This window comes from Thermocrinis albus DSM 14484 (assembly GCF_000025605.1).
GTDB classification, from domain to species: domain Bacteria; phylum Aquificota; class Aquificia; order Aquificales; family Aquificaceae; genus Thermocrinis; species Thermocrinis albus.
This window is the reverse complement of sequence record NC_013894.1, coordinates 56950-111806: the sequence shown is the minus strand read 5'-3', so window position 1 is coordinate 111806 and position 54857 is coordinate 56950. Positions and strand designations below refer to the sequence as shown.

At 48.6% G+C, this 54857-nt stretch carries 60 protein-coding genes, 3 tRNA genes and 1 other RNA gene (2 of these 64 only partly in view); 30 read left to right on the top strand and 34 right to left on the bottom strand.

Translation table 11 applies throughout. The features are described 5' to 3' along the window. Window positions 1-626, top strand: partial view of an NAD(P)H-dependent glycerol-3-phosphate dehydrogenase gene (locus THAL_RS00590; protein ID WP_012991162.1) — the 3' portion only. The gene continues 355 nt to the left of window position 1, outside the view; 626 of the gene's 981 nt are visible here — the last part of the coding sequence; its start codon lies beyond the left edge, outside the window; it ends in the stop codon at window positions 624-626. Window positions 627-741: 115 nt separating this feature from the next. Here the strand turns inward: THAL_RS00590 and THAL_RS00585 are convergent. The 15 genes from THAL_RS00585 to THAL_RS00520 all read right to left on the bottom strand — a co-directional run bounded on the left by THAL_RS00585 (window position 742) and on the right by THAL_RS00520 (window position 11120). Further along, window positions 742-815 (bottom strand) — tRNA-Arg (locus tag THAL_RS00585). An 18-nt stretch (window positions 816-833) separates the two neighbouring features. Continuing rightward, window positions 834-905 (bottom strand) — tRNA-Ala (locus THAL_RS00580). Between the two features lie 327 nt (window positions 906-1232). Continuing rightward, on the bottom strand, window positions 1233-3242 hold the full coding sequence (locus tag THAL_RS00575; protein ID WP_012991161.1) for a primosomal protein N': 2010 nt from the start codon (window positions 3240-3242) through the stop codon (window positions 1233-1235). After that, a complete protein-coding gene (locus THAL_RS00570) occupies window positions 3239-3733 on the bottom strand; it encodes a 6-pyruvoyl trahydropterin synthase family protein (RefSeq protein ID WP_012991160.1) in 495 nt (164 codons plus the stop codon). The genes THAL_RS00575 and THAL_RS00570 overlap by 4 nt, the downstream gene beginning before the upstream one ends. Further along, window positions 3733-3972, bottom strand: coding sequence for a sulfurtransferase TusB (locus THAL_RS00565; protein ID WP_012991159.1), 240 nt, complete (start codon window positions 3970-3972; stop codon window positions 3733-3735). Before THAL_RS00565 ends, THAL_RS00570 begins: the two co-directional genes overlap by 1 nt. Then, entirely contained in the window at window positions 3966-4307 is a 342-nt protein-coding gene (locus tag THAL_RS00560) for a DsrE family protein (protein ID WP_012991158.1), read from the bottom strand. The genes THAL_RS00565 and THAL_RS00560 overlap by 7 nt, the downstream gene beginning before the upstream one ends. Before the next feature lies 1 nt (window position 4308). Further along, window positions 4309-4611 (bottom strand): DsrE family protein, encoded by a 303-nt coding sequence (locus tag THAL_RS00555; RefSeq protein WP_012991157.1) that lies wholly within the window; start codon window positions 4609-4611, stop codon window positions 4309-4311. Next, the gene (locus tag THAL_RS00550; RefSeq protein ID WP_012991156.1) at window positions 4608-4850 is read right to left on the bottom strand and encodes a sulfurtransferase TusA family protein; all 243 of its coding nucleotides are present in this window, start codon (window positions 4848-4850) and stop codon (window positions 4608-4610) included. The genes THAL_RS00555 and THAL_RS00550 overlap by 4 nt, the downstream gene beginning before the upstream one ends. Window positions 4851-4876: 26 nt before the next feature. After that, window positions 4877-6574, bottom strand: a complete 1698-nt coding sequence (locus tag THAL_RS00545) for a GspE/PulE family protein (protein WP_012991155.1) — start codon at window positions 6572-6574, stop codon at window positions 4877-4879. Continuing rightward, entirely contained in the window at window positions 6567-7361 is a 795-nt protein-coding gene (gene panB, locus THAL_RS00540) for a 3-methyl-2-oxobutanoate hydroxymethyltransferase (protein ID WP_012991154.1), read from the bottom strand. The genes THAL_RS00545 and panB overlap by 8 nt, the downstream gene beginning before the upstream one ends. Beyond that, window positions 7358-7681, bottom strand: a complete 324-nt coding sequence (locus THAL_RS00535; protein WP_012991153.1) for a hypothetical protein — start codon at window positions 7679-7681, stop codon at window positions 7358-7360. The genes panB and THAL_RS00535 overlap by 4 nt, the downstream gene beginning before the upstream one ends. 121 nt (window positions 7682-7802) lie before the next feature. Next, window positions 7803-9617, bottom strand: coding sequence for a leucine--tRNA ligase (gene leuS, locus THAL_RS00530; protein ID WP_012991152.1), 1815 nt, complete (start codon window positions 9615-9617; stop codon window positions 7803-7805). A 9-nt stretch (window positions 9618-9626) separates the two neighbouring features. After that, window positions 9627-10235: a histidine phosphatase family protein gene (locus THAL_RS00525; protein ID WP_012991151.1), complete on the bottom strand. Its 609-nt coding sequence runs from the start codon at window positions 10233-10235 to the stop codon at window positions 9627-9629. Further along, window positions 10234-10328: signal recognition particle sRNA small type (gene ffs / locus THAL_RS08245), an RNA gene on the bottom strand. The genes THAL_RS00525 and ffs overlap by 2 nt, the downstream gene beginning before the upstream one ends. Next, entirely contained in the window at window positions 10326-11120 is a 795-nt protein-coding gene (locus THAL_RS00520) for a polyprenyl synthetase family protein (protein WP_012991150.1), read from the bottom strand. The genes ffs and THAL_RS00520 overlap by 3 nt, the downstream gene beginning before the upstream one ends. A gap of 62 nt (window positions 11121-11182) precedes the next feature. On the opposite strand from THAL_RS00520, the gene THAL_RS00515 reads away from it, so the two are divergent. Genes THAL_RS00515 through THAL_RS00490 form a run of 6 tightly spaced genes read left to right on the top strand, consistent with a single transcriptional unit; the run spans window position 11183 to window position 17933 of the window. Then, entirely contained in the window at window positions 11183-12226 is a 1044-nt protein-coding gene (locus tag THAL_RS00515) for an efflux RND transporter periplasmic adaptor subunit (RefSeq protein ID WP_012991149.1), read from the top strand. Next, window positions 12223-13455, top strand: coding sequence for a TolC family protein (locus THAL_RS00510; protein WP_012991148.1), 1233 nt, complete (start codon window positions 12223-12225; stop codon window positions 13453-13455). Before THAL_RS00515 ends, THAL_RS00510 begins: the two co-directional genes overlap by 4 nt. Continuing rightward, entirely contained in the window at window positions 13452-14027 is a 576-nt protein-coding gene (locus THAL_RS00505; RefSeq protein WP_012991147.1) for a TetR/AcrR family transcriptional regulator, read from the top strand. The genes THAL_RS00510 and THAL_RS00505 overlap by 4 nt, the downstream gene beginning before the upstream one ends. Next, a complete protein-coding gene (locus THAL_RS00500) occupies window positions 14024-15289 on the top strand; it encodes a TolC family protein (protein ID WP_012991146.1) in 1266 nt (421 codons plus the stop codon). The genes THAL_RS00505 and THAL_RS00500 overlap by 4 nt, the downstream gene beginning before the upstream one ends. Beyond that, window positions 15286-16410: an HlyD family efflux transporter periplasmic adaptor subunit gene (locus tag THAL_RS00495; protein WP_012991145.1), complete on the top strand. Its 1125-nt coding sequence runs from the start codon at window positions 15286-15288 to the stop codon at window positions 16408-16410. The genes THAL_RS00500 and THAL_RS00495 overlap by 4 nt, the downstream gene beginning before the upstream one ends. After that, complete coding sequence (locus THAL_RS00490; RefSeq protein WP_012991144.1) at window positions 16407-17933, top strand: DHA2 family efflux MFS transporter permease subunit; 1527 nt, start codon at window positions 16407-16409, stop codon at window positions 17931-17933. The genes THAL_RS00495 and THAL_RS00490 overlap by 4 nt, the downstream gene beginning before the upstream one ends. Here THAL_RS00490 and THAL_RS00485 read toward each other — a convergent pair. Continuing rightward, complete coding sequence (locus tag THAL_RS00485) at window positions 17887-18819, bottom strand: dihydroorotate dehydrogenase (RefSeq protein WP_012991143.1); 933 nt, start codon at window positions 18817-18819, stop codon at window positions 17887-17889. The two genes, THAL_RS00490 and THAL_RS00485, sit on opposite strands and share 47 nt — an antisense overlap. A 44-nt stretch (window positions 18820-18863) precedes the next feature. Between THAL_RS00485 and THAL_RS00480 the strand changes: the two genes are divergently transcribed. The 3 genes from THAL_RS00480 to rnc are packed head-to-tail and all read left to right on the top strand — an operon-like array spanning window position 18864 to window position 21023. Continuing rightward, the gene (locus THAL_RS00480; RefSeq protein WP_012991142.1) at window positions 18864-19100 is read left to right on the top strand and encodes an acyl carrier protein; all 237 of its coding nucleotides are present in this window, start codon (window positions 18864-18866) and stop codon (window positions 19098-19100) included. Beyond that, window positions 19100-20338: a beta-ketoacyl-ACP synthase II gene (gene fabF / locus THAL_RS00475; RefSeq protein WP_012991141.1), complete on the top strand. Its 1239-nt coding sequence runs from the start codon at window positions 19100-19102 to the stop codon at window positions 20336-20338. The genes THAL_RS00480 and fabF overlap by 1 nt, the downstream gene beginning before the upstream one ends. After that, window positions 20310-21023: a ribonuclease III gene (gene rnc / locus THAL_RS00470; protein WP_012991140.1), complete on the top strand. Its 714-nt coding sequence runs from the start codon at window positions 20310-20312 to the stop codon at window positions 21021-21023. Before fabF ends, rnc begins: the two co-directional genes overlap by 29 nt. Here rnc and THAL_RS00465 read toward each other — a convergent pair. From THAL_RS00465 to THAL_RS00440, 6 genes are read right to left on the bottom strand one after another with little or no spacing between them, the layout of a single operon-like run. Then, window positions 20980-21477: a hypothetical protein gene (locus THAL_RS00465; RefSeq protein ID WP_012991139.1), complete on the bottom strand. Its 498-nt coding sequence runs from the start codon at window positions 21475-21477 to the stop codon at window positions 20980-20982. The genes rnc and THAL_RS00465 overlap by 44 nt on opposite strands. After that, a complete protein-coding gene (locus THAL_RS00460) occupies window positions 21419-21790 on the bottom strand; it encodes a toprim domain-containing protein (RefSeq protein WP_012991138.1) in 372 nt (123 codons plus the stop codon). The genes THAL_RS00465 and THAL_RS00460 overlap by 59 nt, the downstream gene beginning before the upstream one ends. Window positions 21791-21796: 6 nt before the next feature. Then, window positions 21797-22534 (bottom strand): MlaE family ABC transporter permease, encoded by a 738-nt coding sequence (locus THAL_RS00455; RefSeq protein WP_012991137.1) that lies wholly within the window; start codon window positions 22532-22534, stop codon window positions 21797-21799. Beyond that, window positions 22518-23681 (bottom strand): chorismate synthase, encoded by a 1164-nt coding sequence (aroC, locus tag THAL_RS00450; RefSeq protein WP_012991136.1) that lies wholly within the window; start codon window positions 23679-23681, stop codon window positions 22518-22520. The genes THAL_RS00455 and aroC overlap by 17 nt, the downstream gene beginning before the upstream one ends. 1 nt (window position 23682) lies before the next feature. After that, entirely contained in the window at window positions 23683-23883 is a 201-nt protein-coding gene (gene rpmB, locus THAL_RS00445; protein WP_012991135.1) for a 50S ribosomal protein L28, read from the bottom strand. 29 nt (window positions 23884-23912) lie between these two features. Then, the gene (locus tag THAL_RS00440) at window positions 23913-24122 is read right to left on the bottom strand and encodes a hypothetical protein (protein ID WP_012991134.1); all 210 of its coding nucleotides are present in this window, start codon (window positions 24120-24122) and stop codon (window positions 23913-23915) included. Between the two features lie 53 nt (window positions 24123-24175). On the opposite strand from THAL_RS00440, the gene rgy reads away from it, so the two are divergent. Genes rgy through THAL_RS00420 form a run of 4 tightly spaced genes read left to right on the top strand, consistent with a single transcriptional unit; the run spans window position 24176 to window position 29674 of the window. After that, window positions 24176-27607: a reverse gyrase gene (gene rgy / locus THAL_RS00435; RefSeq protein ID WP_012991133.1), complete on the top strand. Its 3432-nt coding sequence runs from the start codon at window positions 24176-24178 to the stop codon at window positions 27605-27607. Further along, complete coding sequence (locus THAL_RS00430; protein WP_012991132.1) at window positions 27604-28008, top strand: hypothetical protein; 405 nt, start codon at window positions 27604-27606, stop codon at window positions 28006-28008. The genes rgy and THAL_RS00430 overlap by 4 nt, the downstream gene beginning before the upstream one ends. A gap of 23 nt (window positions 28009-28031) precedes the next feature. After that, window positions 28032-28586 (top strand): DeoR family transcriptional regulator, encoded by a 555-nt coding sequence (locus tag THAL_RS00425; protein WP_012991131.1) that lies wholly within the window; start codon window positions 28032-28034, stop codon window positions 28584-28586. Continuing rightward, the gene (locus THAL_RS00420) at window positions 28586-29674 is read left to right on the top strand and encodes a geranylgeranyl reductase family protein (RefSeq protein ID WP_012991130.1); all 1089 of its coding nucleotides are present in this window, start codon (window positions 28586-28588) and stop codon (window positions 29672-29674) included. Before THAL_RS00425 ends, THAL_RS00420 begins: the two co-directional genes overlap by 1 nt. On the opposite strand, the gene THAL_RS00415 is transcribed toward THAL_RS00420, so the two are convergent. From THAL_RS00415 to THAL_RS08440, 6 genes are all read right to left on the bottom strand, one after another. After that, window positions 29652-29915, bottom strand: a complete 264-nt coding sequence (locus THAL_RS00415; RefSeq protein WP_012991129.1) for an EscU/YscU/HrcU family type III secretion system export apparatus switch protein — start codon at window positions 29913-29915, stop codon at window positions 29652-29654. The two genes, THAL_RS00420 and THAL_RS00415, sit on opposite strands and share 23 nt — an antisense overlap. Window positions 29916-29918: 3 nt before the next feature. Continuing rightward, entirely contained in the window at window positions 29919-30854 is a 936-nt protein-coding gene (locus THAL_RS00410; protein WP_012991128.1) for a flagellar hook-length control protein FliK, read from the bottom strand. A 5-nt stretch (window positions 30855-30859) separates the two neighbouring features. Then, a complete protein-coding gene (locus THAL_RS00405) occupies window positions 30860-31732 on the bottom strand; it encodes an ROK family protein (protein WP_012991127.1) in 873 nt (290 codons plus the stop codon). After that, on the bottom strand, window positions 31723-32664 hold the full coding sequence (gene corA, locus THAL_RS00400; protein ID WP_012991126.1) for a magnesium/cobalt transporter CorA: 942 nt from the start codon (window positions 32662-32664) through the stop codon (window positions 31723-31725). The genes THAL_RS00405 and corA overlap by 10 nt, the downstream gene beginning before the upstream one ends. Before the next feature lie 108 nt (window positions 32665-32772). Then, the gene (locus tag THAL_RS08445) at window positions 32773-33963 is read right to left on the bottom strand and encodes an ATP-dependent helicase (RefSeq protein WP_245522242.1); all 1191 of its coding nucleotides are present in this window, start codon (window positions 33961-33963) and stop codon (window positions 32773-32775) included. A gap of 69 nt (window positions 33964-34032) precedes the next feature. After that, complete coding sequence (locus tag THAL_RS08440) at window positions 34033-34704, bottom strand: ATP-dependent helicase (protein WP_245522241.1); 672 nt, start codon at window positions 34702-34704, stop codon at window positions 34033-34035. A gap of 31 nt (window positions 34705-34735) precedes the next feature. Between THAL_RS08440 and trmFO the strand changes: the two genes are divergently transcribed. The 10 genes from trmFO (at window position 34736) to THAL_RS00350 (ending at window position 42714) form a co-directional block, all read left to right on the top strand. After that, window positions 34736-36058, top strand: a complete 1323-nt coding sequence (gene trmFO / locus THAL_RS00390) for an FADH(2)-oxidizing methylenetetrahydrofolate--tRNA-(uracil(54)-C(5))-methyltransferase TrmFO (RefSeq protein WP_012991124.1) — start codon at window positions 34736-34738, stop codon at window positions 36056-36058. Window positions 36059-36185: 127 nt separating this feature from the next. Beyond that, entirely contained in the window at window positions 36186-36389 is a 204-nt protein-coding gene (gene hfq, locus THAL_RS00385) for an RNA chaperone Hfq (RefSeq protein ID WP_012991123.1), read from the top strand. Further along, window positions 36390-37496, top strand: coding sequence for a GTPase HflX (hflX, locus tag THAL_RS00380; RefSeq protein ID WP_012991122.1), 1107 nt, complete (start codon window positions 36390-36392; stop codon window positions 37494-37496). After that, on the top strand, window positions 37493-38758 hold the full coding sequence (gene rimO, locus THAL_RS00375) for a 30S ribosomal protein S12 methylthiotransferase RimO (protein WP_012991121.1): 1266 nt from the start codon (window positions 37493-37495) through the stop codon (window positions 38756-38758). The genes hflX and rimO overlap by 4 nt, the downstream gene beginning before the upstream one ends. Window positions 38759-38762: 4 nt before the next feature. Next, window positions 38763-39725, top strand: a complete 963-nt coding sequence (gene lpxK / locus THAL_RS08240; RefSeq protein WP_012991120.1) for a tetraacyldisaccharide 4'-kinase — start codon at window positions 38763-38765, stop codon at window positions 39723-39725. Next, window positions 39688-39763 (top strand) — tRNA-Lys (locus THAL_RS00370). Before lpxK ends, THAL_RS00370 begins: the two co-directional genes overlap by 38 nt. Window positions 39764-39772: 9 nt before the next feature. Beyond that, window positions 39773-41146 carry a UDP-N-acetylmuramoyl-L-alanyl-D-glutamate--2,6-diaminopimelate ligase gene (locus THAL_RS00365; protein WP_012991119.1) on the top strand — a complete coding sequence of 458 codons (1374 nt, stop codon included), beginning with the start codon at window positions 39773-39775 and terminating at the stop codon, window positions 41144-41146. Beyond that, a complete protein-coding gene (locus tag THAL_RS00360; RefSeq protein ID WP_012991118.1) occupies window positions 41139-41399 on the top strand; it encodes a hypothetical protein in 261 nt (86 codons plus the stop codon). The genes THAL_RS00365 and THAL_RS00360 overlap by 8 nt, the downstream gene beginning before the upstream one ends. Continuing rightward, the gene (gene radC / locus THAL_RS00355) at window positions 41399-42073 is read left to right on the top strand and encodes a RadC family protein (protein WP_012991117.1); all 675 of its coding nucleotides are present in this window, start codon (window positions 41399-41401) and stop codon (window positions 42071-42073) included. Before THAL_RS00360 ends, radC begins: the two co-directional genes overlap by 1 nt. Continuing rightward, complete coding sequence (locus tag THAL_RS00350; RefSeq protein WP_012991116.1) at window positions 42070-42714, top strand: ComF family protein; 645 nt, start codon at window positions 42070-42072, stop codon at window positions 42712-42714. The genes radC and THAL_RS00350 overlap by 4 nt, the downstream gene beginning before the upstream one ends. Here THAL_RS00350 and THAL_RS00345 read toward each other — a convergent pair. From THAL_RS00345 to THAL_RS00335, 3 genes are read right to left on the bottom strand one after another with little or no spacing between them, the layout of a single operon-like run. Further along, window positions 42697-43884, bottom strand: a complete 1188-nt coding sequence (locus THAL_RS00345) for an aminotransferase class I/II-fold pyridoxal phosphate-dependent enzyme (protein WP_041434028.1) — start codon at window positions 43882-43884, stop codon at window positions 42697-42699. The genes THAL_RS00350 and THAL_RS00345 overlap by 18 nt on opposite strands. Window positions 43885-43891: 7 nt before the next feature. Further along, complete coding sequence (locus THAL_RS00340) at window positions 43892-44257, bottom strand: TraR/DksA C4-type zinc finger protein (RefSeq protein ID WP_012991114.1); 366 nt, start codon at window positions 44255-44257, stop codon at window positions 43892-43894. A 47-nt stretch (window positions 44258-44304) separates the two neighbouring features. Next, window positions 44305-45384, bottom strand: a complete 1080-nt coding sequence (locus THAL_RS00335; protein ID WP_012991113.1) for a cytochrome-c peroxidase — start codon at window positions 45382-45384, stop codon at window positions 44305-44307. 120 nt (window positions 45385-45504) lie between these two features. Here THAL_RS00335 and THAL_RS00330 point away from each other — a divergent pair, with 120 nt between their 5' ends. Together THAL_RS00330 and moaC are read left to right on the top strand one after the other, a co-directional pair. Next, entirely contained in the window at window positions 45505-46797 is a 1293-nt protein-coding gene (locus THAL_RS00330) for an adenylosuccinate synthase (RefSeq protein ID WP_012991112.1), read from the top strand. Further along, window positions 46784-47548: a cyclic pyranopterin monophosphate synthase MoaC gene (gene moaC, locus THAL_RS00325; protein WP_012991111.1), complete on the top strand. Its 765-nt coding sequence runs from the start codon at window positions 46784-46786 to the stop codon at window positions 47546-47548. The genes THAL_RS00330 and moaC overlap by 14 nt, the downstream gene beginning before the upstream one ends. Here the strand turns inward: moaC and THAL_RS00320 are convergent. Both THAL_RS00320 and mnmG read right to left on the bottom strand, forming a co-directional pair. Further along, entirely contained in the window at window positions 47508-48899 is a 1392-nt protein-coding gene (locus tag THAL_RS00320) for a high affinity choline transporter 1 (RefSeq protein ID WP_012991110.1), read from the bottom strand. The genes moaC and THAL_RS00320 overlap by 41 nt on opposite strands. 2 nt (window positions 48900-48901) lie before the next feature. Beyond that, the gene (gene mnmG, locus THAL_RS00315; protein WP_012991109.1) at window positions 48902-50746 is read right to left on the bottom strand and encodes a tRNA uridine-5-carboxymethylaminomethyl(34) synthesis enzyme MnmG; all 1845 of its coding nucleotides are present in this window, start codon (window positions 50744-50746) and stop codon (window positions 48902-48904) included. 28 nt (window positions 50747-50774) lie between these two features. Here mnmG and THAL_RS00310 point away from each other — a divergent pair, with 28 nt between their 5' ends. Genes THAL_RS00310 through THAL_RS00295 form a run of 4 tightly spaced genes read left to right on the top strand, consistent with a single transcriptional unit; the run spans window position 50775 to window position 54434 of the window. Further along, the gene (locus THAL_RS00310) at window positions 50775-51755 is read left to right on the top strand and encodes a gluconokinase (protein ID WP_012991108.1); all 981 of its coding nucleotides are present in this window, start codon (window positions 50775-50777) and stop codon (window positions 51753-51755) included. After that, window positions 51752-52471 (top strand): 50S ribosomal protein L11 methyltransferase, encoded by a 720-nt coding sequence (locus THAL_RS00305; protein WP_012991107.1) that lies wholly within the window; start codon window positions 51752-51754, stop codon window positions 52469-52471. The genes THAL_RS00310 and THAL_RS00305 overlap by 4 nt, the downstream gene beginning before the upstream one ends. Beyond that, a complete protein-coding gene (locus THAL_RS00300) occupies window positions 52468-53784 on the top strand; it encodes a M23 family metallopeptidase (protein ID WP_012991106.1) in 1317 nt (438 codons plus the stop codon). Before THAL_RS00305 ends, THAL_RS00300 begins: the two co-directional genes overlap by 4 nt. After that, window positions 53781-54434, top strand: coding sequence for a lysophospholipid acyltransferase family protein (locus tag THAL_RS00295; protein ID WP_012991105.1), 654 nt, complete (start codon window positions 53781-53783; stop codon window positions 54432-54434). Before THAL_RS00300 ends, THAL_RS00295 begins: the two co-directional genes overlap by 4 nt. Here THAL_RS00295 and THAL_RS00290 read toward each other — a convergent pair. Next, window positions 54355-54857, bottom strand: partial view of a cation:proton antiporter gene (locus THAL_RS00290; protein WP_012991104.1) — the end only. 652 nt of this gene lie beyond the right edge of the window; 503 of the gene's 1155 nt are visible here — the last part of the coding sequence; its start codon lies beyond the right edge, outside the window; its stop codon occupies window positions 54355-54357. The genes THAL_RS00295 and THAL_RS00290 overlap by 80 nt on opposite strands.

The window sequence follows — 54857 nt, the reverse complement described above, 5'->3', positions numbered from 1 at the left end:
CTCCCCATTGTGAAGTTATGTGTCTCTCAGGTCCGTCTTTTGCCAGAGAGGTAGCCAAAGGTCTTCCTACAGCGGTAGTTCTCGCAGGAGAAGAGGAAGAATCTCTCAGGTACGTGCAGAGCCTCTTTTTCTCTCCCTACTTCAGAGTATACCTATCTACAGATCTGGTAGGTGTAGAGCTGGGAGGGTCTCTCAAGAACGTGGTGGCCATAGCGTGTGGAGTTTCCGACGGTCTTGGTTTTGGTGACAACGCCCGCGCAGCCCTCATAACCAGAGGTTTAGCGGAGATGGTGAGGCTAGGTGAAAAGCTGGGTGCCAAGAGAGAGACCTTTTACGGCCTTTCGGGATTGGGGGATCTTGTTCTTACGGCCACATCTTCCCAATCCCGTAACTACACCTTAGGTTATCTGTTGGGTAAGGGACACAGCTTGTCTTCTGCCCTTGAGAAGATAGGTCAGGTGGTGGAAGGTGTACATACAGTGATGGCTGTGGTGAAACTGTCGCAGGAGTTAGATGTTCGTGCACCTATCAGTTACGCTGTTTATCGCCTTCTTCAAGGTGAGGACCCTCTACAGGTGGCTCACCAGCTTCTGATGAACCCTCCTCCTCACAGAGAGTTTGAATAACTTCACCAGGATAAAAGTACTCTCCGCAGGAGGTACACCTAAAGATACCCCCTCCGCAGCACTCTATAATTTCCAAAAGGCCACCGCAGATGGGACATCTATCCATTTTTTAAAGCGTCCCCGGGAGGAGTCGAACCTCCGACCTCGAGATTAGGAATCTCGCGCTCTATCCGCCTGAGCTACGGGGACTCCTTTATTAATTATAAGTGGAGACGAGGGGATTTGAACCCCCGACCTCCTGCTTGCGATGCAGGCGCTCTCCCACTGAGCTACGTCCCCAGCAGTAGTGAACTGCCCCGCATCAAAGATGCGGAGCTTCGTGGTAGGTTTGAACGCTTAACGCGTTCCTTACTACCACAGGCGGGTTCACACCGCCCCTACTCCTGCCTATACCGCCATGTAGCGGTATAGCGGAGCTACTTTTAGCTCTTCTACTTCACCTATACCCCACCTTAAAGCCGTTGAACTCTCCTACCCAGGAGAGCGATGGGGTATTAGCTATACATTAAATTAATTCAGTAATGTTTTTGTGTCAACCCTTTCGGGGCTGGCTGTACCCCCGCATCACAGATACGGGGTTTTAGCCCGCAAGTTTTTCTATAAATATTATAGAACTTCCAGGAAGATGGGGTTCAGGCTTCTTATCTGCTTCATTACAGAAGGAAAGTTTTCTTTGTTTACCAAGAGAAAAACCTCGTACAGCTTTCCCTTCTTTCTGATGGGAACATCTCCCAGCTTGGACCTTATGTACTTTTCCTCCTGTTGAAAAACCGCCCAGATGCCTCTCCTGAACGGAGGAAGGTTCTCCTCCTTTCTCCTTATGAGCTCTCTCTCCAAAAAATCCTCTCGCAGGTACTCCTCCACCAAAGAGTCAGGCAAGAGGGTCTGCAGGAGGAGTTCTTTCTTTGCCACCGCTCTGGCTCTGTGAAGATATCTGTAAAAGCGCTCTCCTGCGTTGAACATAGGTACAGAAAGGATGTTGTCGGCGTTAAGAATCACCACCCTCTCCCTAAGTTGAAGACTGGAGGGAAAAGTGTCCAAAAGGCAGTCACTACCCAGATACTCTATAGCTTTTTCTACACCAAAACCCTGGTACTGCAGAGGAGTACCACAGTGGATACATAGGTTTCCTGAAGCACGAAACCCGCATCGGGTACAGAAAAGTTGGTTTCTCTCCACAGATAGGGTGAGGAAGCTGTCACATCTCGGACAAGAAAGGAGAAAATCACAGCGTGGACAGTAGGCGTAGGAAAACCCTTCCTTGTGGACCAGAAAGAGATGTTCACCGTCACAGGAGACTTCCTTCATGAGAGAGGGCGTTACTATCTGGTTGGGCTCCCTCCGGAATATCCTAACGGTGGCAGAGTATCCCAAGTTTTCCCATCGCCATCTTCCTTCGTATACATGACGGTAAGAGGTAAGATCGGGAGCCGGTGTAAAGTAGTAAAAATCCGCACCGTAAAGGAGAGCCAGTTGGTAAACCATGTTGCGAAGATCCACACCGTTCACCAATTTACTGCCAGTGTCGTCAAAGATAACCACAGCTCCGGGATGAGAGATAGGTACCATCAGAGCAACTCTAGTCCCCACCACTATCCTTTTTCCTTCCGATGCACTAAACCAACTCTTTATAAACTCTGTGGGAGGCAAGCGAGAAGTGAGACCAACTACCAGAGATCCAAAGTTTTCTTTAAGGATAGGGTAAAGGAACTGAAAGGCCTCGTTGGACAGACAAACAACGAAGGTGGATCTTCCGGCCTCTGTCTCTTCCTTCAGGATACGCAGAAGTCTATCGGTTAGCCTCTCCACACTACCCATTACCAAAGTGGACGTTCCCACCTTTTTCAGAAGGATGGGGGGAGAAGAAGGTGGAGGTGGAGGTGGAGGTTTTTCCGGAGCTTTCTCGGTGTAAGGAAAGGGTGTTATGATGCCCTTCTTTACAAGGTAAGAGATGTCTTTGGAGGAAAAACCCTCTTCCTGAAGCTCCTCCCTACTGACGGAACCTCTCTGAGCTATCAGAAGCAAGAGACGAAGGGCCTTTTCTCGTGCTCTCCCTTTCTTCAAGAGTTCCACCGCCTTGCTGTAAGGTACCGCAAGACGAAAGAGGTGAGAAGCATACTCGGCGTCACCCGCCGGTATATCCCACTGGGTTACTCTGCGCAGGATCTTTTTCTTTATGAGAAGGTTTATCAGCTCCTGTCTATCGGAGAACTTCTTTCTCAGGTAGTCTTCTGTCACTTTACCCCTTTTTCTCACGTAGTCCACAATCTCTGAAGACAGCTTATCCAAAAAGGAAGTTTCCGTGGCCACCAGATACTCCCTCTCCTCCCAGATGAAGGCAGAAGGAATAAGTTGAAAGAGTAACTGCCACGGCATCAGTCCGTAGTGCTGGGCCGTGTCCTTTACCACCTGAAGGTGCTGTAGATCTGTAACAGCCTTTGTGTCAGGAAAGAAACCCTTCACAGGTGTCCCTGTATTGGATACACCTACCACCAAACCTGTGTAGCTTCCGGAAGGTAGTTGAAGGAGAACTCTGTAACCTAAGGGATCAGGTGGGTGCTGGTCCAGTTGGGCTGTGATCAGTCTGCCGTTGGGTAAGGCTATACGCAGGTTCATTCACCGTAATACTCAGCTTTGGAGGTGGCTGTCTCCCACAGTGTGACCTTCACCACTTTTACCTCCCCTAAAAGACCAGCTTCACGGAGGCGTTCCGTAAGGAAGTCGTAGAAAAACTTGGCCAGGGCCTCTGCCGTAGGGCAGAAATCTACTGGAAAGATCTTGAGGCTTCCGTATTTCTCCGCCAGCTCTTTGAGTTCCGGATACATAGGATCGTGGACATCTATTATGAAACTGTGATCCATGGTCTCTATGAGATCCTTCAGAGCACTCTTAATGTGGTGAAAGTCCATTACCATTTCCTGCTCAGAAAGATAGTCCGAACCTAGCACCACTTCCAGAAGGTAACTGTGGCCGTGTAAGTTTACACACTTGTTGATGGGTGTTTCCTTGGTGACGGTAAACTGGGCACCTCTCCCGTAAGTGAGGTTCTGTTTCCAAACTCTATGTCCTGCTTCAAACCTAAAGGTCTTGCTTATCTGCCATCTCATCACCACACCACCACCTTCTTGGCTTGAACTATCAGATCTGCTATCTCCGCGTAACTTTTGAGCTTGTCAGGAGGAAGACTGAGTCCTCTCGCTTCTGCATCCTCCTTGCAAGCGTACCATCCCTTCCTACTGGGGAAGCGTAGGACGGCATCCTGTAGTAAGACCACCACATCCTCTTCATCCACAAGATCGGATGCAAAGTCTCCCAGCTTTCTGACCAACCACAGGGTTTTCACCATACCAGCACAGCCTCCGCCCTCTGAAGAAGTCCTTTTATGTCCTCTACACTCATAAACTCCACTTTCTTAACAAAGTCTGTTTCTTTTAGACCGCGCTCTTCAGCAGAGGTGTCCTCCACTATCAACCTTACCGCCACGTAGTCCATGTTTTCCAGAAGTTTCTCCAGACCCTCTATACCCAGGTCATGAGGTCTCCAGCGAGTGAAGGTGTAAACACCGTCCTTTAGGAGGATCAAGTCCACCTGATGGTTTATACCCATAGCTAAAGCTATCCTTATCGCCTCGTGGCTCTTCCAGGAGAAGGGATCACCCTTCAGTATGAAAGCCACCCTCATGTCAGTTAAAGGATATCACCTTCATACCCTCTTGCATCATCCTTGAGAGGTTATAGGTAGAACTGCTCTCAAAGAAGGGAAGAGGGTTCTCTATACCCCTCTGGTGGGCGGAGTGGGAACAGTATAAAAGTCTCGCTCCCAGCTCGTGAAACTGTCTGGCCTCGGGTCTCACAGTGTAGTAAACACCGTTTCCCGAAAAGAAGAGGATCACCTCTCCCCGTTTCACCAACTCTCTGGTAAGGTTCAGTATGGTACTGTAATCTTTGGCAAAGGGGTTACTGGTAACAATGAGAAGAAACTTCATCTTGTTTTTCTCACCAGTATCTCCCAAAGGTTTTCCTCTATCTGGTTAACTTCTAAAACTTCCTGACCTTCTTCCCTCAGACTTTTGGGAACACTCTCCGCAGAGGGCTTGTAATCTACCAGCACCCTCAGAACCTGCCCCACCTCCATATCCTCTAAGGCCAGCTTGCTTTTTACAAAAGTGAAGGGACAGACCTCACCCCTTATATCCAGTTCCTTATCCACCTTCACACTCCTCATAGCAGAGTAATTATATACAAGAGGTATCACTTGGCAAGGACGCGGTGCACCTCGGCCAGGTCCGTTATCCCTTTCCTCACCTTAAGAAGACCTGCTTCGTAAAGGGTTCGCATACCCTTTCTTCGGGCCATATCCCTTATCTCTTCGGCGGTACCACCTTTGACGATGAGTTTTCTGAGCTCTTCGTCCACTTCCAGTATCTCGTGGACCGCTGTCCTTCCCTTATAACCTGTGTAGTTACACTTTTCGCACCCTCCGGGCCTCGCCTTGTAAATAGTGATGCTTTCCCCATCTTTAAGAACACCCATCCGTACAAGAGCCTCACGGGGAGTGTCATCCTCTATCTTACAGTGAGGACAGAGCTTTCTCAAAAGTCTTTGGGCCACCACCAGGATGACGGAGGAACCCACCAAGAAGGGTTCTATTCCCATATCCACTAATCTCGTCACGGCGCTTGGTGCATCGTTGGTGTGAAGTGTGGAGAAAACTAAGTGGCCTGTGAGAGCTGCCCGTATACCTATCTCCGCCGTCTCCTGGTCACGGATCTCACCAACCAGTATTATGTCAGGGTCCTGACGCAGAAAGGCTCTGAGGACAGAGGCAAAGGTGAGGCCTATGCGTTCGTTGACCTGTACCTGATTGAGACCAGGGATAGATACTTCCACAGGATCTTCTACCGTCATGATGTTGACATCTGGGGTGTTACGTTCCATGAGAGCAGCGTAAAGGGTGGTGGTCTTACCACTTCCCGTGGGACCGGTTACCAACACCATACCCCACGGCGTGTATATGGCTCTCCTGAACTTTTCAAGGTCTTCCGGCTCAAAGCCAAGATCCTCAAGTCTTACGTTAAGATACTTTTCTGCTTCCTGTATCCTCATCACCACCTTCTCTCCGTGGGTTACCGGAACGGTGGAGACACGAAGGTCCACCGGTTTCCCCTGCATCTTCACCCTTATCCTCCCGTCCTGGGGTCTTCTTTTCTCTGAGATGTCCAGGTTGGACATGATCTTGTATCTGGCTATGAGAGGATCCTTTACGTTACCGGGAAGCTCCTGAAAGACGCGTAGCACACCGTCCACTCTGTACCGCACTATAACCTTCTTCTCCTGGGGCTCTATGTGTATGTCGGAGGCACCTACTCTCACCGCCTCCGCTATGATGTACTCAGCTAACCTCACGATAGGTGCATCACTGGCTTCCCGCAGGACCTCCTCCTGAGAGATCTCCTGCTCAGGAGTTTCCAGTTCCAACTCCACTTCTTCACCCAGTTCCCTGAGCAGCTTCTCTATGTCGGAGTAAAGTTTTCCCAGGACTTCTTCCACCACTTTGCGAGGTGCCGCGTAGGCGATTACATTGTTTAGCTTGCTGAAGAAACGAAGCTCGTTTATGACAACATGATTTAGAGGGTTGACAGTTATCACCTCAAGTCTTCCATCTTGGTACTTGACAGGTGCTATGAGCCTCTTCTGGAGAAGTTCCCTGGGTAGAGTTCTGAGAATCTCGTCGGGTATACGGACGTCCTCCACTCGACCCTTCCACACTACCCTTGGGATGTTCTTTTGGTAAAAGTCCATAAGCTTGTCATCGTCCAAAAAACCGAGCCTCATGAGGGTCAATACAATGTCCTCATCCCTCTGACGCTCTCTGAGAGCTGTGTTAGCCTGATCCTGTGTGATGTACCCCAGCTTTACGAAAAGGTCCAGTACTTTCCTGTCATCCATAGCTCTCCTCCTCCGAGGGATAGGCTCCCGTTTCTACATCCTGTACAAACCTCCTGAGGGCCTCCCGGAAAAGGCCAGCTCCATCAATGTACCTACGCACGAACTTGGGTTTTACATCCTCCACCAACCCCACTATGTCGTAGAACACCAGAACCTGCCCGTGGCAGTACGGACCAGCTCCTATCCCCACCGTTATACTCCTGGACGTATGGGTAAGTTCCTTTGCCAACTGCCAAGGTACCGCTTCCAAAACCACCATAAAGGCTCCGGCATCCTCCAGTGTTTTAAAGTCCTGCCTTATCCTCTGAGCTTCCTCCTCCCTTCCCACAACCCTGTACCCTCCTATGGTGTTGATCTTCTGAGGTGTAAAGCCCAAGTGTCCCACCACAGGTATACCTATACGTACCAGCCTGTAGACAAGTTCCGCAATCTCCTCACCTCCCTCCAGTTTCACCGCGTTGGCTCCCGTCTCTTTTATGACTCTGCCGCAGTTCTTTATGCCTTCTTCCACACTTACCTGATAACTCATAAAGGGCATGTCCACTATCAGGAAAGTGTCAGGTGCCCCCCTACGCACCGCCTTGGTGTGGTAAATCATCTCCTCCAGTGTGACGTGAAGGGTTGAGTCCCTTCCCTGAAACACCATACCAAGAGAGTCTCCCACCAAAATACAGTCAACGCCCACTTCTTGACACAGGCGCGCCGATATGTAGTCATAGGTAGATACCATGGTGATCTTGCGTCCTTCTTCTCTCTTGCGAAACAAAGTCCGTAGTGTTACCTTCATGAACCACCTTCTCCTACGGGAAGGGTCTCCTGCCTTATAGTGTCTAAAATTTCAAGTAGTTTCCTCACGTTGTCCTTGAGGGTGTTAATATCCTTCATGTCCCTCATCTCCCTTACCAGGGAGAGAAGAACGCTGAGAAGCTCCTCCTTTCTGGGCCCTTCACCCACCTTAACGTGGTAGGCACAGGCGGTTACAGGGTCTATGACCGTACGAACAGCTTCTTTAAGGGCATACCTGTCTTCCACATTCAAAAGGTAGGAGAGTCTGTCCTTAACGCGTTCCAATAGGTTCAAGGCTATCTCAAACTCCCTTGACATCATCCATCCTGGTTACCCGAACTGTGAAACATGGTGCAGTCCGGGTGCCGGGCTATTTATACCCCGCCTTCTGAGGGCACTCAGAAACCCGGCAGGCGGCATTTGAGTGCCCACAAACTCCATGTCACTTTTCAACGGTTGCCAACCTCCTTACGGCCTCTACCAGTTTATCTAAAGGATCGTCCTCTGAAAGGCCAAGGAACTTAAGAAGGCGCTCCACACTCACCCACCTTTTCAGCACCATACCCTGTGTCACCAAACGGAGGAAGGGCTCGTCGTGATCCACCATACCCAGATCTTTGAGAAACTTTTGGAAGAAGCGAGCATACAGAAGATGGAGGACAGCATGCTCTATACCCCCTATGTATAGGTCCACGGGCATCCATCTTTTGACCTTTTCCTCATCAAAGGGTTTTTTGTCATTGTGAGGATCGCAAAAGCGCAGGAAGTACCAAGAGGAATCAAAGAAGGTGTCCATAGTGTCTGTTTCTCTTTTGGCAGGTCCCTTACATTTGGGACAGACAGTGTTTACAAACTCATCCACTTGCTGGAGGGGGTTTCCGTGACCAGTCACCTTCACGTGGGTGGGAAGAAGGACCGGCAGTTGGTCCTCTGGCACAGGAACTATACCACACACCGGGCAGTGTACAACAGGTATAGGCGTACCCCAGTAGCGCTGGCGGGATATGTTCCAATCTCTCAGGCGGTAAGTGGTGTGCCAACGGGCCAACCCCTTCTGGGCTAACCACTCCACAATGGCCTTTTTGGCCTCTTGGGAAGGCATACCGTCAAAGGGACCCGAGTTCACCAAAATACCTGCCTCTTCGTAGGCTCTGCCTTCCACCTTTACACCGTCCTCAGGAACCACCACCACCTTTACAGGTAGGTTGTACTTGATGGCAAACTCATAATCTCTCTGATCGTGAGCGGGAACAGCCATTATGGCACCTGTGCCGTACTCATAAAGGACGTAGTTGGCTGTCCACACAGGTATTTCTTCACCTGTAGCCGGGTTTTTGGCCCAAACTCCCAGAAAGACACCCTCCTTTTCCTCCGAAGTGCTTCTCTCTCTGGTGGACATACTTTCCATCTTCCTGAGGAATTTCTGCACCTCTTTCTCTCTTCCTCCCATCTGTGCTAGAGTCAGTGTCATAGGATGCTCCGGTGCCAGAACTAAGAAGGTAGCTCCAAAGATGGTATCTGGTCTGGTGGTGAATATCTCTACATAGGAGTCACCCACCGGAAACTTTACGATGGCACCGGTAGACTTTCCTATCCAGTTCTTTTGCTGGGCTATGACCCTCTCGGGCCACTTGCCTTCCAGCTTTTCCAGATCCTCCAGCAGTCTCTCCGCGTACTGGGTTATACGGAGGTACCAGGAGGGTACCTTTTTCCTCACTATGGGTGTTCCACACCTCCAGCATCTTCCCTCTATCACCTGCTCGTTGGCCAAAACCGTCTCATCGTTGGGACAGTAGTTGACCTCGGCCTCTTTCCTGTAAGCAAGGCCCTTTTCCAAAAACTTGAGGAATATCCACTGGTTCCATCGGTAGTACTCGGGATCGCAGGTGGCTATCTCCCTATCCCAGTCGTAGGAGAAACCCAACCTACGAAGCTGGTCTCTCATGTAAGATATGTTGGACTTGGTCCATTGGGCGGGATGAACTCCGTGCTTTATGGCAGCGTTTTCGGCGGGAAGCCCAAAGGCATCCCATCCCATGGGATGTAGGACAGCCTTCCCTCTCATCCTCAGAAAACGGGCTATGGCGTCACCTATGGTGTAGTTTCTCACATGACCCATGTGGATACGTCCAGAGGGATACGGGAACATCTCTAAGACATAAACTTTCTCACCTTTCTCTTCTGTTTTGAAAACACCCTTCTCTTCCCAAATTTTCTGCCACTTTTCTTCTATGGAGTGGGGATCGTAGATCTCCATAGTGGAAAATTATAATGAAGATAGGTGGCATGTATCGTTGAGAAAAAGAAGGCGAAAACCCTTCTCATCCATCTCAAGAAGACTTATGGAAGTGTTGTCCTTGTGGATGTTCCAAAGGTTACCCAAACCAAGACCTATCGCCATACATATCATGGCGTGTAGCACACCTCCGTGAGCCACCACCGCAACGGAGTTGTGAGGATCTTTTTTAAGGTCCTCTAAGAAGGAGCGAACCCTTCTCTCAAAGGCTTCCATACTCTCCTGGGTGGGGAGGGGATTCTCTACCGGGTTTTTCAGCCAGTTTAGGAGCATCTCTCTGTTTTCTTCCACCAGTTTCCAGAAAGGTGTGCCTTCGTAAACACCGAAAGACATCTCCACAAGCCTTTCGTCCACCTTTAGGGGAACTTGGAGGATATCACTTATGGTGAGGGCTGTTTTGTAAGCTCTCCTTTGGGGAGATGTGTAGATGACGGATATACCTTTATCTTTCAGCGCTAGGGCGCAGAGTCTGGCCTGTACAAAACCCAAAGGTGTGAGATCGCTGTCCAATCTTCCCTGAAATATGCCTTTCTCGTTGTACTCACTCTGGGCGTGGCGTATCAGGTATAGGCGTTTCATTGTTAAAGTCCCCGCACCCGGGACGGCGGGCTTACCGTTGCTCCCTTCCGGGCCTGGCGGGGTTCACCCTGTCCCGTTGCGGGGATCTTTCTAATTATATGTCGGAATAAAGGAGTTTATGAGGGTTTCTATGGGGGGCGTCAGGAGAGATAAGCGGCGCAGTTCCTCCTTAAGTTCTGTTTCCTCCTCCTTTATGACCTTTGCGAGATCCTCTCCCAACAGCTTGAAGTAACCATCTTTGTCCTTCCAGTCATCGCACATCTGAAAGAGAAGCCCTGTCCTTATACCCACCTTTTCCAGATCTTTCAACATGCTTTTTTTCTTAGCTATGATACCTGCGCTCACGAAACAGGCGGCAAAGAGCTGTGCCGTCTTTTTGAGATTTATCTCTCTCCTGTCTCCTATACCTCTTATGTCCATAACCTGACCACCCACCATACCCTCACTCCCGGCTCTCCTGCTTATTTCGTGGATGATAAGGAGAAGATCGGAAGGTTCCACTTGGTTGAACTGGGAAACATCTGACAAAACCTGGAAGGCCAACGTTAGAAGGGCATCACCTGCCAGAAGAGCTATATCCTCACCAAAGGCTATGTGACAGGACGGAAGTCCCCTCCTCTGAGGATCGTTGTCAAGGGCAGGAAGATCGTCGTGGATAAGAGAGTAGTTGTGAATGAGTTCTATGGCACACCCTACCACCACAGCGTCTTCTACATTGCCACCTAAAGCATCACACACCCCGCACAGGAGCAAAGGCCTTATCCTTTTCCCTCCCTGAAGGGGGTAATAGGACATGGCCTCGTAAAGGAGTAAGGGCTCCGAAGGAGCAAGAATCTGGCGTAGTTTTACCTCTACCTTTTCCTTCCAAAGGCTCAGCTTGTCCATACAGTAGAGTATTTTAAAGAGTGGATGCAGACCGACCGGTCGGTATGTTATAATCTTCCACCATGATGGTTTTAATACTGGCAGCTCTTCTGTTGTTTCTTCACTCTTGCCACAGGCAAGAACAATCTGTACCCAAACCTCAGGCCATAAGGGTAAGCACTGTAACTGTAAAGGGGGAGGAGATCAGCGTACCCTACGAGACCAAGGCTTACTTAGAGGCTGAGAAAGATGTAGTACTGAGGCCTGAGGTGAACGGTAGAGTTTTAGAACTGTACGTAGATGAGGGCAGTTATGTAAAGAGGGGTCAGAGACTTCTGAAAATAGATCCTTCTCAGTATGAGAACACAGTAAGGCAGCTGGAAGCACAGCTTCAGCAGGCACGCGTCCAGTACCAAAACCTGGAAGACATAGTGAGAAGAAGGGAGCTCCTGTTCCAAAAGGATCTCATAGCCAAGGAAGACCTTCAGAACGTGAAGACCCAGCTAAGGTCCCAAGAAGAGGTAATAAGATCCATAAAGGCTCAGCTAGATAACGCACGGCTTGAGCTTTCCAAAACAGTCCTTCGCGCACCTTTCGATGGCTACATAGCCCAGAGGATGGTTAACGTAGGAGACTACCTTACCGTCCAGTCCCCAACCTTCAGATTGGTGACACTGGATCCTATAAAGGCTGTTTTTCAGGTTCCTCAGGAGTTGCTACCTTACGTGAAGGAAGGGATGGAGATCTCTCTACGCGTGGAAGGTGTAGGAGAGAGAAAAGGTAAGGTTTTCTTTGTGTCACCTGTAGCTGACAACAACAGGATGATAACGGTGAAGGCTCTCCTTGCCAACGACAACCGACAACTGAAACCCGGTATGTACGGTGTGGTAAGTATACCTACCCAGAAACTCACCCTCTTCCGTCTGCCCGAGAACGCTGTAGTACTTAGAGGAACCCAGAAAGTGGTTTGGAGGATAAGCCAAAACACGGCGCAACCCGTAAATGTGGAGGTGGTACTACACCAGAACGGCACCGTTTACGTAAGAGGTGATCTCAAAGATGGCGACAGGATAGCGGTGGAGAACGCTTTTCTCCTGAGAGAAGGTGCGAAGGTGGAAGAGAGATGATTCTACTGCTGGCTATACTTACACTGGTAACTCACGCCTTCTCCATAACCCTCCAAGAGGCTCTCCATCTTGCCAGACTTAGGGCAACTCCGGTAAACCTCTCAGAGCTTGACATAAGAGAAACAGAGTATGCCATCAAAAAGGCTCTTGCAGGTGTGTTGCCTCAGGTGTCTGTCAGTTACTCCTTTCTGCATCAGCAGAGCACCCTCGTTTTTGGCTTTACTCCCCAGAACAGACAGAGTTACAACCTTCAGATCACCCAGGTAATCTTCAACCCAGTCATCTATGAGAGTATAAAGCTGGCAAAAGAGCAGCTGGACTTACAGAAGGCCGTCCGGCAGGATGTCATCAAAAGTGTGGAGCTACAGGTAAAACAGATCTTCTACGGCCTTATATACAGAAAGAAGCTGGTAGAGTTAGCTGGCGATAACTTAGCCTACTGGGAAGAGAACTTCCGCCTTGCAAAAGCACGCTACGAAAGTGGCATAGCACCTAAAGTGGAGCTCATGAGGGCAGAATCACAGCTACTCCAAGCACAGGCCAGTTATAACCAGGCGAAAGCTGATTACCAGAAAGGCCTTGAGGAACTGAAAAGGCTCCTCAGAGAGGACAACATACGAGATGTGGAGGGAGATCTTACCCTGCGAGACTATCCTTCCCAAAAGGACCAACTCATCAAGGAGGTTATGGAAGGAAACTCCACCCTGTTGGTGGCCCGTAAAAAACTTCAAGTGGCACGCCGGCAGATAGATCTTCAGAAGGCCCAGTACTATCCCACAGTAACCGCCTCCGTAGGATACCAGGGTTTTACAGGAAGAAGGAGCCTTACCGGAAGCACCCAGTGGATACAGGGTTACACGGCAGGTATCAGTCTCCAATACCAGATTTTTGACGGTTTTTCCAGAGAGGCAGGTGTAGCACAGGCAGAGGTGGAGTTTCTTAAACAAAAGGAACAACTTGTAGATCTTGAGTATCAACTGAAGGCACAGCTGAACCAGATACTTCTAGACTTGGATTCCTTGAAGGAGCAGATAAAAGCTGTGGAGAGCTCTATCAAAGCAGCCAAAGAAAGCCTAAGACTCTCTACAGAACGCTACCGATACGGTGTAGGCACCCAGCTGGAGTTACTGGATGCAAGGAACAACTACAACAACCTTCTCGCCAACTACTACTTACTTCTGATGCAGTATAACAACTCGGTAGCTCAGCTGGAGAGACTACTGCCATGAAGGACACACGTTCCAGAATCTTAGAGGTGGCGGAGGAACTCTTCAGCAAGAGAGGATATCATACCACATCGGTGGAGGACATAGTGAAACAGGCAGGCCTCTCTAAAGGCGCCTTTTACTTTCACTTCCGTAGCAAAGAGGATCTTTTCCAGCAACTTCTCGAAAAGATAAATGAAGAACTCTTAGGAAACTTACAGCACTGGGTGGATAAAAAGGTGCCCGTAGAAGAGGCCCTTTTGGGTCACGCAGAGGATCTTCTGAGAATGTTTTACAAGCACCGTCGTATAGCTTACATATTCATGTTTCAGCTTTTGGGAAGCAGTGAAGAGTTCAGAAAAATTTACTTTGAGAAGATGGCAAAAGTCAGACAACTTCTCACAAAACTGATAGAGAGAGGAGTAAAGGAAGAGAACTTCACCTACCGAAACGTGGAGAACATAGTGAACCTTTATATGGGTTACATGAGGATAGTGATGTTAGAGTATATGTTTAAAGAAGAGGTGGACCTGGAAGAGGTTATCCGCCTGGCCAAGGAGGGAATAACAGTCCTTCTGAAGGGCTTAAGAGGATGATGTGGTGCGTCTTACTCACCCTCCTTTACTCCTTAGGTTGGTCAATATCTCTTGAGGAAACCCTCCGAAGGGCTGTTTCCTACAACCCTCAGATACAAGCTCAACGTTACCATCTGGAGGCTTCCCGTTACCAGCTTTTTGCAGAGAAGAGTCTCTACCTTCCTGAGATCTTCATCAACGGTCAATTGGTTCATCAGTCGGAGGCTCAAAGCTTTTTCATACCAATACTTCAGTTTACTCAGCAGGTACAAAGCACCAAAAGGAATTACACCCTGTGGAGCGCAGGTATAAGGCAGACTCTGTGGGACGGAGGTTACAGAGAGGGGGCCGTATACTCCGCCAGGGAAGAGGTTTCTTACCGAAGGTATCTTTTTGAGGAAAAGCTCCAGGAAGTTAAACTGGAGGTTATAAAGGCTTACTTGGATACCCTGAAGGCTCTTCGGCTGGTGGAAGTGTACCGTCAGCAGAAGGAGGCTATCCAAGCTCAGTACGAGACAGCAAAGGCTTTTTACCAGAAGGGACTGGTAGCGGTCACCGATGTTTTACAGGCAAAGGTACGTCTTTCGGAAGTGGAGAGAACTCTAAGAACGGCGGAAGGAGAGTACAGAGTAGCTCTTGCTAACCTATCCCGTCTTACCGGTATAAAAGAAGAAGAGTTAACCCCTCTGGAAGAACCTACGCTGCAGGAAGAAGATAGACCTTTGTCTTACTGGTTGGATATGGCTCGCAGTAAAAGGCCCATTCTTAAGGCACTGGCATACCTTACCGAGAGTACTCGTAGCAAGGTTCTTCAGGCAAGGAGTCAGTTCATACCTAAGTTGTGGTTTCAGGGGGAGTACGTGTACACAGACCAGAACCCTGCTCTTTATCCTAGGGGTTTCTTCCGTTTCTCTCTGGGTCTGAGTGTGAGTTTTCAAGGTATAAGACCCTACTATCAGGCCATGGCATTGGAGAAGGAAGTTTATAGGCTCATGAAGGAGCAAGAAGACACGTTAGGTAAAGTGGAACTGGAGGTGAGGAGTTCCTACGAAAAGTGGAGAACATCCCTTGACAATCTCAGAGTGGCAGAGGACTCACTGGCTTTAGCACGCCAGTATTATCAACTATCAAAAGAGCAGTACGCCAATCAGATCATAACCCAGACAGATCTTCTCGCCTCTCAGGCCAGCCTCACTAAAGCGGAAGCAGATCTCGTCATAGCCCGTTACGAACATATGAAGGCTCTTTACGAACTGAAAAAGGCTGCGGGGGTCCTTCCGTGAAAAAGCACGTGGCCATCACCGTAGTGTCCCTCCTCATCGTGGCCTTTGTCCTTTATGGGATCCTTTGGATAAAACACAGAAGGGAGTACGCCATTAGTGACGCCGTCTTTGTGAAGGCAGACAGGATGGCCAACGTAGGTTTCCAGGTGGATGGAAAAGTTACCAGAGTTTACGTAAATCTCGGAGACCATGTGAGAAAGGGGGACATCTTGGCAGAGTTGGATCCTTCCGACTATCAGCTGAAGGTGGATACTTTGGAAGCCCAGATAAAGGCACTGGAAAGCCAACGTCGACAGCTGGAGATTCAGTACAAACGCCTGACAGAACAACTCTCTCTTCAGCTGAAGGCCTCCCGTATAACGGAGGAAGAGGTGATGGCAAAAGAGAGGGCTCTTTTACACCAGATGGAAGAGCTGGATGCACAGCTGAAGAAGGTATCCAAAGACAGGGAGAGGTACGAGGATCTTACCCGTAAAGGTCTTTTCCCACTTCAACGTTACGAAGAGATAGATACCCAGTACAAAGTGCTTCTTGAGAAAAGAAGAGCCTTAGAGAAAAACCTGGAAGAACTGAGATTATCCTATCAGAAGTCTCAGAGCATCACCCACCTACACAGAGCAGATCTTATGAGGTTGGAGGAGCTCCGACAACAGATACAGTCTTTGGAAAACCAGATAGAGGCTCTAAAAAAACAGAAAGAACTTGCCCAGAACCAGCTTCAATACACCTATCTAAGAGCTCCCTTTGACGGTGTCATAGCCAAGAGGTTCGTAAGTCCGGGAGATGTGATAAGAGCTGGTCAGCCTGTCTTCTCGGTGGTGGATCCTTCATCTCTGTATGTGGAGGTTCTTTTGGAAGAGACAAAACTGATGGGTGTAAAACCGGGTGCCAAAGCTTACGTGCGTTTAGATGCTTACCCTGACAAGGTTCTGGAAGGTGTTGTGGAACAGATAAGCCCTGCCTCTGCGGCCACCTTTGCCCTCGTTCCCAGAGATGTGTCGGCGGGTGAGTTTACCAAAGTGGTTCAAAGAATACCTGTCAAAATAAGGATAAACAGCAAAGACATCCACTTACTGAGGGTTGGCATGGGTGGTGAGGTGGAGATAAAGCGATCTCCATGAGGGAAAATCTGCTTCTGACCATCATAGTGATGACAGGTGTCTTTATGGCCATACTGGACACCACTATAGTGGACATAGTAGTACCACGTATGATGGCACCTCTTTCCACGGATCTTTACGGCGTGCAGTGGGTGGTTACCTCCTACATGACGGCGGCAGCCACCGGCATAATGTTGGTGGAATGGCTGGAGTCCTATCTTGGACTCAAAAAGGTGTTCCTGTTGGGTCTTGTACTGTTCACCTCCTCCTCCGCTTACGCAGGCAACTCGGGTAGCTTGGCGGAGATGATACTGGCAAGGATACTACAAGGTTTCGGAGAGGCTCTCATAGTGGTCAGTGCAGAAGCCATGCTCTTTACCTCTTATCCTCCCGAAAAGAGAGGTCTCGCCATGGGTATCTACGGACTGGGTGTTAGTTTTGCTCCTGCCTTAGGTCCCACGCTGGGTGGATGGATAACAGAACATCTAAGCTGGCGTTGGGTCTTTTACATCAACGTACCCATAGGTATCCTCAACACCTTTATGGCTACTTTCTTCCTCAGAGAGTTTCCCAAAACTCGTCATACCAGAATGAACTGGTTTTCCTTTCTGTTTCTCTCCATGGGTACGGTAAACCTTCTGGTGGTTCTCTCCAAAGGGCAGCAGATGGGATGGTTTTCTTCCGACACGATAGGTTACCTTACCCTTCTCAGTATTTTGGGATTTCTCCTGTTCCTCTTGTGGGAGATAATCTCCCACCACAAGCTTGTAGATCCAGCCCTCTTTAAAATCAAAGAGTTTTTGGTATCTCTTTTGGTGTACTTCCTCCTTTTAGGTTTCTCTATGTATCAGGTCTTCTACATACTTCCCCTTTACTTTGAGAATCTGAAGGGAATAAGTACTTTTCACACAGGTCTCCACATACTCCCCCTTGCCCTCTCCATAGGTATCTCTTCTCCCATAGCTGGTGCGATAAGTGACAGAAAATCCGACCGACTCCCCCTCTACGTAGCGGTCAGCCTTTATCTTTTCTCTTCCTTCTTTCTGCTGCCTCAATTGGACCTCTTTACTCCTACCTGGAAGGCCTCCCTTTACTTGATCCTTTTAGGTATAGGTATGGGCTTTTTCTTTGCACCTGTCACTAACCTGGCTCTCAAAAAGTTGGGTGATAAGGTAACGGTGGGAGTAAGTTTGATGCATTACGTGAGGTTCGTGGGAGGCTCCTTCGGTACAGCCATAGCCACCAACGATCTTCAGAGATTCATGTGGGAGAACTTTCAGAGAACTACCGAGATACAGAATCACCAATTGGTAGGACACTTTCTGGAGGAACTGAGCGGTTACTTTTGGCTTCCCCAGGAGAAGGCACAGGCCTTCCTGTATCAGGTTCAAAGCCTTTACTCTTATTCCGATGCCTTTAAGGAGACATTCCTTATGGCAGGTGTGTGGGGACTTTTAGGGAGTCTCCCCATACTGTACCTTCTTCTGGACCACATCTTTACGAAAGTACGCCTATACCGTGGGCGCGTCCCACCAGCTGATTGAAGGACTTTACCTTTTTACTCTCCATGTAGGACTTTATCCCCTCTATTATACGAAGGGGACATTTGGGATCAAAGAAGTTAGCTGTACCCACCTGTACGGCACTGGCTCCGGCCAGAATGTGTTGCAAAGCTGAGTCTGTATCATAGATACCTCCCACTCCTATAACGGGAACACTACCTCTTACCTCTTGGAACACCTCCCAAACAATCCTCACCGCTATGGGGAGTATGGCAGGTCCCGAAAGTCCACCCACGAAGGTGGAAAGATCAGGTTTACCGGAGCGTACGTCTATCTTCATGCCCACCAAGGTGTTTATGGCTACGAGCCCATCCGCACCACTCTCCACACAGACACGGGCAAAGGTCCTTATATCCCCCACGTTGGGAGACAGTTTTACCAGAACAGGTTTTCTTACCTTTGCCTTCACCCTCTCCACAAGACGAGACAGTACCTTAGTATCGTGACCGAATAACATACCACCTTTCTTGACGTTGGGACAGGAAACGTTAAGCTCGTAGGCCACTATCTTGGGCCTGTCCTCAAGGGCCAAACAGACCTCCAAGTACTCCTCTTCCGTTTCCCCAAACACGTTGACTATAAAGTGGGTGTCTATCTTTTCTATGCGAGGGTATATGTGGAGAAGAAAACCCTCCACACCCGGGTTCTGAAGACCTATGGAGTTGAGCATACCACAGGGGGTTTCCGCTATCCTCTGGGGAGGATTCCCTTCACGCGGTCTTAAAGATATACCCTTGGTAACAACAGCACCGAGAGAGGACACATCGTATATCTCGGAGGCCTCAAGACCGTAACCGAAGGTGCCGGAGGCTACCCATACGGGGTTTTTAAAACGGATACCCCAAAGTTCTATGGAAAGATCCTGCATTGTGCTATAATTATATCCCACCACTTCACACGAGGAGGTATAGGATGGATCTCGAAAACAGAGTAAAGGAGATAATAGCCGACCAGTTAGGCGTTGAGGTGGACAAACTTACACCAGAAGCCAGCTTTGTGGAGGACCTGGGTGCCGACTCCCTTGACGTGGTAGAACTCATCATGGCCTTTGAGGAGGAGTTCGGTATAGAGATCCCCGATGAGGATGCAGAAAAAATAAGAACAGTAGGAGATGTCATCAACTATCTGAAGGAGAGAGTTAAGAGCTGATGCGCAGAGTTGTAGTGACGGGCCTTGGGGTGGTGAGCCCCATAGGTACCGGCGTTGACAAATTTTGGAACAATTTGGTCTCCGGTGTCAGCGGTGTTGATAGGATAAGACGCTTTGATCCCGAAGAGATAGGTCTGTCGGTTCATATAGCGGCGGAAGTTAAAGACTTTAATCCGGAGCTTTACTTTGACAAAAAAGATGCCCAGAAGGTGTCAGACTTCATAAAGTTTGCGGTAGCGGCTGCGGAGGAGGCTCTGAAGGACAGCGGTCTTCTGGAGTCGTCCTTTGATCCTTATCGCGTTGCCGTCATAGTGGGTACGGGTATAGGGGGTTTAAGGGACATAGAGGAGCAGCAGAAAGTTCTGATGGAAAAAGGTCCAAGGCGTGTGTCTCCCTTTTTCATACCTTACGGTATATCCAACATGGCTTCAGGTCTCATAGCCATAAGATACGGTTTTAAAGGGCCTAACTACTGCGTGGTATCTGCCTGCGCTACAGGAAACCACGCTATAGGAGATGCTATGAGGCTTATCCAGAGGGGTGATGTGGATGTGGCCATAGCAGGTGGCTGTGAGAGCGCCATAACGCCCTTAGGTGTGGCCGGATTTGCCTCCATGAAGGCCCTCTCCACCCGTAATGACGAGCCTCAAAAGGCATCCAGACCTTTTGACAAAGATAGAGACGGTTTTGTGATGGGAGAAGGTGCAGGAATACTGGTACTGGAAGAGTATGAGCATGCCAAAGCCAGAGGTGCTAAGATTTACGCAGAGCTGGTAGGATACGGAGCCACCGACGATGCCTACCACATAACGGCACCTTGTGGTGACGGAGAGGGAGCCTACATGTGTATGAAGTTGGCTCTTGAGGACGCGGGCATACCACCCCACGAGGTGGATTACATCAACGCTCACGGTACTTCCACTCCCCTCAACGACAAGGTGGAGACTTACGCCATAAAAAGACTGTTTGGAGAACATGCCTACCGGCTCAAGATAAGCTCCAATAAGTCCATGATAGGACACCTTTTAGGAGCCGCCGGTGCGGTGGAGGCTGTAGCTACCGTTAAAACCATCCAGACAGGTATAATCCCTCCCACCATAAATCTGGAAAACCCGGATCCTGAGTGTGATTTGGACTACACCCCTATGGTGGCTGTACAGAAGGAGGTGAACGTAGCCCTTTCTAACTCCTTCGGTTTCGGTGGAACTAATGCGTGCCTCGTTTTCAGAAAGCTCTAAGGTAATAGAAAAGGTTCTAGGATACTCCTTCAGAGATCCTTCTCTCCTGGAGGAAGCTCTCACCCACAGATCGGTGGCCGTTGGTAGAAGAAGTTACGAAGTCCTAGAGTTCTTAGGAGATGCTTTAATAAACCTCTTTGTGGTGGATCTTTTACTCCAGAACTTTCCCCAAAGTAGAGAAGGACAGTTGGCCATAATGAAGGCCTTTTTCGTCAGTGAGGATTTTCTGAGTCAGTTATCCCAAGAACTAGGTTTAGAGTCTCTTATAAAGATGGAGCGTAGGAGAAAAAACATAAGTAGTTCCATACTGGCCGATGTCTTTGAAGCTCTGTGGGGAGCCATATACATGGACACAGGCAGAGATCTAAACACCACTAGGGATCTCTTTTTTAAGAACTACGGTGAGCGGATATTACAGGTGGTGAAGGAAGGAAGTTACCGAAAGGATTACAAGACTTTACTACAAGAACTCACCCAACACCTGTGGAAAACAAGACCCACTTACCGTCTTATAGGTACGGAAGGGCCACACCACAACAGAATCTTTGAGGTGGAGTGTCAGGTAGGTTCTTACAGGGCTGTGGGCAAGGGAAAAAGTAAGAAGGAGGCAGAACAGGAGTCTGCCAAAAAACTTTACGAACTTATCCTATCCTCTGAAGGTTCTGCAGATCAAACTTGCGGTTAAAACTCATAGCCTGCTGTATAACCTCTCTGTACACGAGGAAGGGTGTGAGTATAGCCTTTATTCTTTCGTCCTCTTCCGTAAGGAGTTGATCCAAGGTGTTCATCAGATGCTCCAGCCGTGCGTTTATGGAACCTACCACGTCCAGCCTCTCTATCTCCCTCTGAAGCTCCTCGGGTATAGCCGCCAGAAAAGTTATGTCAAAGTTGAAGATCTCGTAAAGATCGTATATGTAATCCAAAACTTCTGAGAGCAGACTCACGAAGTTCTTCTCAAACTCTGAAAGGCGTTTTGAGATCCTCTCCTTCTCACCTTCCTCCAAACAGGACTCTACGAGAACTCTGGCCTCCTCCATGTCCCCCTTTATCTCCCCCAAAAGACCCTCCAGCATGTCTATGTTAAACCTTATCACCCTGTCCTGCGTCAGGAGAGACATCAGCACTTCTGACTTTTTCATAAAGCTCCTCCATATAGATCACGCCCCATTCTCTCAACCTCTCGCGTATGTCCTCTATAAAAATATATCCCTGAGATGTGAGAAGGTCCCTCAGTTTACGGTGAAGTTTCTCGCCTTGAGGATCAAGGTCCACCATAGATATAACGTGTCTGAAGTTTTCCAGAAGGTCGGGAAGATCGGTAAGCCTCTTCCCCTCCAAAGTTATTATGTTGCCAACCCCCAGTTTCAAAAGAGCTTCTTTGTCCCTCTTCCCTTCCACCAGCACCGCCGCAGTTTGGGAACGCTTTCTCAGGTCATCTATTATGGCCTTCATGTTATGTTAGAAAATTATGGCTGTTAAAAAGTAGTCGGATATCAGTACCAGCATGGAAGAGGTTACCACGCTGGAGGTGGTGGCTCTTCCAACCCCCTCTGTTCCTCCTTTCGTGTAAAAACCGAAGTAACAACTTACCGCAGAAACTACGAGACCAAAGAAAACAGCCTTGTAAAGACCACCCACAAAATCATAAAACTCCACAAGATCCCTCATCCTTTCCCAAAAGAGGTGGTTGTTAACACCGAAGAGTCCAACCGCCACAAACCATCCTCCCAGTATTCCTGCCACGTCGGATATTATCGTAAGGAGGGGAAGCCCGAGAACACCAGCCACTATTCGGGGTGTCACCAAATAGCTTACAGGGTTCATACCCATCACCTCTAAAGCGTCTATCTGTTCCGTTATACGCATGGTGCCTATGCTGGCCGTCATAGCAGACCCTACACGTGCCGTTACCATAAGAGCTGTGAGTACCGGTCCCAGTTCTCGGAACATGGAGAGAGCCACCACAGCCCCTATGAGAAACTCTGCGTTGAATCGGTGGAAAGTGGAGTAAGTTTGCAGAGCTATGACACCTCCCGAGAAGAGGGATGTGATCACCACCACAGGTACCGTCTCCGCTCCCAGATAAGCCAGTTGTTTTACAAAGTGATAAAGTCTGGGGGGATTTCTAAAGAGGAAGTATATACCCAAGAAAGTGAGGAGAGCGGCCTTCCCCACCTCCTCAAAAACTCTTAACATACTCCAGATACCTCGCGTACCTCTCCTTTATCTCTTCCATAAAATCGCCACCCAGTTTCTCCAAAAGAGCCTGTGCTACCACAAAGGCCAACATGGCTTCTCCTACCACAGATGCGGCAGGAACCGCCACCACGTCGGTACGCTCTTTACCCGCACTTACCTCCTCCTTGGTTTGTATGTCCACACTTCTGAGAGGTCTGGCCAGGGTGGGTATGGGTTTCATGGCACACCTCACCAGGATGGGCATACCGTTGGTGACACCACCCTCCGTTCCACCCAAGTGGTTAGTGTATCTAAAAAAGCCTCTCTCTGGGTCCCACCCTATCTCGTCGTGTACCTGTGAACCTTTCCGTTTGGCAGCCTCAAAACCCAACCCTATCTCTACCCCCTTTATGGCCTGGATGCTCATCATAGCCTGGGCAATTCTCCCATCTATCCTTCTGTCCCACTGGGTATGACTACCAAGACCCGGTGGTACGTTCAAGGCAAACACCTCAAACACACCACCTAAACTTTCTCCCATCTGCTTCGCCTCATCTATAAGCTCCATAAAGAGAGGATCTTTGGTGGGGTCCGGAAACCTCACCACCGATTCTTCTGCCAGAAGGTGGCGCTTCTCCAGATCCTCTTCCTGGATGGGTGGGCTGAGGGATCCTATACTGACCACATAACTACCCACCTTTATACCCAGTTCCTGCAGAAACTTTTTGCAAACCGCTCCTACGGCGCATCTGCAGGCGGTTTCGCGTGCCGAAGCTCTTTCCAGAATGTTCCTCAGATCACGTTGGTTGTACTTTATACCACCCGCTAAGTCGGCATGACCAGGTCTGGGGCGCGTGAAGGGTACTGCTGACGATGGCCTTTCTCCTTCCACCGCCATCTTCTCCTTCCAGTTCTCCCAGTCTCTGTTCTTTATGAGGAGGGCTATAGGTGCTCCCGTAGTCTTTCCGAATCTCACACCTGACAGAATCTCCACCTGGTCCTGCTCTATTTTCATCCTCCCTCCTCTGCCGTAACCCTTCTGTCTTCTCCTCAGGTCTCGGTTTATGTCCTCCGCCGACAGCTCCAAGTTGGCCGGTATACCTTCCAGTATACAAACTAAGGCCTGTCCGTGAGATTCCCCCGCTGTCAGAAATCTGATGGACATATCATCCTGTACGTACCACTTTTTGAACTTTACCGGCCTTTATGCACTTGGCACACACATAGACCCTTTTTACAGAACCATCTTCCAGTCTCACCCTTATCCTGTGAAGGTTGGCTTTAAACTTCCTTGGGTTTCTCTCAGCAGAGAAAGTAACGCTTCTTCCTATCTTGGTGGTCTTGCCACACACAAAGCACCTTGCCATCTTTCCACCTCCGGAAGGCTAAAATTATATCACTCTTCTGGCAAAGCTTTCTGGGTACTATACAGGATGGTGTAAAGAACTATATAACCGTCTATGCCGTGCTCCCTGGCAAAGGTCACCTTCACGTCCAAAATTCTTCCACCCTCCTCCTCTATACCGGAGAGGACCTCGTTGAGCCTTCTGGTGATCTCCTGAGGTGTACCCTCTATATCCACTGCAAAAGCTCTAACCTTCTCCATACTTTTTAACTATAACGTAAGTAGGTGGAAAAGGGTGTATTATTAATACTCTTATGATAGGTGCTGTTTTCAAAAACCTGTGTCCCAACTGTGGAGGCGACATAGGGGCGGATAGACTGCAGAGGGGATTACCCTGTGAGAGGTGTATGCCCCAAGAAGGAGATCCTTGCCACCTTCTTACCGAAGGCCAACTTAGGATATGGTGTGACGTGGAGAAGAAGGAAGAGGATTGGGAAAAACATTTTGAAAGATGCGTAGGTTCTAAACCCTGGAGCCTCCAAAAGACATGGGCCAAGAGGGTCTTTATGGGGCACTCCTTTGCACTTCTTGCCCCCACCGGTGTAGGTAAGACATCCTTTGGTCTTGCCATGGCCAGTTTTCTCGCCAAAGAGGGTAAAAGATCTTACATAATACTGCCTACCCGTATCTTGGTGGAACAGGTGGTCCATAAACTTCAGGAAAGGTTCAGACTGAAGGAAGAGGACCTTCTTTACTTTGGTGACGATTCCAAAAAGCAGAAGGAGGAAAAGAGGGAGAGACTCAAAGAGGGTAGGTTTAAAGTGTTGGTGACCACCTCCATGTTCCTTTACAGGAACTATCAGGATATACCCTCGGGTTTTTCCTTTATCTTTGTGGACGATGTAGATTCCTTTCTTAAGACCGCCAAAAACGTAGATAAAGCTCTGTACCTTTTGGGTTTCTCAGAGGAAGATATAGACCTGGCTATGAGGGTGATACAGCTTAAGACAAAACGCCAGAAGACAGATGAAGACTGGGAGAAGATAAAGGAGATAAGTCAAAAACTGATGGAGAAGAGGGGAGAGGGTGTTCTGGTGGTGTCTTCAGCCACTTCCAACCCAAGATCCAACAGGGTCAAACTCTTCAGAGAACTTCTCGGTTTTGAGGTAGGAACACCCACCTTTTACCTGCGTAACGTGGTGGATGCCTATCAAGAAGGTACCCACAACTTCTTAGACTGGGTCAAGAGGCTGGGAGGTGGAGGGCTCTTGTTTGTATCTTCCGACAAAGGTAAAGAAGAGGTGGATAGGGTTGTAAATATCCTGAGGGGTGAGGGTATATCTGCAGTGTCTTACGAGGAACTAAAGGAGGAAACTTTAAAGGACTTTGAGGAAGGTAAGATCCAGCTGCTGGTGGGAATAGCTTCCTACAGGAACCCTCTGGCCAGGGGACTGGACCTTCCTCATGTGATACGGTACGCTCTCTTTCTGGGTGTTCCTAAGATAGTTATTTCTCTGAAGTTCGAAACAAACCTTTCCCATCTTCTGTGGGCTCTGTCCTCTATAAGATCTTACATAGTGAAGAAGCTACCTCAACACATGCAGAAGGTGGACAACTGGATATCCCAGTTACGCAGGTATCAGTACCTGACGGAGGAGTTTGTGGAAGAGAGGCCAGACCTAAAAGAGAGATTAGATCAGCTGAGGAGCCAGATAGGAGAGTTTTTAAGTTCCGAAGAGTTGGTGAGGATAATGTCCGAATCTGAGGAGATAACTCTGAGGAAGACGGAGGAAGGATATCAGTTGGTGGTTTCTGATGCCACGGGGTATCTTCAGGCAAGCGGTAGAACTTCCCGTATGTACGCAGGGGGTGTTACAAAAGGTTTCAGCCTTATTTTTGTAGATGATAAAAAAGCTTTTCACCACCTTGTGAAGAAGGTCAGATGGTTCAGTGACGACATTAACTTCTTACCTGTGGAAGGACTGGACGTGGAGAAGATTATGGAAGAAGTGGATGCGGATCGTTCCAATGTTAGAGCCTTTATGAAGGGTGACGTATCGGTGAGCTCCTCGGATCTTTTAAAACCTGTACTGATAGTGGTGGAGTCTCCCAACAAAGCTCGAACCATAGCCAACTTCTTTGGGAAAGCGGTGAGAAGGAGAGTAGGTCAGCATGATCTTCTGGAAACATCTGTGGAGGACAGATATCTGATGATAACAGCTTCCTTGGGCCACGTTCTGGACCTCGTTAAGGAAGGTGGTTTCCACGGTGTCCTTATGGAGAAAGGCGTTACACCCATGTACGAAGTTATAGAAGGTAAGGAGTACGTAGTGGAGAGTTTGCGCAGAATGGCCTCTGAGAGTATGGAAGTTCTTATAGCCACCGACCCAGATACAGAAGGTGAAAAGATAGGTTGGGATCTTATGCAGCTCCTAAAACCCTACAACCACAGTATAAGAAGGATGGAGTTTCACGAAGTTACCAAAAAGGCCATCTTGAGGGCACTGAAAGAACCCAGAGACATAAACGAGAATCTGGTGAAGGCCCAGATAGTGAGGCGCGTTTCCGACAGATGGGTAGGTTTTGAGTTCTCTCAGATTCTTCAGCAGGCTTTTGGAAAGAGCTGGCTTTCTGCGGGTAGGGTCCAGACACCTGTTCTGGGATGGATAATAGAGAGGGAAAAAGAGTACCGTCAGAAAATCTACAAGGTTCAAGTTCTCATAAGAGACGAGAAAGGGAGGCTGAAACTGGAGCTGGACTTTGAGGACAGAAAGACAGCGGAGGCTTTCTTTAAAGAACTTAGTTACATAGAAGTAACCGTCAAGGATCAGAAGGAGGAGCTGAGAAACCCACCACCCCCCTTCAGGACCGACACTCTCCTTAAGGAGGCCAGTGACCGATACAGGTTCTCTCTACCGAAAACCATGGCACTGGCGCAGACTCTCTTTGAACTGGGTTTTATCACCTATCACAGAACGGACTCTGTGAGGGTGTCCGACTACGGTATGTCTATAGCCAGAGAGTACATAGAGGAGGAGTTAGGGAAGGAGTACGTGCACACAAGACAGTGGGGTGAAGGCGGAGCCCACGAATGTATAAGACCCACAAGACCCTTAGAGCCCGAAGAACTCCGGTCCATGGTGTTAAGCGGACAGGTGGAGGGTCTCACAAAGGAACATATCCTCCTGTACGAACTTATATTCAGGCGCTTCATGGCCAGCCAGACGAGAGCTGTAAAAGTGAAGGTGAAAGATGTGGTGATAAAAGCCTTAGACAGATCTGTGGAGTTGTCGCTAGTGACGGATGTTCTGCAAGATGGTTGGAACAAGTTTCTTGATTTAGAACTGAACCCAGACATACCTCCTCGCTTGGATGTTAGAGAACTGAAGCAGATGAAAAAACAACCGAAGGCTTACCTTTACACTCACGGAGAACTGGTGCAGGAGATGAAGAGGAGAGGTATAGGAAGGCCATCCACCTACGCCACCATAGTGGAAAAACTTCTGGAGAGAGGTTACGTCATAGAGAAGCGTGGTTTTCTTATCCCCACCAAGTTGGGTAAGAAGGTATACGAGTATCTGAGGAAAAGGGAGGAGATAAAGGCCTTTCTATCTGAGGACTTTACACGCAGACTGGAGGAAGTTATGGACAGAGTAGAAGAAGGCAAAGCCGACTACGAGGAAGTTCTGAAAGGGCTTTATAGGGATATAATAAAGGTGGAGGCCATAATGGAGGTGACGAGATGATATTCCTTCATCCTCTGTTTGCTTACACCACCCTGATGGTAGCTGTTCTCACCTTTGTACTGTACCTGCTGGGCACCAGCCTTCTGAGAAACACACCTGCTGTGAGGTATGCCCTGTACAGCAACCTTCTCCTTCTGGTGTTGGCCCTTTTCTCTGTCCTTACAGGCTTCTCGGTGGCTGGTGTTCCTCTCGTACAGTCCAAAGTACCCTGGTTGTGGGGATTTCCCCACCAGTGGAACGGTGTCCTTCTCCTTATCTTCTCTCTTCTGACCTTTGTCTATTTCTGGTTTAAGGAAGATAAGGCGGGTAAGCTGGGTTTTATGTTGGCTTTTCTCGGACTCTTCTTGGCAATGGTCCAGTTCATAACGGGGTGGATGATAAGGCTCGTCTTCTTTGACTAAATTTTTCGTTAATTTAACAGATTATGGGAAGGAAGGAGAGGATCCTGCAGTTGATAGAGGAGGGGCACACCAACGTAAAGTCCCTGGCCCAGAAGTTAGGGGTTTCTCTCATGACCGTCTACAGGGACATAAAGGAGTTGGAGTTAGAGGGAAGAGTAGTAAGAAAGCATGGGGAGGTTCGCCTTAAAGAAGAGCAAGATGACGGGCACTGTTCTTTCTGTGGAAAAAGTGTAGAGAACAGACTGGAGATGGTCTACAGGGTAGGTGGAAGGAGGATAAGAGCCTGCTGTGCCCATTGCGGTCTTCTTCTCTACAGAGAGTTGGAAGGGAAAGACATACTGGCCTGTATGACTAAGGATTTTATAACAGGTAAGCTGATAAACTGTTTCACTGCGTGGTACGTGGTGGGATCTTCTGCGGAGGTGTGTTGTAGTCCTTCTGCTTTGGCCTTTGAAAGAATAGAAGATGCAAGGCGATTTGCCAAGGGTTTTGGGGGTAGGGTCCTCAACTTTGAGGGTGCTGTGAAGGCGGTGGAGGAGATAATGAAGAGGGGAACACCTGTTCAGTTAAAGCTGTGATGCGTTACGATGCTGTGGTGATAGGTGCTGGTCCTGGTGGTTCCTCGGCAGCACGATCGTTGGCTCAAAAAGGTCTGAAAGTCCTTCTGATAGAAAGGAAAACCCTTCCCAGATTCAAACTGTGTGCAGGCTGTCTCTCTGCGAGAACTAGCACTCTATTGCCTGAAGGATGGAGAAAAAAGGTCCTGAACACCATAAGGGGTGGTATTCTGGGTTTTAAAGGAGGCCTGGAGACACACCTACGTGCGAAGGATGATATAGCCTTTATAGTGGACAGGAGGGATTTTGACCTATTTTTGGTAGAAAAGGCTCTAGAGGAGGGGGTAGATCTCTTGCAGGAAGAAGAGTTTTTGACTTTCCAAGAGGAAAGGGGTTCTTACCGAGTTGTGACCAACAGAAGGACGATAATTTGTGACTTTTTGGTAGGTGCCGACGGTGTTCACTCTAAGGTGGCGCGTCTCTTAGGTTACAGAAAACGGAAGTTGTTCAGATCTGTTGAGTTTTTCTTGGAGTCATACGGTGGTGACGAGGTAAGGATAGACATAGGTTTTGTAAAGAGGGGGTACGGGTGGGTCTTTCCTAAGGGAGAAGGTGCCAGTGTAGGGATGGCAACGGCGGAAAAGGAAGACCTCATGAAGACTTTTTTGGAATACTCCTCTTACATCACAGAGAGGGTTCCACAAAAGGTCCTCGGCTGGCACATACCTTACGCGGAAGGATGGGATGACGTGAGCTTAGGTAAGGAGAGGGTGCTTTTGGTGGGTGACGCTGCCGGTCTCGTGGATCCCCTTTTGGGAGAAGGTATCTACTACGCTATAAAGAGCGGTCAACTAGCTGGCAGAGCTGTGGTGGAGTCTCCCTCCCATCCTTCTACCCTCTACAGAGAACTCCTCAGGTCTACTGTTGATGATCTTATATATGCGGGAAAGATAGCTAGACTGGCGTACCGTTTCCAGAAGACAGCCTTCAGAATGGGATCCTTAGGTGGATTGGACCTCTTTTACATGCTTTTGAGAGGAGAGGAAAGCTACAGGAGCCTCTACAGAAAGGGTTGGAAGAAGTTCATCAAGAGCCTTTTTGTTGCGTAACTTTCCTAACAAACAGAAGGATTTGGGCCACTGCTCTATAAAGGCGGGGTGGTATCTCCTCCAGAAGCTCCACCCCCATGAGAGCGGTGACCAGCTGTGGATCCTCCACTACAGGAACACCGTATTCTTTAGCCAACTGAAGTATCTTCTCCGCTACGTCCCCCATACCCTTGGCTACCACCACTGGTGCCCTGTCCTTTTCCTGATGGTACCTCAGAGCTACCGCCTTCTTTCTCTCCACAGCTTAAACCACCATATGTATACCACTATCGGGCAGAAAATCCCTCATGATGAAGGGGATCTCCTCCTCGGAGCACGGCTTCACCTGTAGATCTCTGAGCTCCACACCTTCCTCCCTCAGCATAGACCTTAGATCCTCCAGCGAGGACTCCAATTTTTCCATGAGATACTGGGAGGGTGTGACGAAGGTGACGCGAACCCACGGTATGTCATCCTTGCGTGGTGCTTGCACAAGCACCAGAAGGCGTCCTACTCCAGTTCTCAGGTCCACCATTACCCTGTACTGATCATCCGCTTTTAAAAAAATGTAGCCTCTTCTTTCTCCCTCCTCATCCATCTCCCAGCTTACCACAAGGACACCGTGCTGGGCCATAACCCATTGAGCAGCCTGCACCGCTTTCACTCCTTCCTTCGAACCGGATAAGATAAGCTTGGCTTTTGCATCTTCCATCAGTTCTTCCGGTTTTATGTCTCCCAGCAGAAGCTTGACAAGCTTTTTTTCGTAAAAGATGCCAGAATTCCACAGAAAACTCCTCAGATCCTCACCTCTCCAGTGAACCCACGCGGTTGGTGGTTGGAGGATAAACTCCATTAGAGATGGTGCACCCTGAAACCTTATGAGCTTTACAACCCGTAACACCACGCTCTCCGTACCTCTCTCTACCATCATGTCCAGAAGATCACCCACCCTTAGATCAATGGAGAGTTTGTTGTTGGCCATTATCTCGTACCCTCCTTCCAAGAGTATCCTGATGACTCCTCCCTTCACATCGAGAACACGACCTCTTATGCTCCCATCCCTTAACGCACTCAGGAGTACTTCAGGTACAGTGGACGCCAGTTTTATCCTAAGATGGGACGATGCCTCCTGTGCTCTATACCCCTGAGATGTATCTATGGCATGCTCCAGAAAAACCCCCTCTACACGCCTTATCTCCATAACATTCAAATATGATCCTGTGCGAGAGCAAGGGCACCCAACGCCATGCAAAACTCCCCCTCGGAAGAGAAGTGAAGACTAAAGCAGTTAGCAGGTAGTTTCTCGGCACGTTTCCTTACCTCCTCTTCCAGATTACCCAGCCATGGTTTCAGGGCCTCCACCATACCACCTGCCAGAACCACCCTATCTGGGTTAAAGAGGTGAAGAGCGTTCATAATACCAGTTACCATGTAGTCCAACATGATCTGTACGCTTTCTAGAGCCTTTTCTTCACCCTGTAGTGCCACCTTTACTATCTCAGTGTGATGAAGATGCTCCCCAGTGAGTCTTCTGTAGATGTTCTCAAGGCCATAGGAAGAACAGTAAGCTTCCCAACATCCTCTCCTTCCACAGTGACACTGCTGTCCGTCCTTTTCCAGTATGTGGTGACCCAGTTCAAGAGCACTGCCACACGCACCAAGAAAGGGCCTCCCATCTATCACGAGACCTGCACCCAGACCGGTTCCTATAGCCACGAGAAGGAGAACCTTGCTGTCGGTGTGATGATAGAACCATTCGCCATAAGCCCCAGCTGTCACGTCGTTCATCACTATCACCTTTCGCCCATCTTCTTCTAAAAACTCCCTGAGGTTCACACCGTCCAAAGCGGGTATGTTGGGAGATCTGTCCACTACACCATGGGTGGATGTAAAACCCGCCACAGCTACACCCACCACCTCAGGTCTGCCGTCATCCACTATCCTCTTTATCTCCCGTAGAAAGGCTTCTCTATCTGTCACTAAGTGATGCACGTAGAACTTCTCTCTTCTACCGTCGTGATGAACCACTTTAACGAAGGTCCCACCTATGTCTACCCCTTTTATTCTCCTCAGAGCCATCCCTTTTTTTTGGTCCACAGAAGTAAGGCAACGGTTACCAACACCATAAGACCCAAAGCGTAGGGATAACCATATCTCCACTCCAGCTCAGGCATGTGTTTGAAGTTCATGCCGTATATACTGGCTATGAGGGTAGCAGGTAAAAATACGGTAGCCAGCACGGTAAAAACTTTGACCGCTTCGTTCTGCTTTACGGATATGAGACCTAACAGGGTGTTCTGGATGCTGTCTATCTTGTGCATATAAAAGCCCGTGTAGTCCAGAAGAGTGCTGAGGTCATCTATGGCCGTCTTTATATCCCTCTTGGTTTGAGCGTTCACCCGAGGGCTCTTTACAAAGTGGGACAGAACACGCAGTTTCTCGTTTATGGACTCTCTGAGGGTGATGTTGAGCTCATCGTAGTAGGATATGTCCTTCACCACCTCCTGAGACTGCTCCTGAAGGATCTCCTTTCTCAGATTTCTTATACGTCTTCCCAGTATCTCCAGCCTGTCCCCTATTCTGTCTACCTCTATCTTTACTATCTCTGCAAAAACTGACTCAGCAAACTGAAAGAACAACCGTTGACTTTGAGCTCTTCCGAGGAATATGAGGAGAGTGGGTATGTCCCTATACCGAAGAGTGGCTATATACCTTCCCTTTATGAAGAAGAGAACAGGTTCCACCTTTATGTCATCCTTCTGTTGCACCACAAAGGATAAACTCATGTAGATGGACTCTCCCTCTTCTCTGTACTTGCTGCTGATTTCTATATCACCGAAGACCTCTCTCGGTGGCATCTGAAACCCTATGGTACTGCTCAACCACTTTATCTCCTCTTCGGTGGGATTTTCCACGTCCAGCCACACCACCCTGTCCTTCGGAACTTCCGTAAACTCGTCTATGGAACGCTCGGTGAACCCCAAGCTCTCGTTAACGTAGAGTTTTATCATGTTCTCTTTCCGCCCATAAATCTACCGTACCACCACAGAATACCCATAATCAGTCCCGTGAAACCTGCAAGACCTACCAAGTAAACCACTACGTCCATGTTAAAAATTTTACTCTACGGGTTCCAAGAAAGCAGAATAGATACTTTTCTCTCCGTCCTTGAACCTCACTATCACCCTGGGCCCCTCTACCCTCACCACATGGCCTATACCGAAAACACGGTGTTGAACTTTTTGTCCCGCCCTCCAGGTGAGCTGTCCCTTTTCTTTCTTAACGAAGGCAGAAAGATCCAGCAGGTTTTTGGGTATGCAGGAGAGGAACCTACTTGGCTTTGATTTCTCTCGTGTGTAACTCATAAAGAGAAGTTCTCTGGCACGGGTTATACCCACGTAGAAGAGTCGCCTCTCTTCTTCCAGACGATCCTCCTCTATAGACTTTTCGTGAGGCAGTATCCCCTCCTCAAGTCTTGGTAAAAACACCACATCAAACTCAAGGCCTTTGCTGGCGTGGATAGTCATAATGCGCACCGCATCCTGTTCTTCTTCTTCTCCTGACAAGAGTGTAACTTCTTCCACCACGTCCTCCCAGCTGTAACCTTCTCTTTTTCTGGCTTTCAGATACAGCAAAAGCTCTTGGACATTCTTCCGTCTTTCTTCTGATAGGTCTTCCATGTAACCAACAGCGTCTAGAAAGTTCTCCAAAGCGGTGGGATAGTCCTCTATGTTCTTCTGAAGGATTCTCAGGAGAACTATAAGGTGGTGCAAACTCTGAGCAGCGGATGGTCTCAGATGCTTCAGAGCCATCTGGGAGGCCTCTATCCAGTCACCTTTGTAAAAGGCTTGTATCTTCTCCCAAGACTTATCTCCCAGATTTTGGGAGAAGGCCTGGAGAAATCTACGAAAGGCCACACTGTTACTTCTGTTGGCCAGTATCATGAAGGGTGAGAGAACGTCCTTCACCTCTGCCCTCTCAAAGAAACGCAAGGTCCCAACCACCTTGTAGGGTATACGGGCGGAAAAGAGAGCTCTCTCTATGGCTTCTGTCACGTAGCTGGTTCTCACCAGTATAGCTATCCGGGAGAGGGGGTAGCTCGGGGAGAGTTCTTTTATCTTGTTGGCTATCCAACTTGCTTCTTCGTCCTCCCTTTCAAACCTCCTGACCACAGGTTTTGAACCTTCACCTTTGGCAGATACCAAAACAGGAACAAGATCCTTCCATGCCACTTCAGAGGAGGCCACTACCGCATTGGCCACCTGTACGATATACCCTCCTGATCTATAGTTGATTTCCAGCTTAACCACATCCGGATTAAAGTCCTCTATAAATCTCAGTATGTTGTCAGGCCTCGCATATCTCCACTCGTATATGCACTAGTTAGGATCCCCCACTACACACACGTTCTCACGGGATACTCCTTTCAGTATGTAGTACTGGACTGTGTTGGTGTCCTGAAACTCGTCCACCAGCACGTAGGAAAAGTGATCCTTTACGTGGGGAAAGTGTTCAAGAAACTCCACAGTCCTCTTCATCAAGTAGGAGAAGTCCATAAGAGCGTTCCTTCTAAGAAAGTTCTCGTAATCTTCCATAAGGGACTCCATAAGCTCGTCGTAAGGGTCCATCATATCCTCCCATCTGTCTGATATGTACTTTCTCAGTTTGTCCAGCTGGTCCCTTCCTAAGTTCCTTCCCTGAAGTATCTCCTGCAGAACTTTGTCGGCATCACCTCTGTCCAGCAAACTGAAGGGCTTACAAAAACCTTTTTTGACACCATAAGTTTTCAAAAGCTTTACCGCCACCGAGTGAAAGGTGCCTGACCAAGGTAGGACTGTACCCGTCACAGCCCTCACCCTCTCCTTTATCTCTTGACCGGCCTTGTTACTGAAAGTTACCACCAGCAAATTTTCAGGATCTATACCAAGATCCTTTATCAGATAGGCCACCTTGTAAGCTATGGTCCTTGTTTTACCAGAACCGGCCCCTGCTATGCAGAGAAGAGGTTTCCCTATGTGTTTAACCACCTTTTCCTGAGAGGGGTTTAGCATGAGAAGGATTTTAGCGTAAATTTTGTATCCTATGGAAAGGGTCGTAGTGATAGGTGGAGGTCTGGCAGGCAGTGAGGCAGCTTACAGGTTGGCAGAGGAAGGTTTTCAGGTTATCCTCTACGAGATGAGACCACAGAGGAGCACACCAGCCCACAGTACAGACCGGCTGGCGGAACTGGTATGTAGTAACACCTTTGGCAGTACAGAACTCACCACAGGTGCAGGCCTCCTTAAGGCAGAGATGCGCCTTTTGGGATCTTTGGTACTGAGGTGTGCAGAAAGCTACAGCGTTCCGGCAGGTACTGCCCTGGCGGTAGACAGAGAGCTGTTTTCCAGTGCGGTGACGGAAATTATCCAGAACCACCCTCGCATAAGGGTGATAAGGGAGGAGGTCAAGAAAGTACCCAGAGACGAGGTGGTGGTGGTGGCTACAGGTCCCCTTACTTCCCAAGACCTGGCGGAGGACATAAAGGAGCTGGTTGGCTTTGATTACCTCTACTTTTACGATGCCATAGCTCCTATAGTGGAGGCTGACAGTGTGGACTTTACCAAGGGTTTCTGGGGATCTCGCTACGGTAAAGGTGGAGAAGAGGATTACTTTAACTGTGTGCTTACGGAGGAAGAGTACAGAGTTTTCTACCAAGAACTTCTAAAGGCCCAGAAGGTCCCCCTTAAGGACTTTGAGAAGGCGGTATACTTTGAAGGGTGTATGCCCATAGAGGCCCTTGCGGAAAGAGGATACAAAACCCTCCTGTTTGGTCCTATGAAACCTGTAGGACTCGTAGATCCAAGGACAGGGAAGGAACCTTTTGCTGTAGTGCAGCTGAGGAAAGAAAACAAAGAAGGTACTCTCCTCTCTCTGGTAGGTTTTCAGACGAGGATGACCTATCAGGAGCAGAAGAGGGTTCTACGCCTCATACCGTGCCTGAGAAACGCTGTTTTCGTTCGCCTCGGTTCTATGCACAGGAACACTTTCATCCAGTCTAACAGAGTCCTTACACCTTTCCTCAACATGAGAAAGTATCCCAACATCTTTTTTGCAGGTCAGATAACGGGTGTGGAAGGTTACGTGGCTTCCGCGGCTACAGGTATACTGGCCGGCATAAACGCAGGTAGATTTCTGAAGGGAGAGGATCTTGTGGTACCACCCGAGGACACTATGTTGGGCGCTCTTGTGAGATACATCACCTCTAAGGAAGGACAGCTACAACCTATGTCGCCTGTTATGGGCCTCTTGCCTCCCCTTCAGGAGAAGGTAAAGGACAAGAAACTGAAGAGAGAACTGATGGCTCGCAGAGCCCTCACCAGTATGCAAAGATGGATTGAAGAAAACTTGAGGGTAGTGTATATTTAAAGATTAAAGGGCTCCCTTTCGGGTGTCCAAATACCGCCTGCTGGGGCATGGACACCTGCAAAAGGCGGTATACAAATACCCCAGCCCCGAACGGTGAGTTCGGGAAAACGGACGAAGAATGTTGGGTATGGAGAGGAACGCCAACCTGCAGGATGAGTTCATAGAGGACTGCAGGAGGAAGAACGCTACGGTGACCATATTCCTCACGCGAGGGAACCGAATAACCGGCAAGATACTGGATCACGACAAGTACACAGTCCTCGTGGAGGTAGAAGGGGAGCCTAACCTCATATACAAACACGCTATAAGCACCATAGTGCCATCTGGATAGATGAAGGCCATACTGGTGGGAATAATAGAGAGGGAGGATAAAAAAAGCTTCCGAGAGTCTCTTGAAGAGCTCAGGGAGCTGGTGAGAGCCGTAGGTGGAAAGGTGATAGGCTACATCTATCAGAGAAGGAACTCTCCCGACGTGCGCTACTTTGTGGGTGCAGGTAAGGCCAAAGAGATACAGGAGGTGGTGAAAGGGACAGGAGCAGACACGGTAGTCTTTGACACCTTCCTTACACCCTCTCAGGTGCAGAATCTGGAGGATCTCATAGACGCCCGTATAATGGACAGGGGAACCTTGGTGTTGGAGATCTTCTCAAGGCGTGTCAGGAGTAAGACAGCAAAATTACAGGTAGAACTGGCCACACTTACTTACCAGCTTCCGCGCCTTTACGGAAAGGGTAGGGAGATGTCCCGTCTGGGTGGTGGTGTAGGGACGAGAGGTCCCGGTGAACAGGAAACGGAGATAAAGAGGAGAGCCATCAAGAGGCGTATACAGCAGATAAAGGAGGAACTGGAGGAGATAAAGAGGCAGAGAAGAGAGCAGAGAAAGAGGAGGGAACGCTACGGATCCGATCTAAAGGTGGTGAGAGTAGCGCTGGTAGGTTACACCAACGTAGGTAAATCCAGTCTCATGAAGGTACTCACAGGAAGAGATGTGTTGAGTGCAGACATGCCCTTCGCTACCTTGGATACCACCACCAGTGCCCGACTACTGTTCCCTGACCTTAAGATCCTTTTTACCGACACGGTGGGATTCATAAGAAAACTTCCGCCGGAACTCATAGAGTCTTTCAAAGCCACCTTGGAGGAGGTCCAGGAGGCGGATATAATACTTCACGTTGTGGACATATCTGACAGCTCGTGGATAGAAAAAGTAAAGGTGGTACAGCAAGTTCTGGCGGATCTGTCGGCAGACGAGAAGCCCGTCATATATGTCTTCAACAAGGCTGACAAGTTGGTAAAGGAGGAAGAACAGCTTCATGAGCTGCGCCAACAGTTTCTTATGGATGCTCCCGCCGTAATAGTTTCTGCCCAGAAGGGTTGGGGTATCAGGGAGCTTCTGGATACCATAAAGCAGGTGGTACAGCAGGTGGTAAAGGTATGAGGGTGGCCGTCATAAGTCTGGGTTGTGCCAAGAATCTGGTGGACACAGAGGTACTTTTGGGGAAGCTGGTAAAAGGTGGAGCAAAACTGGTAAACGACCCCTCTAAGGCGGATGTAATTATCGTAAACACCTGCGGTTTCATACAGCAAGCCAAAGAGGAGGCTATAGACACCATACTGGATTGGGCCGATGGGAAGAGAAAAGTGGTGGTGATGGGGTGTTTGGTGGAACGATATCGAGAGGAGATGAAGAAAGAGTTTCCGGAGGTGAGTGCCTTTTTTGGAACGGAGAGCTGGGACCAGATAATCCAGTATCTTGGACTTAAGGAAGTAAAGTCTTCCGAAAGGGTTCTCACTACGCCACCTTCTTACGCCTATCTGAAGGTGGCAGAAGGTTGCAACAGAACATGTTCTTTCTGTGCCATACCTCTCATAAGAGGGAGACATAGGTCCAAGCCCCTTGAGGATCTTCTGGAGGAGGCAAGGAACCTTGCGGAAAGGGGCGTCAAAGAACTGTGTATAGTGTCTCAGGACACTGGCTACTACGGCAAGGACCTCTATCACAGGAAAGCTCTTGTTCAACTTCTAAAGAAACTGGAAGAGCTGGAGGGTATAGAGTGGATAAGACTCCTTTATCTGTATCCCACCGATGTTGATGAGGAACTTCTCAGTTATCTCAAGGATTCCGGTAAAGTTCTGCCATACCTGGACATACCCTTACAGCACGTGTCGGACAGGGTTCTCAAAAGTATGAGAAGGGGTTACAGCGGAAGCTTTGTACGTCGCCTTCTGGATGAAGTGATGAAGAACTTAGATAACGTGGTTCTTCGTACCACCTTTCTGGTAGGTTATCCGGAGGAGAGAGAGGAGGATTTCAGAGAGCTTTTACGTTTCGTAGAAGAGGGTTACTTCCATTGGGTAGGTGTGTTCACTTACTCCCACGAAGAGAACACCCCCGCTTATCCTCTGGGTGATCCTATACCTCAGGATGAGAAGGAACTCAGACGCGATGCCATCATGAAAGCCCAGCAAGAGATAACTTTCCGTAAGAACGCACAGCTGGTAGGCAGAGAGATGGATCTTTTGGTGGACAGCTATGACGAAGAGCTGGGTATAGTTCCCGTGGGAAGGGTTTACCTGCAGGCACCTGAGGTGGACGGCATCTGTTACGTAGAAGCAGACAGACCCATATCACCGGGAGAAAAACTGAAGGTGAAAGTCACAGAAGCTGTAGGTTACGACCTTAAGGTGGAAGTTTGCTGAAGTTATGACACTCAATCCCTACGCGTGGGTTGTGAATCTGAGAAACTACCTCTATGACAAGAAACTCCTACCTGTGTGTAAACCAAAGGTACCCGTAGTGTCTGTGGGAAACCTATCGGTGGGTGGTAGCGGGAAGACCTCTGTGGTGAGATTTTTGGCAGAAAGTTTCTCCCGTCATCTTCACGTAGTTATTCTTTCTCGGGGCTACAGGAGAAAGAGTAAAGGTACAGTGGTGGTTTCTGTGAGAGGTGATGTAAAGGTCAGTTGGGAGGAGGCCGGGGACGAAGCTTACATGCTGGCCAAGGTCCTTCCTAACACCAGTGTGGTGGTGGACGAAGACAGATGCAGAGGTGCCGCCATTGCGGTGAGAGAGCTGAAAGCGGATATGCTCCTGTTGGATGACGGTTTCCAACACAGGCGGATCCACAGAGACATAGATCTTCTCCTTCTGAAAAGAGAGGATGTTACCGACAGAGTTCTGCCCTTCGGGCGGTTGAGGGAACCCTTTGACAACTACAAGAGAGCCCACGCCGTCATACTGGCCTACCAGGAGCTGGGAGAGTGGGACTTGGATCTTCCTGCAGTGCGTTTTAACATGGTGAGGGAAAACTGGAAGGTCCTTTCTACCTCAGGAGAGGTGATAGATCCTTCGGGATACGAGTTTGTAGCCTTCTGTGGTCTTGGTGATAACAATCAGTTTTTTCGCACGCTGGATATTCTCGGAATAAAGACAAAGGCACGTCTGTCCTTCCCAGACCATCATCATTACAGAGATCTCCACCTGTTGAAGGACCAACTTTACATAACCACCCTCAAGGATGCTGTCAAGTTTCCACCTTATCCCAACCTCTTTTATCTTGACTTCAGCGTCCGGGTGGAGGGTTTAATAGAATGGATAAGCCGTAAGTTGAATATAATTATAAATCTGAGGGCTGGTAGCTCAGCTGGCAGAGCAACGGACTCTTAATCCGTGGGTCGCGGGTTCGACTCCCGCCCAGCCCACCAATCCTCAATATGGAAGTGAAGGGAATAACCCACAACTCTAAAGAGGTTTATGAAGGGTACATATTTGTTGCCATAGAGGGGACCAATACGGATGGCCACCAGTTTGTAGAAGAAGCCCTCAGGAGAGGTGCCATTAGAGTGTACGTGGAAAAGGATGTAGGGATAGAGGACCCACGCATAGTGAAGGTTTCCGATACCAGAAAGCTTTTGGGAGAACTGTGCCACGAGTTTTACGGAAGACCCTCCGAGAAGCTGCAGGTGATAGGAGTTACAGGTACCAATGGCAAGACTACGACCACCCACATACTGGAGTCGGTGTTTAGAACGGCGGGCATTAAGGTAGGTCTCATAGGAACCATCTACTACAGGTTGGGGGATAAGGTTTATCGGTACGAAGGAAGAACCACTCCCGACCCAGTAGAGTGGCACTCCACCTTGAAAGCCATGCTGGAGGATGGTGCTCAGGTGGTGTGTGCAGAAATCTCCTCCCACGCGCTGCATCAAAGAAGAGTCTGGGGAACCAAGTTCTTTACCACCATTTTCACCAACCTGTCACAAGATCACTTGGACTACCACGGTGATATGGAAAATTACTTCTCTGCCAAGCTCCTGCTGTTTACCCAATACCCCCAGGAGTTTTCTGTTATAAACGCCGATGACCCTTACGGAAAAAGGATAGTGTCCGTTGTGGGAAAGAGAGCGAGGACATACGGTAAGGAAGGTGACCTTCGCATAACCAACTTTGAGACATCTCTGGAGGGTTCCCGTCTGGAGGTGGAGTATGAAGGTAAACGCTACCGTTTCTTCTCCCACCTAAGGGGTGAGTTTCAGGCCTATAACCTCAGCGCCGCCATACTAACGGCCTTCCTTAGAGGTATAGATCCTCAGGTGGTGGAAGAGGGGGTTAAGGATGTGAGAGTACCCGGTAGGTTCGAAACGTACCGTAAGGATGGGAAAACCGTGATAGTAGACTACGCTCACACGCCCGACGCTTTAGAGAAACTTCTCAGGACCGCCAGAGGTATAACAAGAGGCAGGCTGCTGGTAGTGTTTGGAGCTGGAGGTAACAGGGATAGAACCAAAAGACCCCTCATGGGTGAGGTGGCCCAGAACTGGGCAGATGTGATCGTACTGACCTCCGATAACCCTCGCTGGGAAGATCCCATAAGCATCATAGAGGATATAATGGAAGGGATAAGCCAGAAGAATAAGGTGCTGGTAGAACCGGACAGAGAAAAGGCCATAAGGCTGGCTGTAGAAATGGCAAAGGAAGGTGACGTAGTGGTGATAGCGGGTAAAGGTCACGAGGATTATCAGGAAATAAAGGGAGTGAGGTATCCCTTCAGCGACAGCGCAGTGGTTAGGGAGATACTGCATGTGTGACTTTGAGAGTCTTCATTACCACCTTAAGGACGAGCTTCTCCGTATCTTCAAAGAGGCAGAAACACCTATTCCACGGGTGAAACTGGAACAGCTTCAGAGCGCCCGTATCTGTGGTCTAGCTCATCTGGCAAAGGTGGTACTTTATCTGGAGAGGGATGGGTACGTGACTGTCATCAACAAGGACCAACCCTACCAGAACTGGGAGATACAGATAGAGGCAGGTATATTGGACTTTATACTGGGATACCCGTGATGTATCCTGTCAGGAGGTTTAAGGACCTTCCTCAAGAACTCAAACCACGGGAGAAGATGATAAAGAAGGGTCCTTCTTCTTTATCGGAGGAGGAGCTTGTAGCTATAGTGTTGGGGTCTGGCACCAAGGAGGAGGATGTGCTGACACTGGCGGAGAAGGTGGTTTCCATAGGGTGGGATAGGATAAGAGAGATGAAGGTGGAGGATCTGACCAACGCGGTGAAGGGACTTGGTGTGGCCAAGGCATGCCAGATAAAGGCTGTTGTAGAACTTTCATCCCGTATAAATGATCCTTATAGCCACATCAGGATAAGCTCCCCTGAGGATGTGTATCAGTTTGTCAAAGACAAAGTAGATGACAGGAGAGAGCACCTTGTGGCGGTGTACTTAGGACCCAACAACAAGGTGATAGACTACGAAGTAGTAGCTATAGGTAGGATGAACTCTCTCTATGCTGAACCTAAAGACATCCTATACAGAGCGGTGCATACGGCCTGCTACTCCATCGTAGTGGTCCACAACCACCCCAAAGGTGACCTGAAACCTTCTCAGGAAGATATAGAATTTACAAAAAGACTCAAAAAAGCCTGTGAGCTTCTGGGCTTTCAGCTTCTTGATCACCTTATCATCAACAAGAAAGGTTACGTATCCCTTCTGCAGACCGGTTTGATGTGAGAAAAGTTCTGAGGTTTTTAGGACTCTCGGAAGGGGGATGTGTTCACTGTGGTAAACCTTTGGCAGAAGATTTTGTCTGTGACCACTGTGTGAAACAGATAAAGGCATGTGTACCCCACCCAGTGTCTCCACCTCAGTACCTTCTGTCGGCGTGGGTTTTTGGAACCTACACAGGTCCACTACGTTCTGTTCTGCTCAGCATAAAGTTTCACCAAAATCTCCTGTTGGCAAGACAGCTGGGAGAGTGGATATCAGACTTTCTAAAAGAGCTGATAGATTACGTGGATCCTCATGCAGTGAGCTTTCCTCCCCTCAACATAAGACGTTACTGGTCAAGGGGTTTTAACCACGTAGAAGAGATACTGAGAGGTGCTCAGATAACTCCCATCAGTCTCTTCAGGAGAGGTGGTTTTGATCCACCTATGGCGGGTATGGATAAAGAGAGAAGAGGGCGTGTTGTTATGTCCTATCACCTGAAGGAAAATACGAAACCTTTCGTGGAAGGGAAGAGGATTCTGCTGGTGGATGACATTCTGACAACGGGTGCCACCTCTTCCAAACTGGCCCAGCTTCTCTATGAGGCAGGAGCCAGAGAGGTGCACGCTTTCTTTGTGGCCGGAGAGTTACACAGGTTGTCTTAACTTCTCAAAGGCTCTCTTTATACCTCTCACCGCCTGCCTTATTCTGTGTTCATTCTCCACTAAGGCAAACCTTACGTAACCTTCTCCATACTCTCCAAAACCTATACCCGGTGAGACAGCCACCTTGGCTTCCTTCAGGAGGAACATGGCAAAGTCCAGAGAGTTCATCCCGATCCATTCGGGTATCTTGGCCCACACAAACATACTCCCCTTGGGCTTTTTTACCTCCCAACCTATGCGCCTTAAACCTTCTACCAGTACATCCCTCCTCTTCTGATACACGTCGCGGTTCTTCTGGACGATTTCGTAAGGACTCTCCAGAGCTATTATAGAAGCCACCTGTATGGGAGTAAACACCCCATAATCCAAATAACTCTTGAGGTGAGCCAGATTTTTGATCATGATCTCGTTACCAAGGACAAAGGCTACTCTCCACCCAGCCATAGAGAATCCCTTGGACATGGAGTAGAGCTCCACAGCTATCTTTTTGGCACCCTCCACCTGGAGGATGGAAGGAGGTTCATAACCATCAAAACCAAGGTCCGCGTAAGCGAAATCGTGTATAACGAAAACCTCTTCCTTTAAGGCCAGATTTACCAGTTCCTTAAAAAACTCTATACTTACACACTGGGTGGTGGGGTTGTGGGGAAAACTCACCACCACAGCCTTGGGTTTTCGGAAAGAAGACCTTATAATGTCGTGGAGACTCTTGAGGAAGTTCTCTTCAAAATTTTCCTCCTGTATGGGAACAGATATGGCATCTCCCCCTGCTATGATGGGAGCATAGTAGTGAATGGGATAGGTGGGATTAGGTACCACCACAGTGTCTCCCGGTTCTATCATAGCCAGTATGAGGTGAGAGTAACCTTCCTTGGCACCTATGGTCAGTATAGCTTCTGTGTCCGGGTCCAGTTTTACGCCGTACCTTCTCTCGTAAAAATCACATATGGCCTTCCTAAGTCTGGGTATGCCTCTGGAGGCCGAATAACCGTGCACGTTATCTCTTTTGGCCACTTCACACAGCTTGTCTACTATGTGGGGAGCGGGAGGAAGATCAGGGTTTCCCATACCCAGATCCACTATGTCTTCCCCTGCTCTTCTCATCTGATACTTAAGCTCGTTGACGAGAGCAAAAACATACTTGGGTAGCTTTTTCACCCGTGGAAACATCCAGTCATCACTCGGCCTCACTTTCTTCCTCCAGTTCTTTGCAGTTTATACACATTGTGGTAACGGGCCTTGCCTTTAGCCTCTCAAAAGGTATGGGTGCTCCACAGCTTTCACACACTCCGTAACTGCCGGCTTCCATCTTCATAAGAGCGTAGTCTATCTTTCGCAAAAGTTTGAGTTCCCTTGTCCTTATCCTTTGTAGATTTAGGTATCTTTCCACCTCTATGTTGGCTCTGTCTATCTCGTCTCCTCCCTCAAAGGTGATGTTGGAAGGATCCTTTATCTGTTGCTGTGCGTTCTTTATGATGGCCTCCCTCAGGTTCAAAAGGTCCCTCTTTAGTTCCATTATCTGTTCTTGGGAGAGATGTTCCATAAGAGTTTAATTATATACCCCGCCCCGAAGGGGCGGGTACCTTCTAATCACTTAAACTCCGGCTTGGATGTCCTGTCGGTGGAGGCAGGTAGTACGGGGAGTTCCAAAGCATGCTTGGGTATCTCACCGGTGAGACTCTTTAGGAAAGCAACGATCTTATCCACTTCCTGAGGTGTGAGCTTTTTACCCAGCTGCGTTTCCGCCATTATCCTCACAGCATCCTCCAACTTCCACACACTCCCGTCGTGGAAGTAAGGATAGGTTTTTTCCACATTTCTGAGGGGTGGAACTTTGAAGACATACATATCTTCCTCTTTGTGGGTAACGGCAAACCTTCCCACATCTACCGGGATAGTAGGTTTGTCCTTCAACACGTAGGGACGCGTAACCCTCCAGTAGTCGGTGACCTGTCCGAACTTCATAAACATGTTACCACCCAGGTTGGGACCGTTGTGACATGCCACGCACCCTACTTCCACGAAAAGTTTAAGACCTTCCTTTTCCTTCTGGGTGAGGGCGTTGGTATCCCCCTGCAGGAACCTGTCAAAGCGTGAGGGTGTCATAAGAGTTCTCTCAAAGGCAGCTATCGCCTTAGCTATGTTTTCGTAAGTGACAGGATCTTTTTCGTTGGGAAAAGCTTTCTTGAAGAGTTCCACGTACTGAGGAATGGACTTTATCCTCTCTACCGCAAATTCCTTAGAAGGCATGGCCATCTCTATGGGGTTCAGTATAGGACCCTGTGCTTGTTCCTCTAGGTCCTTTGCTCTACCGTCCCAGAACTGAGCTATCTGGAGTGCAGCGTTGTATACGGTGGGTGCGTTTCTTGGTCCTATGGCCCACCCGTGCCCTACCGAAGTTGGAAGGTTGTCAACTCCGTAGCTGGCAAGATTGTGACAGGTGTTACAGCTTATGAGACCGCTCTTGGACAGTCTGGGATCGTGGTAGAGCATCTTACCCAGCTCCACCTTCTCCGGTGTTACCGGGTTCTGGGGATTATCCACCACCTTAGGTAAAGGTTGGAAGTACTGTCTGGCCATGGCCAAAAGGGGATCCACCTTCTCGCCGGCAGATAAGCCTGTAGCTACTCCCACACCTACCACACTCAGTACCAGCAGCTTCTTCCTCATCTTCCACACCTCCTTATAGTTTTTATAAGAAACAATTATACTACAAATTATAGTTGTTCTCAACTTAACTGGGGAGACTCGTTGACATGGGGAACTTCTCTGCGTTAAATTCTTAACGCTATGAAGAAGCATCTTGTCATTTTAGGCGCCCAATGGGGTGACGAAGGGAAGGGTAAGATAGTGGATCTTCTATCGGAAGACTACGAAGTGGTGGTAAGGTATCAGGGAGGTTCCAACGCTGGCCATACGGTGGTGGTAAATGATCAAAAGTTCGTTTTGCACCTCATCCCAACGGGTATGCTGCATTCACATACCTTGGGTGTCATCGCACAGGGTATGGTGGTGGACTTAGAGCTTTTGGTGGAGGAGATAAGGCTCCTTGAGGAGCGTGGTGTCAATGTGAGAGACAGGCTTCTCATCAGTGACCGGGCTCACCTGGTCCTTCCCTACCACAAACTTCTGGACTTCCTTCTTGATAAGAAAGACAGAATAGGTACCACCATGAGGGGGATAGGTCCCGCTTACATGTTTAAGTACGGCAGGAAGGGTATAAGGGTGGCTGATCTGGAACATGAGGACAGACTCTACACCAAGGTAAAGGAGAACGTGGACTTTGTAAAAGATCTCTGTGAGAAAGTTTACTGTGAGAAATCTCAGATAGATGCCGATGAGATATACGCCAAAATCGTAGAACTGTACAAAGAAGTAAGGGAGTGTGTGACAGACACCACTCGCTTTCTTTTGAAAACCTCCAAGAGAATCCTCTTTGAAGGTGCGCAGGGTACTCTGCTGGACGTAGACATGGGGACTTACCCTTACGTGACCTCTTCCAACTCCTCTGCTTTAGGACTTTCCAACGGTACCGGACTTCCGCCTACTTACTTTTCCTCCGCCGTCATATGGGGAGTGGCCAAAGCTTACATCACCCGTGTAGGAGAGGGACCATTTCCCACAGAGCTGAAGGGACCTGTGGGGGATCTTTTAAGGGAAAAGGGTGGTGAGTACGGAGCCACTACAGGAAGGCCCAGAAGGTGTGGTTGGTTAGATCTAGTGGCTTTAAAACACGCAGTGGAAGTCAACCACCTGGACGGTATCATCCTCACCAAACTGGACGTTCTGGATGGGATGGAAGAAGTTCAGGTATGCGTCGCTTACCAGTACAGAGGCAAGAGAATAGAAGACTTCCCGGCCAGCGTTCACCTCTTAGAGGAGGTGGAACCTGTTTACAAGCCCATGAAGGGGTGGTCCGGTAGCACGGTAGGTATAAAAGACATCACCGCCCTGCCGGAAGAAGCACTGGAGTACGTAAGATTCATAGAAAACTACACTAACACTCCTGTGGTGATGCTGTCCACCGGACCACGCAGGGACCAGTACGTGTGGCTGATAGAGAAGGAACATGCGCACCGTTGATGTTTCCGTTAAACCCCAGACTTTACGTCAGGCAACCGCCTGTGGCAGGATAAAACTTAAGGAAGAAACTATAAAAGCTATTAGGGAGGGGAGAGTTCCCAAAGGGGATGTGTTGGCTGCCTGCCAGCTGGCGGGTGTGATGGCCGTCAAAAGGACGAGTGATCTTCTACCCTTCTGTCATCCTTTGATGGTGGATCATGTGGAGGTCTCTGCAGAGCTAAAAGAAAGTTTCCTGGAAGTGAGAGCTACCGTAAGGGGTGTGGGGAGAACAGGTTACGAGATGGAAGCTCTCACCGCCGTGTGTGTGGCTCTTCTTACTGTGTACGATATGTGTAAAGGTATAGACGATAGTATGGTGATAGAAGAGGTGAAACTTACAGAGAAGACAGGGGGCAGATCTCAGTGGGGTACTACCCTGAAGGGTAAGAGGGTTTTTGTGGATACAGAAACTTCTCTACGGAAACTGATAGAGGATCACCTTCTGAGGCTAAAGGCCCATATCCTGGCAGATTCTCAAGAAAAGGCGGATATTCTCATAACTACAAGGGAGATAAAGCTGGATGAAGAGTTCTTTGGACTGGAACAGGTGGTAAACGCTACCCTCTTCTCCTTTCATCCTACGCGCCTAAGACACGGGGTGAGGTTGGGAAGGTGGAGAGGTCTGTTCTGTGTAGTGTTAGAAAAGGACGAGCTTATAGTAGATCTCTTCTTTACCAGTTTTGGGGAGCTGATGGCCGGATGGCTATCATAACACTCACACCGATGTAAGAGATAAAACTGGCCGCAAGACCACATAGCAGAGCAAAGGGACTATGGAGGACATACTCCATAACAGCCCACACCACGAAACCGGAGATCATGGAACTCATGGCGGACAGTGTGTTTCTTCCTTTAAAGTACAAACCAGCCACAAAGGGTACGAAGAGGGACACCAAACTCAGAGCTGAGGAACTACCCACCAGGTGATAAATACTCTCCCCTGAGTAAGCGAAGGCAAGGGATACAAGAGCCACCAGCACCAGGCACAGTCTGGTGAGCCACAAAAATCCTCTGTCCGATAGGTTCTTAAGGTAAGGTCTTATGAGGTTCTCGCTTATTATGGCGGAAGGAGCCAGCATAGCACTGCTGGCGGTACTCATAATGGCAGACAGTAGAGCACCAAAGAAAAGCACCTGAGTTGGTACCGACGAATGCTCCAGTATAAGGGTAGGTAACATCAACTGGGGATCAAGCTGAAGGAGTTGCGGATAACGAGTTCTGGCGATGAGAGCAAGAAGTAAGGGGATCATGGCTACCGTCAGGTACATGAAACCTGCCATCAGAGAGGAGAGAACAGCCACCCTCTCCGATCGAGATGACATGACCCTCTGAAAAACGTCCTGTTGAGGTATAGAACCTAAACCTATGGTGATCCAGGCTGATATGTAGAGGAGGATGTCCCTAAGATCCATGTTTGGTACAAACCTGTAGAACTCAGGAGGTTGAGATCTTAAGGAGGGTATTACGTCAGAAAAGCCGGAAGAAACTTCGTAAAGAGCCACCAAAAGCCCCACCACTATCATTATAGTCTGCAGAAAGTCGTTGAGAGAAACAGCCCACATACCTCCGAGGAAGGTGTAAGAGAGAACTACAACAGCTCCTATAAAAGTGCCGTAGGTCTGCGGTAAACCTATCAAGGTTTTCAGAATGACACCTATGGCCACCATCTGAGCGGCTATCCAGCCAAAGTAAGACATAACCAGCATGACGCTGGCCACTACCTCTACCTTTCTGCCGTAGGTGACACGGTAAAAGTCACCAAAAGTTATCAAGTTCATTCTGTAAAGGGGTCTGGCAAAGAAGAGACCTATGAGGATAAGACACAAAGAAGCACCAAAGGGATCTTCTACGACGCCGTAGAGACCTTCCTTGGCAAAGACGGAGGAAGCTCCCAGTACCGTTTCGGAACCGAACCATGTGGCAAAGGCCACGAAGGTGGCCATGTACAGAGGTAAGTTTCTCCCAGCCAAAAGAAAATCTTTGGAGTTTTTTACAAAACTTGATGCCAGAACACCCAAAAGTAGAGTTAGAAGTATGTAGAGGATAACAAAGAGTAGTAACATCCTTAGTCCAGCTTACCTAAGTAAGCCAAGAGGGCGGTTATGGCAGCAGGTGTTATTCCATCTATGCGGGAGGCTTGTCCCACGGTGATGGGTCTGAACTTCTTGAGTTTCTCCCTTGCTTCGGTGGTGAGTCCGGGCACCTTGTCATAGTCTATATCCTCCGGTATGACAGTATCTTCTAGTTTCTTAAGTTTTTCGTTAAGCTTTTTCTCCCTCTCTATGTAGGGTTCGTACTTAAGTTCTATCTCCACCTCCTCCCTCACGTAAGGATGAGAAGGTATCTCAAAACCCCACCTGGTAAGATCCTCTAGGGTGTACTGGGAGGTGAGAAGTTGAGAGGGTGTGTAAGGTCTAGTGTCAGATCCAACGGCTACTACTACCCTGGCACTCTTGTAAAACTCTATCCACCTCTGGATCTCCTCTTTCAGTTCTTTCACCATTCTGTACTGATCCTCCGACAGAAGACCCAAGTTTCTACCTATGTGGGCCAGCCTCAAAATGGCGTTGTCTTGCCTTAGGTATAACCTGTACTCGGATCTGGAAGTAAACAAGCGATAGGGTTCCGTCACACCTTTGGTGGTAAGATCGTCCACCATGATACCTATGTAACTTTCGTCCCTCCTTAGGTATATAGGTTCTTTACCCATAGCACGCAGTGCGGCGTTGATACCGGCAAGGATACCCTGGCCGGCAGCCTCTTCGTACCCGGTGGTACCGTTAAAGTTGCCTGCATGGAACAGTCCTCTTATCTTCTTGGTTTCCAAAGTGGGGTAAAGTTCTGTAGGTGGTACTACATCGTACTCTATAGCGTAGGCGGGCCTAATAAGTTCCACTTTCTCAAGGCCAGGTATTGATCTGTAAAGTTCCCACTGAACTTCCTCCGGCAGAGATGTGGAAAGTCCGTTAGGATACACTTCTATAGTGTCCAACCCTTCAGGTTCAAGGAAAACCTGGTGTCTGTCCTTGTCGGCAAACTTCACCACCTTATCCTCTATGGATGGGCAGTAGCGCGGTCCTATTCCCTTTATCAGGCCACCGTACAGAGCTGTTCTGTGAAGGTTTTTCCGTATGATTTCGTGAGTTTTGGGTGTGGTGTAGGTTATCCAGCACAGAACTTGTTCCTTTCCTGGAGGGAACCAGTAACTGCCCATCGGTTCAGTCCAGAAGGAAAACTTGGGAGGTGGGTCATCACCCGGCGCCGGTTCCAAGACAGAGTAATCTATAGTTCTGCCATCCAAACGGGCTGGTGTACCTGTCTTGAACCTGAGAAGAGGAAAACCGTGCCTTTTGTAAAACTGGGAAAGATCTTTGGAACTAGGCTCCCAGGCTCTCCCCGCAGGGAAGGTTTTGTCTCCTATGTAGATAACACCGTTGAGGAAAGTACCCGTGGTTACCACCACCGCTTTAGTTTTGTACTCCAGTCCCAGACGTGTTCTCACCGCCACTACTCTGTCGTTCTCAACCACTATGTCTACCACCTCATCCTGCTTTATGTAGAGGTTCTCCTGCTGTTCACACACCCTTTTCATATACTCCCTGTAGCGCTTCTTATCTGCTTGAGCTCTGGGAGACCATACAGCCTTTCCCTTCCGGGTGTTGAGCATCTTAAACTGTATACCGGTGGTGTCTATAGCCTTACCCATCTCCCCTCCTAAAGCGTCTATCTCCCTCACCACTATACCCTTGGCCACACCACCTATAGCCGGATTACAGGACATCTGTCCTATGGTGTCTGCGTTTAAAACAAACATGGCGGTTTTTGCACCCATACGGGCGCTGGCCAAGGCCGCCTCTATCCCAGCATGACCACCACCTATTACCACCACATCAAATTCGTCCACCAACATGGCTATAAAAAAATTTAATATACTGAGCATGGAGCTCATAAAGTGGCTTCTGTCTGAAACTGGTGGAACCTTAATACAGACTCATGCCAGTTGGGTTATCGTAGCAGGCGATGTAGTCTACAAAATAAAAAAGCCTGTCAACTTTGGCTTTTTGGATTACTCCACTTTGGAAAAAAGGAAGGAGTTCTGTCAGAAGGAGGTGATTCTCAACAGGAGACTGTGCCCATGGGTGTATCTGGGTGTGGTTCCCATAAGCAGGAGGGGAGAAGAGTATCTGTTGGAAGACGAGAGCTCTGTGGTGGAGTACGCGGTAAAGATGAGGAGAATTCCCCAGGAGAGGCTCCTTATAAACATGCTGGATAAGGTAGAAGAATCTCATATGAAGGCACTGGCGCAGCACATAGCTTCTTTTCACCAGAGAGCTGAAAGGAGGGACGAATGGGGCGCTGTCTCTGTGATGAAGTTCAACACCGATGAGAACTTTGTACAGACAGAAAAATACATAGGATTATCCATATCCCACCATGACTACCACTTTATAAAGGATACAGTAGATGACTTCTACCAAAGGTACTCCTCTCTTATGGAGAGGCGGATCGCAGAGGGTAAGATAAGGGACGGACACGGCGATATAAGACTGGAGCACGTGGCTTTTTTGGAAGAAGGTATATGTGTATTTGACTGCATAGAGTTTAACGACAGATTCAGATGTGGTGATGTTATAAACGATATGTGTTTTCTTTCCATGGAGTTGGAGTTTGAAGGATACCATCATCTGGCACGAGTTTACGAAGAGAGTTACAGAGAGTTCTCTCAAGATGAAGACATGGATATCCTACTACCTTTCTTTAAAAGTTACAGAGCTTATGTTAGAGGAAAGGTAGAGTCCTTCCTGCTGGATGATCCTTACTTATCTCAAGAGGAGAAAGAGAAACATCTTCTGAGGGCCAGAAAGTTCTTCTCTCTCAGTAAATATTACGCTCAAACTCTCAGGGAGCGCTTCCTGTGAAGAAGTACATATACCAGCTTTCGGAAGAGGAGTTTTACAACTTCCTTTTGGCTTACAAGAAGGGTGTGGAACTGATATCTCAGGAAGAGAACTTGATAACCTTTGCCACCTACGAACCTGTGGAAGACCTCACTCCACAGGCGGTTCAGGAGGTAAAGATAGTACCACAAGAGAGGATTTTCAGACCCTTCACAGTAGGGTCCTTCCTCATCCACAGGCCTGACCTTATACCCATAAGTGTGAATCCGGGCATGGCTTTCGGAACAGGCCTACATCCCACCACTAAGGTGTGCCTGAGGCTTATAGAAAAGTACTTTCTGCCAGGTTGGACAGCCTTAGATGTGGGGTGTGGCTCCGGTATTCTCTCTATAGCTCTGGCCAAGTTAGGGGCGAGAGAGGTGCTGGCCATAGACATAGACGAAAGGGCTGTAGAGGAAACTAAGGAGAACGCCAAGAGGAACGGAGTGAGCCTCCAAGTAAAGCAGGCTACGCCCGCAGACCTTGAAGAGAGTTATCAGTTTCTGGTAGCCAATCTGGAACTACCCATCTTTGAGAAGGAGGCTACCCACATAAAGAGGCTCTTTTCGGTAAGGGGAGTCTTTTCTGGACTTTACGGTGGAGATGATCTGGAAAAGTTCTTAAAACTGTTTCAGGATCATAAGGTGGTTAAAATAGTGAAGATGAGAGGCTGGTACGGGGTGGTTTTGGAGAAATGAGGTACAGATACCCACGCTACTCGTACACTGAAAGGAGGAACCCTCTGCGTTTCTTGAAACCTTTAGCCCTCCTATCGCTCCTGCTCCTTTCCATCTACCTTCTCTATATAGCCATCACCGGAAGACCTGTTCTTAAAAATCCGGAGGCTTTAGGTTTTCTGCCTCTTAAATCTGAAAAGATCTTGATGGTAAGTCCCCCTGCCCGTGAAGTGGTGATAACAGCCGAGCAGAATGGGAAAAAGATAGAGATCTTCAAAGGAGAGAAGAAAGAAGGTTCAGAGAAATGGATAGTTCCCATAGATGCTCAGAAACTGGGATTAAAGGAAGGAAGAGTAAAGCTCACAGTGGAGCTTTCTTCCGGTTTTCTCAGAAAGAGAAGCTATCAGTTGGACAGTTTTGTAGACCTCACACCACCACCTTTGGAGGTGGTAGCTTACTCAAGACAGGCACAGCAGGGTGGTGTGGTGGCTGTAGGTGTTTTCAGCGAAGAGGGTGCTAAACTGATGGCGCGTGTGGAAGGTAAAGAATATGAGTTTTACCCTTTGGGAAAAGGAAGATACTTTCTCATGCTCCCCGTACATGTAGATGCTATTCACGACATGAGACTGGAGATAACAGCACAGGATCAGGCAGGCAACGTATCTAGAGAGGATCTGATAATAAAAATCGTAGCTCAGAAGTTTAAAGAAGACAAGCTGAAGATAGATGAAACCTTTGTAAAGGAAGCTATACTACCCCTTTTAGGAGAAGAGGGTAAAGGACTGGACCCCATCACCGCCTTTAAAAAAGTTAACGAGGAGTGGAGGAGAAAGAACGTAGAAAAGCTTGCAGAGATAGGCTCAAGAAGTGAGCCCAAAAAACTTTGGGAGGGTGCCTTCCTCCAACTCAGAAACAGTAAAGTGCTAGCCACTTACGGTGATGTAAGGTATTACTACTACCAAGATCAACTGGTAAGCTCCAGTAGACATATGGGTTACGACTTTGCCTCTGTGGAGAGAGCGCCTGTGGAAGCCTCCAACAACGGTGTGGTGGTCTTCACCGGACCTCTTGGCATATACGGTAACACTGTGGTGATAGATCACGGTTTGGGTCTCATGAGCCTGTACGGACACCTGTCCAGTATACAGGTGAAGGAAGGTCAGTATGTGAGGAAGGGTGACATAATAGGCCGGACAGGAAAAACGGGGCTCGCGCTGGGAGATCATCTTCACTTTGGCATTTTGGTGCAGGGCTATGAGGTAAATCCCCTCCCTTGGTTGGACGAAAAGTGGTTGAAGAACCACGTAGAAAGCGTGTTGGAGGCCCTCAGATGAAGAGAAAACTCCTACTACTGGCCCTTCTTCTCACACCTGTTTTCTCCCTTCTACTGAGGCTCCTTTCTAGAACCATAAGGTGGGAGAAACGTTACGACTTTGACAGAGACAGGGGAAAGATCTACGCCATATGGCACGGGAACGCTCTGGGTATAGCTCTTTTGGGTATAGACAGAGGTATCGTCACTTTAGCCAGTAGGTTCAGAGACGGTGAGCTGGCAGCACGCCTTTTGGAAAAGCTGGGATATATAGTGGTTAGGGGTTCTTCTGAAGAAGGTAAGGTGGAAAAGGGTGGAAGGGTGGCCCTCCTAAAGCTGATGGAATATATCAAGGAGGGTAGAAACATAGCCATCACCGTGGATGGTCCCAAGGGTCCGGCCTTTAGGGTTAAAGAAGGTGTTGTTTTCTTGGCCCAGAAAACCTCAGCTCCCATAGTACCTGCCTATGCTTGGTTTGAGAAAAAGCTGGAGCTTCCTACATGGGACAGAATGGTCATACCTCTTCCTTTTACAAAGGCTAAGTTGTTGGTGGCTGAAGAGATACAGGTTGCACCGGAGGATGACTTGGAGGTCAGGAGGGCGGAGCTGGAGGAGGTCCTACTTTCTTTGTTGAAGAGAAGAGCAGCTTCGTTAAGTATGGAGCCAGTATAAAGAAAATACTTCCCAAAAGGGCTGTGGAGATAACCACCAGGAACACGATAGGTTGAGCGGCCGGTACGTAACTGGCCATTATTACCGAGAACTCTCCTTTCGGTAAAAAGGAGAGACTTGCCCTCAGAGAAACTCTTCTACTAAGACCGTAAAGAAGACCCCCCAGAAAGGTGGATAAGGTTTTCAGAAGCAAGGAGGCCAGTAAAAGGACCAATATCAGATTCCACTCTAAGGTCTGAGAAAGATCTGTGTGATAAGTGAAAGAGAAAAAGAACACCGCTACAGCGAGTTCCCTCAAACTCCACAGGCTACGCTCTATGTTCCTAAAGGTCTGTGACTCTTCAGGTACCGACACACCTAAAAGAAAGGCCACAAGAGCCTCCGGCACACCTACCATAGAAGAAAGTCCGGCAAGACCTAAGA

Excerpts from the sequence above, each read along its gene's own strand:
- THAL_RS00490 (WP_012991144.1), top strand. The coding sequence starts at position 16,407 with ATGAGGGAAAATCTGCTTCTGACCATCATAGTGATGACAGGTGTCTTT.
- THAL_RS00405 (WP_012991127.1), bottom strand. The coding sequence starts at position 31,732 with ATGGCTCTGAGGAGAATAAAAGGGGTAGACATAGGTGGGACCTTCGTT.
- moaC (WP_012991111.1), top strand. The coding sequence starts at position 46,784 with ATGCGCACCGTTGATGTTTCCGTTAAACCCCAGACTTTACGTCAGGCA.
- THAL_RS00465 (WP_012991139.1), bottom strand. The coding sequence starts at position 21,477 with ATGAAAAAGTCAGAAGTGCTGATGTCTCTCCTGACGCAGGACAGGGTG.
- THAL_RS00485 (WP_012991143.1), bottom strand. The coding sequence starts at position 18,819 with ATGCAGGATCTTTCCATAGAACTTTGGGGTATCCGTTTTAAAAACCCC.
- THAL_RS00425 (WP_012991131.1), top strand. The coding sequence starts at position 28,032 with ATGGGAAGGAAGGAGAGGATCCTGCAGTTGATAGAGGAGGGGCACACC.
- rgy (WP_012991133.1), top strand. The coding sequence starts at position 24,176 with ATGATAGGTGCTGTTTTCAAAAACCTGTGTCCCAACTGTGGAGGCGAC.
- radC (WP_012991117.1), top strand. The coding sequence starts at position 41,399 with ATGTATCCTGTCAGGAGGTTTAAGGACCTTCCTCAAGAACTCAAACCA.
- THAL_RS00320 (WP_012991110.1), bottom strand. The coding sequence starts at position 48,899 with ATGTTACTACTCTTTGTTATCCTCTACATACTTCTAACTCTACTTTTG.
- trmFO (WP_012991124.1), top strand. The coding sequence starts at position 34,736 with ATGGAAAGGGTCGTAGTGATAGGTGGAGGTCTGGCAGGCAGTGAGGCA.
- leuS (WP_012991152.1), bottom strand. The coding sequence starts at position 9,617 with ATGGAGATCTACGATCCCCACTCCATAGAAGAAAAGTGGCAGAAAATT.
- THAL_RS00440 (WP_012991134.1), bottom strand. The coding sequence starts at position 24,122 with ATGGAGAAGGTTAGAGCTTTTGCAGTGGATATAGAGGGTACACCTCAG.
- THAL_RS00365 (WP_012991119.1), top strand. The coding sequence starts at position 39,773 with ATGGAAGTGAAGGGAATAACCCACAACTCTAAAGAGGTTTATGAAGGG.
- THAL_RS00340 (WP_012991114.1), bottom strand. The coding sequence starts at position 44,257 with ATGGAACATCTCTCCCAAGAACAGATAATGGAACTAAAGAGGGACCTT.
- THAL_RS00550 (WP_012991156.1), bottom strand. The coding sequence starts at position 4,850 with ATGAGGAGTGTGAAGGTGGATAAGGAACTGGATATAAGGGGTGAGGTC.
- THAL_RS00460 (WP_012991138.1), bottom strand. The coding sequence starts at position 21,790 with ATGAAGGCCATAATAGATGACCTGAGAAAGCGTTCCCAAACTGCGGCG.
- THAL_RS00500 (WP_012991146.1), top strand. The coding sequence starts at position 14,024 with ATGATGTGGTGCGTCTTACTCACCCTCCTTTACTCCTTAGGTTGGTCA.
- THAL_RS00520 (WP_012991150.1), bottom strand. The coding sequence starts at position 11,120 with ATGGACAAGCTGAGCCTTTGGAAGGAAAAGGTAGAGGTAAAACTACGC.
- THAL_RS00345 (WP_041434028.1), bottom strand. The coding sequence starts at position 43,884 with ATGTTTCCACGGGTGAAAAAGCTACCCAAGTATGTTTTTGCTCTCGTC.
- THAL_RS00505 (WP_012991147.1), top strand. The coding sequence starts at position 13,452 with ATGAAGGACACACGTTCCAGAATCTTAGAGGTGGCGGAGGAACTCTTC.
- THAL_RS00565 (WP_012991159.1), bottom strand. The coding sequence starts at position 3,972 with ATGGTGAAAACCCTGTGGTTGGTCAGAAAGCTGGGAGACTTTGCATCC.
- mnmG (WP_012991109.1), bottom strand. The coding sequence starts at position 50,746 with ATGTTGGTGGACGAATTTGATGTGGTGGTAATAGGTGGTGGTCATGCT.
- THAL_RS00310 (WP_012991108.1), top strand. The coding sequence starts at position 50,775 with ATGGAGCTCATAAAGTGGCTTCTGTCTGAAACTGGTGGAACCTTAATA.
- THAL_RS00510 (WP_012991148.1), top strand. The coding sequence starts at position 12,223 with ATGATTCTACTGCTGGCTATACTTACACTGGTAACTCACGCCTTCTCC.
- rimO (WP_012991121.1), top strand. The coding sequence starts at position 37,493 with ATGAGGGTGGCCGTCATAAGTCTGGGTTGTGCCAAGAATCTGGTGGAC.
- THAL_RS00575 (WP_012991161.1), bottom strand. The coding sequence starts at position 3,242 with ATGAACCTGCGTATAGCCTTACCCAACGGCAGACTGATCACAGCCCAA.
- THAL_RS00480 (WP_012991142.1), top strand. The coding sequence starts at position 18,864 with ATGGATCTCGAAAACAGAGTAAAGGAGATAATAGCCGACCAGTTAGGC.
- hflX (WP_012991122.1), top strand. The coding sequence starts at position 36,390 with ATGAAGGCCATACTGGTGGGAATAATAGAGAGGGAGGATAAAAAAAGC.
- THAL_RS00330 (WP_012991112.1), top strand. The coding sequence starts at position 45,505 with ATGAAGAAGCATCTTGTCATTTTAGGCGCCCAATGGGGTGACGAAGGG.
- panB (WP_012991154.1), bottom strand. The coding sequence starts at position 7,361 with ATGAAGGTAACACTACGGACTTTGTTTCGCAAGAGAGAAGAAGGACGC.
- THAL_RS00335 (WP_012991113.1), bottom strand. The coding sequence starts at position 45,384 with ATGAGGAAGAAGCTGCTGGTACTGAGTGTGGTAGGTGTGGGAGTAGCT.
- fabF (WP_012991141.1), top strand. The coding sequence starts at position 19,100 with ATGCGCAGAGTTGTAGTGACGGGCCTTGGGGTGGTGAGCCCCATAGGT.
- hfq (WP_012991123.1), top strand. The coding sequence starts at position 36,186 with ATGGAGAGGAACGCCAACCTGCAGGATGAGTTCATAGAGGACTGCAGG.
- THAL_RS00300 (WP_012991106.1), top strand. The coding sequence starts at position 52,468 with ATGAGGTACAGATACCCACGCTACTCGTACACTGAAAGGAGGAACCCT.
- THAL_RS00420 (WP_012991130.1), top strand. The coding sequence starts at position 28,586 with ATGCGTTACGATGCTGTGGTGATAGGTGCTGGTCCTGGTGGTTCCTCG.
- THAL_RS08440 (WP_245522241.1), bottom strand. The coding sequence starts at position 34,704 with ATGCTAAACCCCTCTCAGGAAAAGGTGGTTAAACACATAGGGAAACCT.
- THAL_RS00295 (WP_012991105.1), top strand. The coding sequence starts at position 53,781 with ATGAAGAGAAAACTCCTACTACTGGCCCTTCTTCTCACACCTGTTTTC.
- THAL_RS00555 (WP_012991157.1), bottom strand. The coding sequence starts at position 4,611 with ATGAAGTTTCTTCTCATTGTTACCAGTAACCCCTTTGCCAAAGATTAC.
- corA (WP_012991126.1), bottom strand. The coding sequence starts at position 32,664 with ATGATAAAACTCTACGTTAACGAGAGCTTGGGGTTCACCGAGCGTTCC.
- THAL_RS00560 (WP_012991158.1), bottom strand. The coding sequence starts at position 4,307 with ATGAGGGTGGCTTTCATACTGAAGGGTGATCCCTTCTCCTGGAAGAGC.
- THAL_RS00545 (WP_012991155.1), bottom strand. The coding sequence starts at position 6,574 with ATGGATGACAGGAAAGTACTGGACCTTTTCGTAAAGCTGGGGTACATC.
- THAL_RS00525 (WP_012991151.1), bottom strand. The coding sequence starts at position 10,235 with ATGAAACGCCTATACCTGATACGCCACGCCCAGAGTGAGTACAACGAG.
- THAL_RS00515 (WP_012991149.1), top strand. The coding sequence starts at position 11,183 with ATGATGGTTTTAATACTGGCAGCTCTTCTGTTGTTTCTTCACTCTTGC.
- THAL_RS00410 (WP_012991128.1), bottom strand. The coding sequence starts at position 30,854 with ATGGAGATAAGGCGTGTAGAGGGGGTTTTTCTGGAGCATGCCATAGAT.
- THAL_RS00360 (WP_012991118.1), top strand. The coding sequence starts at position 41,139 with ATGTGTGACTTTGAGAGTCTTCATTACCACCTTAAGGACGAGCTTCTC.
- rpmB (WP_012991135.1), bottom strand. The coding sequence starts at position 23,883 with ATGGCAAGGTGCTTTGTGTGTGGCAAGACCACCAAGATAGGAAGAAGC.
- THAL_RS00430 (WP_012991132.1), top strand. The coding sequence starts at position 27,604 with ATGATATTCCTTCATCCTCTGTTTGCTTACACCACCCTGATGGTAGCT.
- rnc (WP_012991140.1), top strand. The coding sequence starts at position 20,310 with ATGCGTGCCTCGTTTTCAGAAAGCTCTAAGGTAATAGAAAAGGTTCTA.
- THAL_RS00455 (WP_012991137.1), bottom strand. The coding sequence starts at position 22,534 with ATGTTAAGAGTTTTTGAGGAGGTGGGGAAGGCCGCTCTCCTCACTTTC.
- aroC (WP_012991136.1), bottom strand. The coding sequence starts at position 23,681 with ATGTCCATCAGATTTCTGACAGCGGGGGAATCTCACGGACAGGCCTTA.
- lpxK (WP_012991120.1), top strand. The coding sequence starts at position 38,763 with ATGACACTCAATCCCTACGCGTGGGTTGTGAATCTGAGAAACTACCTC.
- THAL_RS00570 (WP_012991160.1), bottom strand. The coding sequence starts at position 3,733 with ATGAGATGGCAGATAAGCAAGACCTTTAGGTTTGAAGCAGGACATAGA.
- THAL_RS00535 (WP_012991153.1), bottom strand. The coding sequence starts at position 7,681 with ATGATGTCAAGGGAGTTTGAGATAGCCTTGAACCTATTGGAACGCGTT.